Source organism: Marinobacter sp. R17 (assembly GCF_003789045.1).
Lineage (GTDB): Bacteria > Pseudomonadota > Gammaproteobacteria > Pseudomonadales > Oleiphilaceae > Marinobacter_A > Marinobacter_A mangrovi.
In genome coordinates, this window is record NZ_RHGZ01000033.1 from 1 (window position 1) to 50931 (window position 50931).

Annotated in this window: 51 protein-coding genes and 1 pseudogene; 27 read left to right on the forward strand and 25 right to left on the reverse strand. The window is 61.0% G+C overall.

The features are described 5' to 3' along the window. The 7 genes and pseudogenes from EB809_RS18520 to rpe form a co-directional block, all read right to left on the reverse strand. Positions 1 to 65: pseudogene (locus tag EB809_RS18520) on the reverse strand (type VI secretion system tube protein Hcp); the annotation flags it as partial. Between the two features lie 624 nt (positions 66 to 689). After that, a complete protein-coding gene (gene trpC / locus EB809_RS18525) occupies positions 690 to 1496 on the reverse strand; it encodes an indole-3-glycerol phosphate synthase TrpC (protein WP_123636334.1) in 807 nt (268 codons plus the stop codon). A 15-nt stretch (positions 1497 to 1511) separates the two neighbouring features. Beyond that, positions 1512 to 2540 carry an anthranilate phosphoribosyltransferase gene (gene trpD, locus EB809_RS18530; protein WP_123636335.1) on the reverse strand — a complete coding sequence of 343 codons (1029 nt, stop codon included), beginning with the start codon at positions 2538 to 2540 and terminating at the stop codon, positions 1512 to 1514. A 27-nt stretch (positions 2541 to 2567) separates the two neighbouring features. Then, entirely contained in the window at positions 2568 to 3173 is a 606-nt protein-coding gene (locus tag EB809_RS18535) for an aminodeoxychorismate/anthranilate synthase component II (protein ID WP_123636336.1), read from the reverse strand. Between the two features lie 10 nt (positions 3174 to 3183). Further along, positions 3184 to 4671: an anthranilate synthase component I gene (gene trpE, locus EB809_RS18540; RefSeq protein ID WP_123636337.1), complete on the reverse strand. Its 1488-nt coding sequence runs from the start codon at positions 4669 to 4671 to the stop codon at positions 3184 to 3186. A 237-nt stretch (positions 4672 to 4908) separates the two neighbouring features. Beyond that, positions 4909 to 5592, reverse strand: coding sequence for a phosphoglycolate phosphatase (locus EB809_RS18545; RefSeq protein ID WP_123636338.1), 684 nt, complete (start codon positions 5590 to 5592; stop codon positions 4909 to 4911). After that, entirely contained in the window at positions 5589 to 6266 is a 678-nt protein-coding gene (gene rpe / locus EB809_RS18550) for a ribulose-phosphate 3-epimerase (RefSeq protein WP_123636339.1), read from the reverse strand. Before rpe ends, EB809_RS18545 begins: the two co-directional genes overlap by 4 nt. A gap of 86 nt (positions 6267 to 6352) precedes the next feature. On the opposite strand from rpe, the gene EB809_RS18555 reads away from it, so the two are divergent. Then, entirely contained in the window at positions 6353 to 7396 is a 1044-nt protein-coding gene (locus EB809_RS18555; protein ID WP_190294962.1) for a DUF3530 family protein, read from the forward strand. A 5-nt stretch (positions 7397 to 7401) separates the two neighbouring features. Here EB809_RS18555 and EB809_RS18560 read toward each other — a convergent pair whose 3' ends face one another. The 3 genes from EB809_RS18560 to EB809_RS18570 are packed head-to-tail and all read right to left on the reverse strand — an operon-like array spanning position 7402 to position 9862. Beyond that, positions 7402 to 8160, reverse strand: coding sequence for a DnaJ domain-containing protein (locus EB809_RS18560; protein ID WP_123636341.1), 759 nt, complete (start codon positions 8158 to 8160; stop codon positions 7402 to 7404). Next, on the reverse strand, positions 8157 to 8843 hold the full coding sequence (murU, locus tag EB809_RS18565; RefSeq protein ID WP_123636342.1) for an N-acetylmuramate alpha-1-phosphate uridylyltransferase MurU: 687 nt from the start codon (positions 8841 to 8843) through the stop codon (positions 8157 to 8159). The genes EB809_RS18560 and murU overlap by 4 nt, the downstream gene beginning before the upstream one ends. Positions 8844 to 8845: 2 nt before the next feature. Next, positions 8846 to 9862: an aminoglycoside phosphotransferase family protein gene (locus EB809_RS18570; RefSeq protein ID WP_123636343.1), complete on the reverse strand. Its 1017-nt coding sequence runs from the start codon at positions 9860 to 9862 to the stop codon at positions 8846 to 8848. A gap of 196 nt (positions 9863 to 10058) precedes the next feature. Between EB809_RS18570 and EB809_RS18575 the strand changes: the two genes are divergently transcribed. The 10 genes from EB809_RS18575 (at position 10059) to EB809_RS18620 (ending at position 19894) form a co-directional block, all read left to right on the forward strand. After that, positions 10059 to 12437, forward strand: coding sequence for an LPS-assembly protein LptD (locus EB809_RS18575; RefSeq protein ID WP_411711084.1), 2379 nt, complete (start codon positions 10059 to 10061; stop codon positions 12435 to 12437). 56 nt (positions 12438 to 12493) lie between these two features. Next, entirely contained in the window at positions 12494 to 13870 is a 1377-nt protein-coding gene (locus tag EB809_RS18580; protein WP_123636345.1) for a peptidylprolyl isomerase, read from the forward strand. Then, positions 13867 to 14868 carry a 4-hydroxythreonine-4-phosphate dehydrogenase PdxA gene (gene pdxA, locus EB809_RS18585; protein WP_123636346.1) on the forward strand — a complete coding sequence of 334 codons (1002 nt, stop codon included), beginning with the start codon at positions 13867 to 13869 and terminating at the stop codon, positions 14866 to 14868. Before EB809_RS18580 ends, pdxA begins: the two co-directional genes overlap by 4 nt. Beyond that, positions 14861 to 15649 carry a 16S rRNA (adenine(1518)-N(6)/adenine(1519)-N(6))-dimethyltransferase RsmA gene (gene rsmA / locus EB809_RS18590; RefSeq protein ID WP_123636347.1) on the forward strand — a complete coding sequence of 263 codons (789 nt, stop codon included), beginning with the start codon at positions 14861 to 14863 and terminating at the stop codon, positions 15647 to 15649. The genes pdxA and rsmA overlap by 8 nt, the downstream gene beginning before the upstream one ends. A gap of 54 nt (positions 15650 to 15703) precedes the next feature. Then, positions 15704 to 16504 carry a symmetrical bis(5'-nucleosyl)-tetraphosphatase gene (locus EB809_RS18595; RefSeq protein ID WP_123636348.1) on the forward strand — a complete coding sequence of 267 codons (801 nt, stop codon included), beginning with the start codon at positions 15704 to 15706 and terminating at the stop codon, positions 16502 to 16504. Positions 16505 to 16511: 7 nt separating this feature from the next. Further along, a complete protein-coding gene (locus tag EB809_RS18600; protein WP_263317011.1) occupies positions 16512 to 16922 on the forward strand; it encodes a DUF423 domain-containing protein in 411 nt (136 codons plus the stop codon). After that, positions 16891 to 17100: a sulfur carrier protein ThiS gene (thiS, locus tag EB809_RS18605; protein WP_236012308.1), complete on the forward strand. Its 210-nt coding sequence runs from the start codon at positions 16891 to 16893 to the stop codon at positions 17098 to 17100. Before EB809_RS18600 ends, thiS begins: the two co-directional genes overlap by 32 nt. A gap of 129 nt (positions 17101 to 17229) precedes the next feature. Then, positions 17230 to 18024 carry a thiazole synthase gene (locus tag EB809_RS18610; protein WP_123636350.1) on the forward strand — a complete coding sequence of 265 codons (795 nt, stop codon included), beginning with the start codon at positions 17230 to 17232 and terminating at the stop codon, positions 18022 to 18024. 166 nt (positions 18025 to 18190) lie between these two features. After that, positions 18191 to 18787 carry a nucleoid occlusion factor SlmA gene (gene slmA, locus EB809_RS18615; protein ID WP_123636351.1) on the forward strand — a complete coding sequence of 199 codons (597 nt, stop codon included), beginning with the start codon at positions 18191 to 18193 and terminating at the stop codon, positions 18785 to 18787. A gap of 252 nt (positions 18788 to 19039) precedes the next feature. After that, a complete protein-coding gene (locus EB809_RS18620; protein WP_123636352.1) occupies positions 19040 to 19894 on the forward strand; it encodes a substrate-binding periplasmic protein in 855 nt (284 codons plus the stop codon). Here EB809_RS18620 and EB809_RS18625 read toward each other — a convergent pair. From EB809_RS18625 to EB809_RS18635, 3 genes are all read right to left on the reverse strand, one after another. Further along, entirely contained in the window at positions 19877 to 20677 is an 801-nt protein-coding gene (locus tag EB809_RS18625; protein ID WP_123636353.1) for an inositol monophosphatase family protein, read from the reverse strand. The two genes, EB809_RS18620 and EB809_RS18625, sit on opposite strands and share 18 nt — an antisense overlap. 106 nt (positions 20678 to 20783) lie before the next feature. Further along, positions 20784 to 22079, reverse strand: coding sequence for a pyridoxal phosphate-dependent aminotransferase (locus EB809_RS18630; RefSeq protein ID WP_123636354.1), 1296 nt, complete (start codon positions 22077 to 22079; stop codon positions 20784 to 20786). Between the two features lie 159 nt (positions 22080 to 22238). After that, positions 22239 to 23909: an acetolactate synthase large subunit gene (locus EB809_RS18635; RefSeq protein WP_123636355.1), complete on the reverse strand. Its 1671-nt coding sequence runs from the start codon at positions 23907 to 23909 to the stop codon at positions 22239 to 22241. 244 nt (positions 23910 to 24153) lie between these two features. Between EB809_RS18635 and EB809_RS18640 the strand changes: the two genes are divergently transcribed. Continuing rightward, positions 24154 to 24846 (forward strand): response regulator, encoded by a 693-nt coding sequence (locus tag EB809_RS18640; protein ID WP_190294963.1) that lies wholly within the window; start codon positions 24154 to 24156, stop codon positions 24844 to 24846. On the opposite strand, the gene EB809_RS18645 is transcribed toward EB809_RS18640, so the two are convergent. The 5 genes from EB809_RS18645 to EB809_RS18665 form a co-directional block, all read right to left on the reverse strand. Then, on the reverse strand, positions 24802 to 26562 hold the full coding sequence (locus EB809_RS18645; protein WP_123636357.1) for a hybrid sensor histidine kinase/response regulator: 1761 nt from the start codon (positions 26560 to 26562) through the stop codon (positions 24802 to 24804). The genes EB809_RS18640 and EB809_RS18645 overlap by 45 nt on opposite strands. A 69-nt stretch (positions 26563 to 26631) precedes the next feature. Then, on the reverse strand, positions 26632 to 27741 hold the full coding sequence (locus EB809_RS18650) for a lipase secretion chaperone (protein WP_123636358.1): 1110 nt from the start codon (positions 27739 to 27741) through the stop codon (positions 26632 to 26634). Positions 27742 to 27797: 56 nt separating this feature from the next. Next, a complete protein-coding gene (locus EB809_RS18655) occupies positions 27798 to 28724 on the reverse strand; it encodes an esterase/lipase family protein (protein ID WP_123636359.1) in 927 nt (308 codons plus the stop codon). 172 nt (positions 28725 to 28896) lie between these two features. After that, positions 28897 to 29226 carry a DUF3301 domain-containing protein gene (locus EB809_RS18660; RefSeq protein ID WP_123636360.1) on the reverse strand — a complete coding sequence of 110 codons (330 nt, stop codon included), beginning with the start codon at positions 29224 to 29226 and terminating at the stop codon, positions 28897 to 28899. Positions 29227 to 29228: 2 nt separating this feature from the next. After that, positions 29229 to 30101, reverse strand: a complete 873-nt coding sequence (locus EB809_RS18665; RefSeq protein WP_123636361.1) for a prephenate dehydratase — start codon at positions 30099 to 30101, stop codon at positions 29229 to 29231. A gap of 120 nt (positions 30102 to 30221) precedes the next feature. On the opposite strand from EB809_RS18665, the gene EB809_RS18670 reads away from it, so the two are divergent. After that, positions 30222 to 30725, forward strand: coding sequence for a DnaJ domain-containing protein (locus tag EB809_RS18670; protein WP_123636362.1), 504 nt, complete (start codon positions 30222 to 30224; stop codon positions 30723 to 30725). 7 nt (positions 30726 to 30732) lie between these two features. On the opposite strand, the gene EB809_RS18675 is transcribed toward EB809_RS18670, so the two are convergent. Then, the gene (locus EB809_RS18675) at positions 30733 to 31521 is read right to left on the reverse strand and encodes a secretin N-terminal domain-containing protein (RefSeq protein WP_123636363.1); all 789 of its coding nucleotides are present in this window, start codon (positions 31519 to 31521) and stop codon (positions 30733 to 30735) included. Between the two features lie 483 nt (positions 31522 to 32004). Here EB809_RS18675 and EB809_RS18680 point away from each other — a divergent pair, with 483 nt between their 5' ends. Beyond that, on the forward strand, positions 32005 to 33084 hold the full coding sequence (locus EB809_RS18680) for a 3-deoxy-7-phosphoheptulonate synthase (RefSeq protein WP_123636382.1): 1080 nt from the start codon (positions 32005 to 32007) through the stop codon (positions 33082 to 33084). Positions 33085 to 33438: 354 nt separating this feature from the next. Here EB809_RS18680 and EB809_RS20995 read toward each other — a convergent pair whose 3' ends face one another. Next, complete coding sequence (locus EB809_RS20995) at positions 33439 to 35376, reverse strand: methyl-accepting chemotaxis protein (RefSeq protein WP_123636364.1); 1938 nt, start codon at positions 35374 to 35376, stop codon at positions 33439 to 33441. Between the two features lie 126 nt (positions 35377 to 35502). Further along, positions 35503 to 36150 (reverse strand): LysE family translocator, encoded by a 648-nt coding sequence (locus EB809_RS18690; protein WP_123636365.1) that lies wholly within the window; start codon positions 36148 to 36150, stop codon positions 35503 to 35505. Positions 36151 to 36313: 163 nt separating this feature from the next. Here EB809_RS18690 and EB809_RS18695 point away from each other — a divergent pair, with 163 nt between their 5' ends. Continuing rightward, positions 36314 to 37756 carry a dihydrolipoyl dehydrogenase gene (locus tag EB809_RS18695; RefSeq protein WP_123636366.1) on the forward strand — a complete coding sequence of 481 codons (1443 nt, stop codon included), beginning with the start codon at positions 36314 to 36316 and terminating at the stop codon, positions 37754 to 37756. Between the two features lie 70 nt (positions 37757 to 37826). Here the strand turns inward: EB809_RS18695 and EB809_RS18700 are convergent, their stop codons facing one another. Continuing rightward, entirely contained in the window at positions 37827 to 38093 is a 267-nt protein-coding gene (locus tag EB809_RS18700; RefSeq protein WP_203142935.1) for a DUF2061 domain-containing protein, read from the reverse strand. A gap of 254 nt (positions 38094 to 38347) precedes the next feature. Here EB809_RS18700 and EB809_RS18705 point away from each other — a divergent pair, with 254 nt between their 5' ends. After that, positions 38348 to 38821: a Dps family protein gene (locus tag EB809_RS18705; protein WP_123636367.1), complete on the forward strand. Its 474-nt coding sequence runs from the start codon at positions 38348 to 38350 to the stop codon at positions 38819 to 38821. A 173-nt stretch (positions 38822 to 38994) separates the two neighbouring features. Next, positions 38995 to 40791 carry a choice-of-anchor I family protein gene (locus tag EB809_RS18710; protein WP_123636368.1) on the forward strand — a complete coding sequence of 599 codons (1797 nt, stop codon included), beginning with the start codon at positions 38995 to 38997 and terminating at the stop codon, positions 40789 to 40791. A 184-nt stretch (positions 40792 to 40975) separates the two neighbouring features. On the opposite strand, the gene EB809_RS18715 is transcribed toward EB809_RS18710, so the two are convergent. Next, on the reverse strand, positions 40976 to 42106 hold the full coding sequence (locus EB809_RS18715) for an NAD(P)/FAD-dependent oxidoreductase (protein WP_123636369.1): 1131 nt from the start codon (positions 42104 to 42106) through the stop codon (positions 40976 to 40978). 1 nt (position 42107) lies between these two features. Next, entirely contained in the window at positions 42108 to 43424 is a 1317-nt protein-coding gene (locus tag EB809_RS18720; protein ID WP_123636370.1) for an SAM-dependent methyltransferase, read from the reverse strand. A gap of 226 nt (positions 43425 to 43650) precedes the next feature. Between EB809_RS18720 and EB809_RS18725 the strand changes: the two genes are divergently transcribed. Further along, complete coding sequence (locus EB809_RS18725; protein ID WP_123636371.1) at positions 43651 to 44244, forward strand: NADPH-dependent FMN reductase; 594 nt, start codon at positions 43651 to 43653, stop codon at positions 44242 to 44244. On the opposite strand, the gene EB809_RS18730 is transcribed toward EB809_RS18725, so the two are convergent. Next, positions 44245 to 45204, reverse strand: a complete 960-nt coding sequence (locus EB809_RS18730) for an integron integrase (protein WP_123636372.1) — start codon at positions 45202 to 45204, stop codon at positions 44245 to 44247. It lies immediately after the preceding gene. A gap of 232 nt (positions 45205 to 45436) precedes the next feature. Here EB809_RS18730 and EB809_RS20895 point away from each other — a divergent pair, with 232 nt between their 5' ends. From EB809_RS20895 to EB809_RS18770, 9 genes are all read left to right on the forward strand, one after another. Beyond that, a complete protein-coding gene (locus EB809_RS20895; protein WP_148079190.1) occupies positions 45437 to 45730 on the forward strand; it encodes a hypothetical protein in 294 nt (97 codons plus the stop codon). A gap of 103 nt (positions 45731 to 45833) precedes the next feature. After that, positions 45834 to 46304 (forward strand): hypothetical protein, encoded by a 471-nt coding sequence (locus tag EB809_RS18735; RefSeq protein ID WP_123636373.1) that lies wholly within the window; start codon positions 45834 to 45836, stop codon positions 46302 to 46304. A 79-nt stretch (positions 46305 to 46383) separates the two neighbouring features. Further along, the gene (locus tag EB809_RS18740) at positions 46384 to 46845 is read left to right on the forward strand and encodes a hypothetical protein (RefSeq protein WP_123636374.1); all 462 of its coding nucleotides are present in this window, start codon (positions 46384 to 46386) and stop codon (positions 46843 to 46845) included. A gap of 101 nt (positions 46846 to 46946) precedes the next feature. After that, positions 46947 to 47546 (forward strand): TIR domain-containing protein, encoded by a 600-nt coding sequence (locus EB809_RS18745; protein WP_123636375.1) that lies wholly within the window; start codon positions 46947 to 46949, stop codon positions 47544 to 47546. 20 nt (positions 47547 to 47566) lie between these two features. Further along, entirely contained in the window at positions 47567 to 48442 is an 876-nt protein-coding gene (locus EB809_RS18750) for a DUF4231 domain-containing protein (protein WP_223808039.1), read from the forward strand. Between the two features lie 72 nt (positions 48443 to 48514). Then, complete coding sequence (locus EB809_RS18755; RefSeq protein ID WP_123636377.1) at positions 48515 to 48973, forward strand: hypothetical protein; 459 nt, start codon at positions 48515 to 48517, stop codon at positions 48971 to 48973. 27 nt (positions 48974 to 49000) lie between these two features. Beyond that, positions 49001 to 49333 carry a hypothetical protein gene (locus tag EB809_RS21000; protein WP_190294964.1) on the forward strand — a complete coding sequence of 111 codons (333 nt, stop codon included), beginning with the start codon at positions 49001 to 49003 and terminating at the stop codon, positions 49331 to 49333. A 68-nt stretch (positions 49334 to 49401) separates the two neighbouring features. Then, positions 49402 to 49719: an antibiotic biosynthesis monooxygenase family protein gene (locus EB809_RS18760; RefSeq protein WP_123636378.1), complete on the forward strand. Its 318-nt coding sequence runs from the start codon at positions 49402 to 49404 to the stop codon at positions 49717 to 49719. A 472-nt stretch (positions 49720 to 50191) separates the two neighbouring features. Beyond that, the gene (locus EB809_RS18770) at positions 50192 to 50758 is read left to right on the forward strand and encodes a hypothetical protein (RefSeq protein ID WP_123636380.1); all 567 of its coding nucleotides are present in this window, start codon (positions 50192 to 50194) and stop codon (positions 50756 to 50758) included. Positions 50759 to 50931: the final 173 nt, after the last annotated feature.

The following is a 50931-nucleotide window of genomic DNA, read 5'->3' on the forward strand; positions in this document are numbered from 1 at the left end:
AAGGCACCGGCGGTGATGTTGCCCTGGGTCTGGCCTTCGATGCTGATATAACATGGGGTTGGCATAGTCTGCTCCTTGACGGAAAAACAATTGAAAACGGTGAGTCCATTCAGAAAAGGACAGTCCCGTACAACAAGTCCCGTGCCAGGACGGCAAACGTCAATAAAAACAGGCGACTAACGAAAATTCCGCAAAACCCACTTCCCAGCATCAAGCAAACAATGGCTCCCGGCGGGCCACATCTTGCTGGCTGGGCGAAATCTTGCCCGCGTCAAGGCAAAACATCCCAGGCCAGAGCCGGAAGGAAAACCAGAAAGGGACCGAACAAAGCGACCACCCGCCCAAGTCCAACCGAAGCGGGGCCGCGGCAGGGCTGGAGCAGGAGACAGGGATGTCTCCGGCCGGATTAGGCGGCCAGGGATGGCCCTCTAAGACGGCGTAAGCCCTGCCGCTGCCCCGCTTCCGCCCCGAGAGTCCAGTCTCGCCTAAAAAGAAAACCAACAAAGCTGTCGGAAAATGAAACTCAAGCCAGAAGCCCTGAACACCCTCCGCTTCCGCCGCCTCCGAGGGTCATCCCTGACCGCCGGATGCGGCGCGGGACGTCCTGTCCCGCTGCGGAAGCGGAGGGTGCCCAGAGCTTCGGTTAAGCCTCGCGATAGCGCGGACGAAAGTAATGAAGGGTAGAGAGGTTAGAAGAACAGTTCCTGCAGTTTTGCACCTGGATCTGGTGCGCGCATGAAGGATTCGCCGACCAGGAAGCCGTAGATGCCATTGTCGGTCATCGCCGTGACATCGTCCCGGGTCAGGATGCCGCTTTCGGTGATGGTCAGGCGCTCGTCCGGGATGCGCTTGTGCAGTTCGAAGGTGGTGTCCAGTGACACCTCAAACGTGTGCAGGTCGCGGTTGTTGATGCCCACCAGCGGCGTGTCCAGCGTCAGCGCGTCATCCAGTTCTTCGCCGTTATGGACTTCCACCAGCACATCCAGGCCGATTTCACCGGCGATGCCCGCCAGTTCCTGCATCTGGTCCTTGGTCAGGCAGGCTGCGATCAGCAGGATGCAGTCGGCTTCGATCATCCGGCTTTCATAGATCTGGTAGGGCGCGACCATGAAATCCTTGCGGATGACGGGCAGGCTGCAGGCCTGACGTGCCTGGGCCAGATAATCTTCGTGACCCTGGAAAAAATCGTGGTCGGTCAGTACCGACAGGCAGGCCGCGCCACCCGCCTCGTAGCTCTCGGCAATGGCGGCCGGCTCGAACGGATCGCGAATCACGCCTTTGCTGGGTGATGCCTTTTTCACTTCCGCGATGACGGCTGGGGACGACTTCTCGATCCGCGCGCGAAGAGCGTTGGCAAAGCCCCGGGCTGCCGGCTTATCAGCGGCCCGGGCACGCACGTCGGCCAGTGGTTGGCGGCGCTGACGGTGGTCGATTTCTTCCCACTTGCGATCGACGATGCGGCGCAGGATGGTCGGGGTGCGGTCGGTCTCAGTCATCGGTACAAATCGCTCTCAGAAACAGTGGGAGAAGTCGGCCAGCTCGGTCATCTTGCCCTTGGCCAGACCGCTGCCGATGGCATCCAGTGCCAGCTCGACGCCTTCCTGCATGGTTTTGGCGATGCCCGAGACGTAAATCGCCGCGCCGGCGTTCAGGGCAATCAGATCCCGCGCCTTGTCGGCATTTTCACTGTGACCGGTGCCAAACGCCGCATTGATCAGGTTCAGCGACTCTTCCGAGCTTTCCACGGACAGGCCCAAAAGGCTCTGGCTCTTGAGGCCGAAGTCTTCCGGCGAGATGTCGTACTCGGTGATCTGGCCGTCTTTCAGTTCGGCCACGTGGGTCTTGTTGGCGAGACTGATCTCGTCCAGCCCATCTTTGGAGTGAACCACCATGATGTGCTCGCTGCCGAGGCGATTCAGTACCTCCGCCATCGGGCGGCACAGGCGTTCGGTAAAGACGCCGATCACCTGGCGTTTGACGCCCGCCGGGTTGGTCATGGGGCCGAGGATGTTGAACATTGTCCGCATGCCCAGCTCTTTACGCGGTCCAACGGCGTGCCGCATGGCACTGTGGTGGGCCGGGGCGAACATGAAGCCGACGCCGATCTGTTCAATGCATCGACCAACCTGTTCCGGCGTCATTTCCAGGTTGATGCCCGCCTTTTCCAGCAAGTCGGCGCTCCCGCTGCGGGAGGAGACCGCGCGGCCGCCGTGCTTGGCGACGGTGCCGCCGGCCGCTGCGACAACAAACGCGGAGGCAGAGGATACGTTGAACAGATTGGCACCATCACCGCCGGTGCCAACGATATCCACCAGGTAGTCGGCGTTGATGGTGACCTTGGTGGCCAGCTCGCGCATGACTTCGGTAGCGCCGGTGATTTCGTCGATGGTTTCGCTCTTCATGCGCAGGCCCATCATCAAGGCGCCGATCTGGGCGTCCGTCGCCTCGCCGTTCATCACAATGCGCATCACCGATTTCATTTCCTCGGTGGTCAGGTCCAGGTTCTCAACGATGCGGTTCAGTGCAGCTTTGATATCCATTGCAGTCTCTCTCTGGTCCTTATGCGCTCAGGCCGCTTTGGTCGGGGCCGTGGACGGGATTCGCAGGAAATTGCGCAGCAACTCGTGCCCCTGCTCGGTCATGATGGATTCCGGGTGGAACTGGACGCCTTCGATCGGCAGCGTCTTGTGGCGTACGCCCATGATCTCTTCCACGGAACCGTCGCTGTTGCGGGTCCAGGCGGTGACCTCCAGGCAGTCCGGCAGGCTGTCCTTGTCGATCACCAGGCTGTGATAGCGCGTGGCTTCCAGCGGGTTGTTGAGGCCGCGGAACACGCCGGTATCCGCATGGAAAACCGGGGACGTCTTGCCGTGCATCACCTGACCGGCGCGGATGACGTTGCCGCCGTAGACCTGGCCGATGGACTGGTGGCCCAGGCAAATGCCCAGGATCGGCAGCTTGCCGGCGAAATGACGAATGGCTTCCATCGAAATGCCCGCCTCGTTCGGCGTGCAGGGGCCCGGGGAAATAACCAGCCGCTCGGGATTCAGTGCCTCGATCTGCTCGACGGTGATCTCGTCGTTGCGATACACGTGGACATCCGCACCCAGCTCGGCGAGGTACTGCACCACGTTGTAGGTAAAGGAATCGTAGTTGTCGATCATCAATAACATGGTGCAGCCCTCAGCGGTCGAATTCGTTCAGTGCCATGCCCACCGCGCGGAAAATGGCGCGGCCCTTGTTCATCGTCTCCTTCCATTCGAGACGGGGCACTGAATCGGCGACGATGCCCGCGCCGGCCTGGATATGCAGGGTGTCGTCCTTGATGACCGCGGTGCGGATGGCGATCGCTGTGTCCATATTACCGTTCCAAGACAGGTAGCCGACAGCGCCGCCGTAGACGCCGCGCTTGACCGGCTCCAGTTCGTCGATGATCTCCATGGCGCGGATCTTCGGGGCGCCGCTGAGGGTGCCCGCCGGCAGGGTGGCGCGTAGGACATCGATGCAGGAGGTATCCGGCTTCAGCCGGCCGGTCACGTTGGAGACAATGTGCATCACGTGGGAATAGCGTTCCACCGCCATCTTCTCGGTCAAACGGACGGTACCGGTTTCCGAGACGCGACCGGCGTCGTTGCGGCCCAGGTCGATCAGCATCAGGTGCTCGGCGATCTCTTTGGGATCAGCCACCAGCTCGGCTTCCAGTGCGCGATCTTCGGCTTCGGTGGCGCCGCGCTTGCGGGTGCCGGCAATCGGACGGACGGTGACCTGCTCGTCTTCGACCCGCGCCAGGATTTCCGGCGAGGACCCGACGATGTGGAAATCCTCCAGATCGAGGAAGTACATGTACGGCGACGGGTTCAGCACCCGCAGTGAGCGGTACAGGTTCAGTGGCGGTGCCGCGAACGGGATCGACATGCGTTGGGAGATAACAGTCTGCATGACGTCGCCGTCCAGAACGTAGTTCTTGATGGTGTCGACCGCGTCCTTGAAGCGATCCTCGGTGAAACCGGAGACGAAATCCGTCTCGTCCACTTGGGTGCCGCGCAGCGCTTCCGGGGTGACCGGGGCGTCCACGGTGCTGTGGTGCAGCTGATCTTCCAGCGCATCCAGCCGCGCTTCGGCATGCGCCAGCGCGTCGTCGTCTTCCGGGTTCACGTGGACGATCAGGTGCAGCTTGCCGCGCAGGTTATCGAAGACCACCACTTCATCGGACACCATCAGCAGGATGTCCGGCGTGCCCAGCTGATCCGGCGGGCAGGTGGCCGCCAGACGCTTTTCGATGTAACGCACGGTGTCGTAGCCGAAATAGCCCACCAGGCCGCCGTTGAACAGCGGCAGTTCCGGCAGGTCCGGCGAATTGAAGCGGGCCTGGTACTGCTCGACGAAATCGAGCGGATCGTCGCTGGTGGTTTCCTCGATGACCTCGCCGTCACGGGCAATGGTGATCGTGTTGCCCTCAACCCGCAGGATCTCGCGGCAGGGCAGGCCGATGATCGAGTAACGGCCCCATTTTTCGCCGCCGGTGACGGATTCAAACAGGTAGGTATACGGCCCCGTGGCCAGTTTGATGTAGGTGCTGAGAGGTGTGTCCAGATCGGCGAGGACTTCGCGTTGGACAGGGATGCGGTTATAGCCGGCCTGGGCCAGGTCGGCGAACTGTTCGGGCGTCATGCTCTGGTTTCCTGAAATCTGATCTGCTCAATTCCCCACCGGATGCCAACACACAAGGCCCCGTGGAGTCGTTCAGGCAAGCGCGGGTAAACGTGCGCTCACCGGGCTGACAATCAGCCGGTGCGCCATCGCCACCATCGAGTTGCGCGTGTGCTGAGCACGTTGCGCGCTTTTGCAGTCAGTTTCAGTCCCCGCACGGCAGGAAGCTCCATCAAAAACGTTCAATCTGCGGTGAGGTTACAAAAGCTCCACCAGCGAATCAACCACAATATCGGCGCCCATCTCGTCGATGCGGCCCCCGTAGTTGTATCCATAGCGCACGGCGACCACCGGAACGCCGGCGCGCTGGGCGGCTTCGATGTCGTTGATGGAGTCGCCCACCATCAGGGTGCGGCCGGCATCGCCGTCCAGTTGTTCGATGGCGTGATGCAGCTGGGCCGGATCGGGTTTCTTCACGGGTAGCGTGTCGCCACTGATAGACACGTCGAACCAGTGCGCCAGGTTCATCTTCTCCAGCAGCGGACCGGTGAAGGCCGTCGGTTTGTTGGTCACCACCGCCAGTCGGGCGCCGGCCGCCTTGGCGGCTTTCAGGAAGGGCTCGACGCCGTCATAGACGCGGGATAGCCCGCCGTTGAGATCGGCGTAGGCCTTGAAAAAGAGCGTCTGGGCATCGTGAAAATCGGCGTCGCTCAGGGCCGGGCCGTTTTCGTGATCGAACCGGTCGGCCAGGGCGCGGCGAACCAGAATCCCCGCGCCATTACCCACCCACTGGCGGACCTTGTCCGCACCTGCAGTCGGGCGACCCAGGCCTTCCAGCATGGCGTCGATCGCCGCTGCCAGATCCGGCGCGCTGTCCACCAGCGTGCCGTCCAGGTCGAACAGGATCGTGTCCGGCCACTGGCCATCGAAGAACTGCTTCATACGGAACGGGCCAGCTTGATCTGCTCGTGCATGGCGTCGATGGTGGTCTTGTAGTCTTCGGTGTTGAAAATCGCGGAACCGGCCACGAAGGTGTCGGCGCCGGCTGCGGCGATTTCGCGGATGTTGTCCACTTTCACCCCGCCGTCGATTTCCAGGCGAATCGCCTTGCCGCTGGCATCGATCCGCTTGCGGGCCTCGCGCAGTTTGTCGAGGGTGCCCGGGATGAACTTCTGGCCGCCAAAGCCCGGGTTGACCGACATCAGCAGGATCATGTCGATGCGATCCATCACGTGGTCGAGGTAGTGCAGGGGCGTGGCCGGGTTGAACACCAGACCCGCCTGGCAGCCGCCGTCCTTGATCAGTTGCAGGGAGCGGTCGATGTGCTCGGACGCTTCCGGGTGGAACGTGATGTAGGTGGCGCCGGCGTCGATGAACATGCGGATCAGGTCGTCCACCGGCTTGACCATCAGATGGGCGTCGATCGGTGCGGTGACGCCGTGCTTGCGCAACGCCTCGCAGACCATGGGGCCGATGGTCAGGTTGGGAACATAATGGTTGTCCATGACGTCGAAGTGGACAATATCGGCACCGGCGGCCAGGACATTATCGACTTCCTCGCCCAGTCGGGCAAAATCGGCTGACAGGATCGAAGGGGCGATCAGATCGGGCAACATGAGTTGATCTCTCTCGGGATTCTCTAATGCGAGCGAAAAGGGACTGGTAGTCTATCAGCTTGAACCGAACTATTAGAGGGGTGATTGTGCTTAGGAGTATCCGCAAAGCGCGCTGGGTCAGTCTGGGCCTGTTATGGGCGACAGCCGGTCTGGCCCTGGCTCAGGACTCGGGCAGTTCCACCAAAACAACAGACACACCGGCGGATGGCACGGCCGCCAAAGCAGCCGACGCCCAACCCTCAAAGGAGCGCCCCTTCATCTCTACCGGCCAGGACTATCAGGCCCTCGCCGATATGCGCCCTGAGAAAACCGTCTGGCTGGATGCGGGCGCCAATGGCCGGGTGGTCGGGCTGCTGGAACAGGAGCAGCAGACGCCGGCGATGGGGGCCATCCTGATCCTGGCGGATGAAGGGCAGAGTGCCGATGCCGCTCTCGCCGGTGCCCTGCGGGATCCGCTGGCCCAGGACGGTTGGGCCACCATGACTCTGGGCCTGGTGGCGCCGCCGTATCCGCTGGTGCAGGCGCGCCATGAAAATGGCCTCGCGAGTCAGGCGGTGCCGGCCCCGGAAAAGCCCGCAGACAGCGGCGCAGCCGATGGTCAGGACAAGGCCGAAGACAAGGCAAAACCCGGCGCCGGAGGCTCGGGCTCAATCATTGATGTGCTGTCGAGCACGGATCTCGATCAGATGCGCAAGGACTATCAGGAGAAAATCAGCGCCCAGATCAATGCGGCGGTCAGCCACCTGCGGGGTATGGGGTATCAGCGGGTGGTGCTGGTGGGTGTGGGCCGTGGTGCGCGGGAAATGGTCGGTCAGGCCCTTCGCGGTGCTGGCGCCGGCAGCGGCGAGCCGCAGATGCTGGCCTGGGTGACGCCTGTGCTGCAGTCGTCGGATCTGGACTCGGTGGCAAAGGCGGATGCCGGTCAGTTGCGTGTGCTGGACCTGCGCTCGAGTCTCGTGAATACCGAGCCGATGCATGACCAGAAAGCGGTGATCCATCGGGGTGGCTTTCAGGGTTATCAGCAGCAACGGGTCTCGATCAATCGTCATCCGGGCCGGGACGATGCCGGTCTGGTGGCCGGTCGGGTCAGCAGTTGGCTGAAACAGACGCTTGAGCCGGATGCGGAATAACGCGGTCAACCGCGAGCCCGCTCCCGCTTCTTGATGATTTCCCAGGCCTGCTGGTAGCGCAGCAGGCGCTCCTTGGCCTGGGCGTACTCGGCGTCGCTCAGGCCGGTGCCCAGTTTGTCGGGGTGGCACTCCGAAACCAGCCGGCGGTAGGCGCGCTTCATGTCTTTCAGGCTGGTTCGGGCCTGGACGCCCAAGAGTTTGCAGGCCTCATCGTAGGAAGACGGCGCTGGCCGGAGCTCGGGGCGTGCCCGTCGATTGTGGCGGGCGTAACTGTCCAGCACTATGTCCATGGCATCCACCGGCAGACCGGTACGATCGACGGCATCCTCGCAGCGATAGCGCCGCTGCTTGCTGGGCGCGCCCTGCAGCTGGGTCGCATGGCACAGGCAGAACAGGACCACCAGCGCCGGCTCCGGATTGAGGCTGTTCTGCAGGCGCATGCGCAGCCCTCGCGAGCCGGGCAGCTCGCTCACGTCCTTGCCCCGCTGGAATTCCCGGATCGCACGTCGGCGTTGCGCGGGGGATAGCTTCAAGGCACGCATCAGGCTTTCGGCAAAGCGGATGTCCTGCTCGCTCACCCGGCCGTCGGCTTTGGCCACGTATCCCAGGAAGAAAAACAGGTGCTTCCGTGCCCAGCCGGGCAGGGAGGTGCGCTCCAACAGCGTGGTCGCCTCATGATTGCTAGCGCTGAGGACGCTGAACAGCGTGTTGAAGCTTCGTTCCAGGCGACCGGACAGGCCCGTTGGGGCGGATGAGGCATTCACGACGGGGAGTCTCCCTTCTGTCGCAGTTGCCGATCCAGGCTCGCCAGCCGTTCCGGAGTCCCGATGTCCTGCCAGTCGCCGCGGTGATGGACGCCCGCGACCCGGCCTTGCGCCATGGCCTCCCGTAACAGTGGGGCCAGCTTGCGATAGCCCGGTTCCAGCGTTTCGAACAGACTGCTATGGAGCAGGCTGATGCCGCTGAAGGTCAGACGCGGGCTGCCGTTGTCGATGACGCGTCCAGAGTCACTCAAATGAAAGTCGCCGTCGGGATGCTGGGGCGGGTTGTCGGTCAGTACCAGCACGGCCTGGTCGCCGGCCGACGGTTGCAGGCTGGCGAGATCGAAGTCGCACCAGATGTCGCCGTTGACTACCAGGAACCAGTCGCTGTCGCCGGTGAGGTGGGGTAGCGCCTGGCGGATGCCGCCGGCGGTTTCCAGGGGCTCCGGCTCCGGCGAGTAGTGAATTCTTACACCGTATTGCTGGCCGTCGCCGAGTGCCGCCTGCAATTGGTCACCCAGCCAGGACGGATTGATGACCACGTCGTGATAGCCGGCCGCTGCCAGTTTCTCGATCTGGTGCTCGATCAGGGCCTTGCCGCCGGCTTGCAGCAGGGGTTTGGGCGTCTCCAGCGTCAGCGGCCGCATCCGCTCGCCCTTGCCGGCGGCGAGTATCATGGCTTTCACGGTCAGGCCGCCTGCTTCTCGAGGAGCGGGATCACCCGGTTTACCAACCACTTGTGGAAATGGCGCAGGGCCGGTTGCCGGTCGCTGGCTTCCAGCAGGTAATTGACGGTTCGCGGAATATCTTCGAGATAGCGTCGCTTGCCGTCGCGGATGGCCAGTCGGGCAAAAATGCCGGACGCCTTCAGGTGGCGCTGCATGCCCATCAGTTCCACCCACTGGCGGAAGGTCTCACGGTCGGCCTGGTGGAGACCGGCACCGCGGGTCATCAACCGGAAATCCTCAATCCAGCGGGCAACGTTTTCTTCCGGCCAGTGGATATAACAGTCCTTGACCAGCGACACGAGGTCATAGGTCACCGGGCCGCGTACCGCATCCTGAAAATCGATGACGCCCAGGTCCGCGTTGTCACCCAGCACCAGCAGGTTGCGGGAATGGTAGTCGCGGTGCACCGGTACTTCCGGTTGCGCCAGGGCGGCTTCTTTCAGGAGCGCAAAGGTAGTCTCCAGCAGACAATGTTCCTGGTCGGTCAGCTCCAATCCCAGGTGTTGAACCAGCAGCCAGTCGCGGAACAGCGCCATTTCCCGGTCAAGCAGGGCGGCGTCGTAGGGCGGCAACGGGTAGTCCACCGGGTCGGCTGTGGCCTGGATGTGGCTCAGGGCCTTCAGGGCCAGGCCGTACAGGTGATCCACATAGTCGTCGTTCAGGTGGTCCAGCAGCAGCTCGTCGCCGAAGTCCTCCAGCAGCAGGAAACCCTGCTCCCGGTCCTCGGCATGAATGGCCGGCACGTGGATGCCTTCGGCATGCCACTGGCGGGCGATGGCCACGAAGGGGGCCACGTCTTCCTTGCCCGGTGGCGCGTCCATGACAATGAACGGACGCGGTGCGTCGGCGTCGGGCTGGCCGGTCACCCGGAAATAGCGACGGAAACTGGCGTCGCCGGAAACGGTCTCAGGGTGGGCCTGGCGGAAGCCGGGCTGTTGGCGCACCCAGTCGGTCAAAGCGGTGAGTCTGCTGTCCATGAAAGTCGTCTTGTCGATTGGGAAAGGCCCGTCACAGGGCGATGGACTCAATTCCCGGAAAATATCAGAAGGCCGGGTTGGCGGCAAAAGGGCCGTGCCTCCGTTTGCCGGCCCGTTGCCGCTTGCGTCGTTAACAAGGGTGGCCCGGGCGTGTAAACTACCGGCGGCCTTCAAGACAGTACGGGATCCGATTATCGTGCCATTGCACCGTTCTTCCAAATCGCACCTACGCAATAGCAGTGGCCCGCTGTGGATTGGCATCGCCGCCTTGCTGACATCCGCCCAGGCATCCGCCCAGAGCGCCGCCGAAATTGACTGGCGCCCACGCAGCGAACTGCCCGAGTCCCGACTGGCCACCCTGCCGCCGTCCTGCAGCGGCGCCTACGTGCAGCCGGACTTTGGCGACGGCAGCTCGCCGTTATTCGGTGCCGGTACCAGCAACACCGACCTGCCCATCGAAGCCAGCGGCCTCAACGCCCGCTATGAAATGGACTCCCAGATGACCCTGGAGGGCGACGTCAAGCTGCGCCAGGGCACCTTTTCGGCCAGCGGCAGCCGCGCGCAATACAACCAGACCACCGGCGAGATGAGGCTGAACGGCCCGATGGTAAGCCGCGGTCAGGGCTTCCTGCTGACCGGCGACAACGCCCGCTACGATGCCAACAGCGGTGAACTGCAGGTCAATTCCGCGACCTTCCTGATTCACCAGGCGGAAATGCGCGGCAGCGCAGGCTTCCTGTCGCGGCCTTCGGAAAACATCGTTGATATCCAGGACGGCCGGCTGACCACCTGTTCGCCGGAGAGCAACGCCTGGGCGATCGTGGCCTCGGACATCGAGCTGGACCGGGCCGAAGGCTTCGGCACGGCGACCCACGTGCGACTGGAAGTGGAGGACATTCCCGTCTTCTACTGGCCCTACATCACCTTCCCGATCGACGATCGCCGCAAGACCGGTTTCCTGTACCCGACCTTCGGTACGTCCAACACAGGCAGCGGCATGTTCCTGTCGGTGCCGTATTACCTGAACCTGGCGCCCAACTACGACGCCACGCTGACGCCGCAATACATCAACGGCCGCGGGCTGTTTACCGAAGCCGAAGGCCGTTACCTCAGCCAGTATGGCGAATCGGTCCTGCAGCTCGGCTATATCAACAACGACCAGTACTTCAAGGATGAAAATCCGGGGGAAGGCGGTGAGCGCTGGGGGCTGGATTTCACCAGTCGCGCGAACTTCGGCTCCGGCTGGAGAGGTTATGCAGACTACTCGGTGGTCTCTGACAACGACTATCTGAGTGACCTGAACCGCTCGCTGGATATCAACGAGGCCACGCACCTGACCCGCCGGGCCGGCGTGCGTTACAACAGCCCGCACCAGTATTTCGAGAGCTACGTCTACGGCTACCAGACCATCAAAGACAGCATCAGCGACGCCCAGAAGCCCTATGCCCAGTTGCCCGAAGTCATATACGGCGCGGACTACGAATGGGGCGTGGCCCAGGCCGCGGTGGAATCCCAGTACACCTATTTCTACCGGGACAACGACAACCTGACCGGCATCGATAAGACCAACGGGCATCGCCTGCGGGTGGCGCCGGAACTGGCTCTGGATTTCCGCGAGGTCTGGGGTTACTCGCGACCGTCTGTGACGCTCGATTTCACCGAGTATCAGCTGGAAGACTACGACCTGCGTGACGACAACCAGATCAGCCGATCCATCCCCATCTACGAGTGGGACAACGGGCTTTATTTTGATCGCCGCGACACGCTGTTCGACATTCCCTACAACCAGACCCTCGAGCCGCGGCTGTACTACGTTTACTCCAAATACGAAGACCAGAGCGACATTCCGGACTTCGATTCCGGCCTGAAGGATTTCAGTTTCGACTCGCTGTTCTCGCCCAACCGTTTCAGTGGCGGCGACCGGATCGCCGACAACAATCGTCTGACCGCGGCGGTGACGACCCGGTTCAATGACCTGAACACCGGTCTGGAACGGGCCCGTTTCAGCATCGGCCAGGTCTATTACTACGACGACCGGCGGGTGAGCCTGGACGGGCAGGGTGCCGATACCCGCAGCGATTCGCCCCTGGCGGGTGAAGCCGTGGTGCGGCCGACCGAAAACCTCGACCTGCGCGTGTCCGGCCTGTGGGATCCCCGCGAGCGGCGCACCGAAGAGGGCCGCAGCCAACTGGTTTATCACTCGGCGGACTACCGTTATCTGGCGACGCTCGGGCACACCTACGATCGCGATGATTTCGAACAGATGGATATCGGCGCGGTTTTTCCTGTCACAGACAACATCAGTCTGATCGGCCGCTGGCTGTATGACGCCGAATCGGACCGCACCGCCGGCTCCCTGGCCGGCTTCGAGTACACCGCCTGTTGCTGGAGCTTCCAACTGGTCAGCCAGAGCTACCTGACGAGTGACCGCGAACTCGACCACCGCATCCTGTTCCAGATCCAGTTGAAAGGGCTGGGCGGCAGTGGCGGGTCCAGCGACCGTGTCTCGGATGCGATCTACGGATTCAGCGAGCGCGAGAAGCGGATCTTCGGTCAGAACGGTTCAACCTATTGAGATCAGTCTGAGCCGGTCCGAATGGGCCGGTTCGCCATTTGAAAACTGAGGTGAATATGAAGGCATCCCTGCGCCTGTGCGCACGTGTCATGGTCCTGCTGATGCTGGCGGTGACTGCCCAGAACGCACTGGCTGAACGCAAGCCGCTGGACAGCGTCATCGCCATCGTCGATGACAGCGTGATCCTGCAGTCCGAACTGGACAGCCGGGTGCGCACGGTCAAGGCCCGGCTCAACGCCCAGGGCACCAGCCTGCCGCCCCAGAGCGTGCTGGAGAAACGAGTGCTGGACCAACTGATCCAGGACTCCATCCAGCTGCAGATGGCGGACAAGATGGGGATGCGGATCAGCGACAACGAGCTGAACGACACCATGCAGAGCATCGCCAAACGCAACGGCTACACGCTCGAACAGTTCGAGGACGCCCTGGCCAGCGAAGGACTCACCTACCGTGAGGCCCGCGAGCAGATCCGCCGCGAAATGCTGATCAGCCGGGTGCAGCAGCGCCGGGTCGACAGCCGGGTGCGTGTTACCAAGCGGGAAGTGGATAACTTCCTCCAGGCCCAGGCCGGCCGCGAAAAGAGCGGTGAGGAATACCTGCTGGGCAACATCCTGGTGGCCGTCGACGACTTCAACAATGCCGACGAAGTGGACGCCGCCCAGGCCAAGGCCGAGAAGCTGCGCCAGGAAATCGCCAACGGTACCGATTTCAAACAGGTGGCCGTGGCAGAGTCCGACGGCTCCAACGCGCTGGACGGCGGTGTGCTGGGCTGGCGCACCGAAAACCAGTTGCCGTCCCTGGTGGTCGACGTGGTGCCCGAGCTTGAAGTGGGTCAGCCGTCCCAGGTACTGCGCAGCGGCAGCGGCTTCCACATCGTGACCGTGCTGGACAAACGGGGCGGCGACAACGGCAAGCTGGTGGAGCAGTCCAAAGTCCGTCATATCCTGATTCGTCCGAGCGACGCGCGCACCGACGCCCAGGCCCAGAGCCTGATCAACGAGATCTACGACAAGCTCAAGAACGGCGCCGACTTTGCGGCACTGGCCAAGGAATATTCCGACGACAGCGTCTCCGGTTCCGACGGCGGCAACCTGGGCTGGGTCAGCCCGGGCGAGATGGTGCCGGCGTTCGAGCAGGCCATGAAAGAGGCGAAAGTTGGCGAACTGAAAGGGCCTTTCCGGTCCCGCTTCGGCTGGCATATCCTGCAGGTTCAGGATCGCCGCCAGAAAGACATTGGTGACAAGCTGAAAGAAAACGAAGCCCGCCAGGTGCTCTACCGCCGCAAGTACGAAGTCGAGTTGCAGAACTGGCTGCGTGAAATCCGCGAAGAAGCCTACGTGGACATCAAGGGCCAGGACGACGACAACGCCCAGGCCAAGGGAAAAGGCGGTGACACGCCCGGCAATCCGCAGGAGAGCGCTGACGCATCATGACCCAGCCGCTGACCCTGGCCCTGACCGCCGGTGAACCGGCGGGCATCGGTCCCGACCTCTGCCTGCAGCTGGCGCAGGAAACGCGGGAGGCGGGGATCGTCGTGGTGGCTGATCGGGAATTGCTCGAGTCCCGGGCCGTCACACTGGGTCTGGATGTGGCACTTCGGGACTGGCAGCCGGGCGATGCGGCGGAAACGGCCGCGGGCCGGTTGTCCGTTCTCACCGTCCCGGGCCTGCAGACCCGCGAAGCCGGCCAGCTGGATGTGGCCAACAGCCGCTACGTCCTGGCGACCCTGGAAACCGCGGCACGCGGCTGTCTGGACGGCACTTTTGACGGCATGGTCACCGCGCCGGTCCACAAGGGCGTGATCAACGACGCCGGCATTGCGTTCAGCGGCCATACGGAATTCTTGCAGGATCTCTGTGGTGTCGAGCGGGTGGTGATGATGCTCGCGACCGACGGTCTGCGGGTCGCGCTGGTAACCACCCACTTACCCCTGAAAGACGTTTCCGCGGCGATTACTCCCGAACGCCTGACCCAGGTCACGCGCATTCTCGATCACGACCTGAAAACCTTCTTCGGGGTGGTCGAGCCCCGCATCCTGGTGTCCGGACTGAATCCCCACGCGGGTGAGGGGGGGCATCTGGGCCGGGAGGAAATCGAGGTGATCGAGCCGACGCTGGATCAGTTGCGCGGTGAAGGCCTTCACCTGATCGGCCCGCTGCCCGCCGACACCCTGTTCACGCCGCACTGGCTGGATGACGCGGATGCCGTGCTCGCCATGTACCACGATCAAGGCCTGCCGGTGCTCAAGTTCAAGGGCTTCGGCAATGCCGTGAACGTGACGCTGGGGCTGCCCATCGTGCGCACATCCGTCGATCACGGCACCGCTCTGGATCTCGCCGGCAAAGGTACGGCTGACGCCGGAAGCCTGCACACCGCCATAATCACTGCAATCAAGATGGCGCGTTGTCGCCGGGATGCCGCTCATGTCTAAATCCGCCGGCCATCAGGCCCGTAAACGCTTTGGCCAGAACTTCCTACACGACCCGGGCGTGATCGAACGCATCGTGCGGGCGATCCATCCGCAGCCGGACGACGTGCTGGTGGAAATCGGTCCGGGCCTGGGCGCCCTGACCGAAGAGTTGCTGGCCGTGAATCCGGCGCTGCAGGTGGTGGAACTGGATCGCGACCTGATCCCGGTGCTGCGGACCAAGTTCTTCAACTACCCCGACTTCCGCATCCACGAAGCGGACGCGCTGCGCTTCGATTTTGCCGAACTGGCACAGGACAAGCCCCTGCGGATTGTCGGTAACCTGCCCTACAATATTTCCACGCCGCTGATCTTCCACCTGCTGGAGCAGGCGGGCGTGGTGCAGGACATGCACTTCATGCTGCAGAAGGAAGTGGTGCAGCGTCTGGCGGCCACGGCCGGCGACAAGCACTATGGCCGGCTGGGCATCATGGCCCAGTATTTCTGTCAGGTGCAGCCGCTTTTCGAAGTCGGTCCGGGCGCCTTCCGACCGGCGCCGAAGGTGGATTCGGCCATCGTTCGTCTGGTGCCTCATAAGACGCTGCCGTTTCCGGCGAAGGACCTGAACCTGCTACAGTCTGTGGTGCGAACCGCTTTCAATGCGCGGCGCAAAACCCTGCGTAAGGCGCTGGGCAGCCTCGTCAGCGCGGATGACTTGCGCGCACTGGATATTGACGATGGTCTGCGTCCGGAGAACCTGACCCTGCAGGAATACGTCCGTATCGCCGATTTTCTCGCGGGTTAAAGGCGCCGTCGTTCCGCTCAGGCAACGCACCGTAATGAATGGATTTCGAGTCCCATGACCGATTACGCCGTAGGTGACATCCAGGGTTGTTACGACCGCCTGCAGGATGTCCTCGACATTGTCGATTTCTCGCCCTCACAGGATAGCCTGTGGGTGGCGGGAGACCTGATCAACCGCGGGCCGTCATCACTGGCGACCCTGCGGTTCATCGAGAGCCTGGGCAGTTCCGCCCGGGTGGTGCTGGGCAATCACGATCTGCACCTTCTGGCGGTGGCCCTGGGCGGTCACGCCATCAAGCGCAAGGACACGCTGCAGGAAATCCTCGATGCCGAGGACGTCAATTACCTGATTGGCTGGCTACGCCGGCAGAACCTGGCGATTTATGATGCGGCCAGGGACCTGTTTATGAGCCATGCCGGCCTGCCGCACATCTGGTCGGTGAATGACGCCCTGGGTTACAGCCGGGAGTTGGAAGCCGTATTGCAGAGCGGCGACGCTGAAGGCTATTTTCGCGAGATGTACGGCAACGAACCGGCCGGTTGGCAACCGGGGCTGACCGGCATGGACCGCTGGCGGGTGATCACCAACTATTTCACCCGCATGCGTTTTATCGCCGAAGATGGCCGGCTGGACCTGATTACCAAGGATTCCGCCACCAATGCTCCTGAAGGCTTTGCGCCCTGGTTCCAGTTCCCCCGTCAGGATCAGACCCGGGTCATCTTTGGCCATTGGGCGTCGCTGGAAGGCCGCACCGGGATCGATCGCTACATCGCGCTGGACACCGGCTGCGTCTGGGGTGGCAAGCTGACCCTGATGGACCTGGACAGCGGGGAGCGCGTGCACTGTGACTGCTGAGCGCGGCGTGACCCGCTGGATCCTGCTGGTGGGAGCCCTGTTTGCGCTGACCGGCGTCATGGCCGGCGCCTTCGGGGCTCATGGTCTGCGCCAGATGGTTTCCCCGCGAGGCCTGGAGGTCTTCCAGACCGGCGTGACCTATCAGATGTATCATGCCCTGGCGCTACTGGCGGTTGCCGTCCTGAGTGGGTTGGGGCTGGCGCACCGTTGGCTGAAGGCGGCCGCCGGCTTCTTCATCGCCGGCATCCTGCTGTTCAGCGGCAGTCTGTACGGCCTGGTGCTGCTGGAACTGAAGGCACTGGGGCCTGTCACGCCCATGGGAGGGCTGTGTTTCATGATCGGCTGGATCTGTCTGGTGATCGCAGCCGTCAAACGTCATCCGGAGAATGAAGATCGTGCTGATTCAACTGAACGGTGAATCCCGCGAACTGACGGACACCGCAACCGTCGCCACCCTGATCGAACAACTGGGACTGGGTGGACGGCGCCTGGCGGTGGAAGTCAACGAAGACATCGTGCCGCGCAGTCGCCACGGCGAGCATCGGCTGCAGGCCGGTGACCGGGTCGAGGTGGTTCACGCCATCGGCGGCGGCTGATGGCGTAACCGCCGTTCCGGACGGGGCCGCGGCGTATCGCGCACCGGGTTTCACGCGCTGTTTATCCAATCCCTTTATTGTTTGACCCATTCCAGCGGGGCGTCGTCCCGCTGCAGTCAGGACCACGTTATGACCGAGCCAAAACAGGACAAACCACTGATTGTCGCCGGGCGCACCTACCAGTCCCGCTTGCTGGTGGGGACCGGCAAATACCAGGATCTGGAAGAAACCGGCCGGGCCATCGAGGCCAGCGGTGCGGAGATCGTCACCGTGGCCGTACGCCGGACCAACATCGGCCAGAACCCGGACGAGCCCAACCTGTTGGATGTGGTTTCGCCGGATCGCTATACCATCCTGCCCAATACCGCCGGCTGCTTCACCGCCAAGGATGCGGTGCGCACCTGTCGTCTGGCCCGTGAACTGCTGGACGGCCACAATCTGGTAAAACTGGAAGTGCTCGGGGAAGAGAAAACCCTGTACCCCAACATGCCGGCGACGCTGGAGGCGGCCGAAACCCTGATCAACGACGGGTTTGAGGTGATGGTGTACACCAGCGACGATCCGCTGCTGGCCAAACGCCTGGAAGAAATGGGCTGCGTTGCGGTCATGCCGCTGGGCGCGCCGATCGGCTCCGGGCTGGGCATCCAGAACCGCTACAACATCCGCATGATCGTCGAGAACGCCGACGTGCCGATCCTGGTGGATGCCGGCGTGGGCACCGCGTCGGATGCTACCATTGCGATGGAGTTGGGCTGTGACGGCGTGCTGATGAACACCGCCATCGCCCAGGCCGGTGACCCGATTCGCATGGCCCGGGCCATGAAGTTGGCGATCGAGTCCGGTCGCGAAGCCTGGCTGGCGGGGCGCATGCCTCGGCGTGCCTACGCCAGTGCCTCGTCGCCCATCGACGGAACGTTTTTCTAGGACACATCGACCGAAAAAGAGGAGCGATAAAGGCTCCCGATCAAAGAAAACAGAACCGCGATAAGGCGGTCACGTGGGGGCAGCGCTGGTCCCCGGAAAGACCCGGGCAGGCTGGCATACGGTGAGCCGGTCCGGAGAAACCATCTTTCGGAGCTGGAATTACCGAATGACTGACAAAACACCGAGCCGCCGCGAGCGGATCCTGCAGACTCTGGCAGAAATGCTGGAGACTGACCCCGATGCACGGATAACCACGGCGGCGCTGGCGCGTTCCGTGGGCGTGACCGAAGCCGCCCTGTACCGGCATTTTCCCAGCAAGCGGAAAATGTTCGAGGGCCTGATCGAGTTTGTGGAGGAAACGGTGTTTACCCGCTGCCAGCTCATCCTGCGAGAGGAAGAGGACGCCCGCAGCCGGCTGCGCAAGCTGGCCCAACTGGTGCTGGTGTTCGCCCAGCGCAACCCCGGGCTGTGCCGGGTGCTGACCGGCGACGCCCTGGTGGGCGAGGATCCCGGCCTGCGGCATCGGGTGTCCCAGTTCTTCGAACGCCTGGAAACCCAGGCCCGGCAGGTCATCAAGGAAGGGGAAATCCGCCAGGGCCTGCGCCCGGCCACCAGCTCCGCGCGCACGGCGGAATGGTACACGACGTTGATCGAGGGCCGTATCCAGCGGTTTACCCGATCCTCCTTCCAGCATCGTCCGGATGCGCATTTCGATGAATTCTGGGAAGCGCTTGCGTTAGGGATCTGGCGCACAGCAGAATAGGGTCTTCAACCGCTACGCTTTGCCCGTGTTTTGCGCTGCCTCTCAGGCATTGGCCAAGGATCGCATTACACTCCGTAAGATAGCGGTTTCATAATAACAAGATTGGGGCGGGAAACGCCCCGACTTCCAGGCGTGGTGGAGGGACGGTTGCCGTTTCAACGAGGCAGCCAGCCCTGAGGACCCGGAAGCAGTTACCGGCAGGGCCGGTACCGGTGAAATCGCGTGATGGTCTGAACCAGGCGATGAATCAGGATGTCTCAATACAGATTGGTATGTTCCGGCGGGCTGGCGTTTCTGGCCGCCGTGCTCTTCCCCCTATCCCAATGCTTCGCGGACACTGATCCTGCGGAGCATTCCGTTGTCGAGATCGCGACCGGCGACTGGCAACCCTATGTCGACGCGTCGCTGCCGGACTTTGGTCCCATGGGCCACATCATCAAGCTGGCCTTCGCCCGGGCTGGTTATGACGTCAAATTCAACGTCTATCCCTGGACCCGCAACGCCCAGTTCGTCGCCACCGGCGAACAGGACGCCATGATGCCCTATTACTGTTCCGACGCGCGGGCCCGCAAGTACCTCTGCAGCCTGCCCATCGTCGATGGCGAACAGGTGTTTTTCTATCGGCGCGGGGACCAATTCGACTGGGACAGCATGGCGGATCTGCAGGGCTACACCATTGGCGCCACCCTGGGGTATTTTTATGGCCAGCCGTTCGAGCGGGCCGAAAAGGCGGGGGAGATTACCGTCAAACGGATTGCCGAGGATGCCGGCAATGTGCGGCTGCTCGCCCATGGCCGGATCGATCTCTACCCGCAGGACCGGGCGGTCGGTTACGGCATGATCCGTGCCGTCCTGCCCAAGGACCAATGGGGATCGATCACGCACGACCCGCACCCGTTGCATCGCAAGTCGTTGCACCTGCTATTCAGCCGCAAGACCGGCCGGGGCGACGAGCTGATGGGGCAGTTCAACACCCAGCTCCAGGCGATGCGCGAGAGTGGCGAGCTCGACAATCTGCTGGAACCCATCTATGAGGACCAGCGGGCCGTGCACCGGGCTCACTCGGCCGCCGTTCATGACGACGAGGCGTCAGGCGTTGCCGAGTAAATCCTGCAGCCGGTCGAACAGGGCCGGCGCGCAGATCAACAGATCCTTCGGCCAGAGATCCTCGGGGTAACCCGCCGGCACCGGCGAGAAATGCCCGCAACGGGCTCCGGCCTCCAGCGCAATCACCCGCGCTGCCGCAAAATCCCACGGGCTGACGGTCTCGTAATAGGCGTCCAGGCGTCCTGCAGCCACCCAGCAGATATCCAGCGCCGCCGAGCCAATGCGTCGCAGGTCGCGGCAGTGATGGAGCATCACGTCCAGCCGCCGGATCAGCGGCGCCAGTTCATCCTTGCCATAAGGGAAGCCGGTGGCGAACAGGGCCTCGCGCGGGGTGTCGGCCTCGCTGTTGTGGATGGCTTCGCCGTTCAGGGTGGCCCCCTGACCCAGCACAGCCCGGAAGGTCTCGCCGGCAAACGGCGCGTGGACCAGACCCATCTGCACCGCTCCCTGATCGGCAAAGGCAATGGACACGGCCACCTGGGGATGGCCATAGGCGTAGTTCACCGTGCCGTCGATGGGATCGACAATCCACAGCGGCGTGTCCAGGTTCTCCGCCTGGCTCTTATCCGGGGACGCTTCCTCGGAGAGGATGCGATGGTCGGGAAAGCGCGTGCGGATGGCCTTCGCAATCAGCTCGTCCGCCATCACGTCGGCGTGGGTGACCAGTTCGGTTTGCGCCTTGTAGTCGGTTCGCAGGCGGTTTCCCTCGCGCTCACGGACGATCAATTCGCCCGCTTCACGGGCAATCTGTTCGGCAAAATCGGCAATTTCAGTCAGGGACACGGGCTGTCCTTTTGCATAGCGGCGGATGGGAAGGCTCAGGATGCCTGTTTGTCGGGAAGGTGACAATGCGGAACCGGACCCGAGTCTCCCGGGGCCCGGCGCTGAGTCAGAGGGCCTCCAGCCATTTCTCCAGCTTGTCCATGGCCAGCTTCAGGCGCGGGCAGGCCTGATCGACGAAGGCGTCGTCCAGGGGCGTGTCGGCGTAGTCGCTGGCAGCCAGGGCCAGAGCTTCGCCCCCGTCGAAGTCGACAAAGGCCAGGCGCGCACTGAGCTTGTCCGGTACGAAGCCGAAGTCACTGGCGGGCAGAATGGCGATGCCGGTGTCTTCCAGAATGGCTGTACACAGGGCCGGGCTGGTCTTGATGTCGTGGCGGGCCAGCGCCTCCTGATAGTCCACGAAGTCCGGGAACAGGTAAAACCCGCCTTGGGGCCTTTGGCACCAGATGCTCATGGCCTCCAGCCGGCGGTGCAGGTACTCGCCAATCACCTTGAGTACGCGCCGGGAATTGTGCAGGTAGAGGTCGATGTCCTCGCCGCCATCGAAGGCGGTGACTGCCGCGTGCTGGATGGGCGCGCTGGTGGCCGTGTAAGTCTCGCTGGCGATGATCGCCATGGCGTCCTGCAGCGGGCGCAGTTCTTCCGGGAAGATAAAACACCCCACACGCCAGCCGCCCGCGCCCGCCCACTTGCTCAGACCGGTGCTGATGATGGTGCCTTCCGGGTAGTAGCGGGCGATGGACTTGTGTTGTCCTTCGAAGTGCACCTCGCCGTAGATCTCATCCGACAGCAGGATCAGGTTGTACTTGCGGGCCACGTTGGCAATGGCCAGCAGCTGATCGTCAGTGTAGGTGCAGCCGGTCGGGTTGGACGGGTAGTTGAGGATCAGGATGCGCGGCCGGGTCGGGTCGTCGCGGCAGATGATGTCCAGTTCCTCGGCGGTCAGCTGCCAGTTGTTCTCCGCATGGGTCGGCAGCCAGTGGACCGAGCGACCGATGATGCGGGCCTGCGGTGCATAGGACACCCAGCTGGGGCGCGGGATCAGCAGGTCACCGTAGTAGGCCAGTTGCAGGATGAACAGCAGTTCCTTGGAGCCCGGGCCGATCAGGACGTCTTCCCAGGTCGATCGCATGTTCTGGCTGCGGTTGATGTAGCCGGAGATGGACTGACGCAGGGCCTTGAGCCCTTTCACCGGCAGGTAGTCCTTCTCGAAGGCGTGCTCGCGCAGGGCTTCGGTGACCCGTTCGGGGACGGGGAAGGGGGACTGACCCAGGCCGAGTTTGATGATGTCGCGCCCTTCCTGGCGGAGCTGGTTGCTCAGCTCGTTGATGCGCAGGGTGGCGGACGGCTGGATGCCGCGTACGTTCAGGTTGATGGCATAACGGTGGTCGGTTTGTATGTCCATGGCTCCGGTCTATGTTGGGGAGTGATTCCGGTGGAATCTCCGAACAGGCACCTCGTGTCGTGCCTGTTCGGCGGTTCCCAACCCCAGTATAGGAAATCGCCTTCCGGGATTAAGTCGCTCCCGAGTAGGTGATTGCCGAAGTCTGGACTGCAATCCGTCTCAGTTGCCTTTGTGGCAGGTCAACTGCTTCAGCTCCTCGTCGAAAACCCGGGTGTTTTCACGGTAATCCACCGGCACGTCCACCAGGTGAATGCCGCCGGCTTCAAGGGCTTTGGCCAGGGTGGGCGCCAGTTCAGCCGCGCTCTGGACGCGATGGCCGGTGGCGCCGTAGGACTCGGCGTAGCGCACGAAATCCGGGTTGCCGTAATCCAGTCCGAAGTTCGCGAAGCCGTCCTGCCCCTGCTTCCACTTGATCATGCCGTAGGCGCTGTCGTTGACGATTAAAATCACCAGGTTGAGCTTGAGCCGCACCGCGGTTTCCAGCTCCTGGCTGTTCATCATGAAGCCGCCGTCGCCGCAGATCGCCATGATCTTCTGGTCGGGATAGAGCATGGCCGCTGCCATGGCGCTGGGCAGGCCGGCGCCCATGGAGGCGAGGGCGTTGTCCAGCAACACTGTGTTGTTGTCGTAGGCCTTGTAGTTACGGGCGAACCAGATCTTGTACATGCCGTTGTCCAGCGCAATGATGCCGTCCTCAGGCATCACGCGGCGCACATCCGCAACAATCCGCTGGGGCAGGACCGGGAAGCTGTCGCTGTCGGTTTTCTCCCGCAGGTGCTTCTCCACCGATTCCTTCACCCGCATGAATTCCTCGAAATCGTGGTGTTCGCAGCGACCGCAATTCTCGGCCAGCCAGTCGACGCTGTTGGCGATATCGCCCACCACTTCGTGCTGCGGGAAATAGACCGGATCCACGTCTGCCGGGCTGAAGTTCACATGGATCACCTTCTTGCCGCCCGGGTGCATGAAGAAGGGGGGCTTCTCCACCACATCGTGGCCGACGTTCACCACCAGGTCCGCGTGATCGATGGCGCAATGCACGAAGTCGCCGTCCGACAACGCGGCGTTGCCCAGGTAACGGGGGTGGCGTTCATCCACCACACCCTTGCCCATCTGGGTGGTGAAAAAGGGAATGCCCGTGGATTCCACGAGGTTGATCAGTGCCTTGGAGATCCGTTTCCGGTTGGCGCCGGCGCCGATCATGATCAGCGGGTGTTTCGCCTCGCGGATCAGGTCGCAGGCCTGCTGCAGGCTCTTCTCGCTAGCGGTGGGCCGGCGGGCGTCGCTGGGGGTGAAGATGTGGGTGTCGGCATCGGCCATTTCCGAGGCGATGTCTTCCGGCAGCTCCAGGTGTACGGCCCCCGGGCGCTCTTCGGTGGCCAGCCGCACGGCTTCGCGCAGCTTGGCCGGAATGGTGTTGGCGTTGCTGATCTGGCGCGTGTATTTGGTTAGCGGGCGCATCAGGTCAACAATGTCGAGGATCTGGAACAGGCCCTGCTTGGACGACTTGATCGGCTTCTGGCCGGAAATCATCAGCATCGGCATGGCGCCCAGTTGGGCGTAGGCCGCCGCGGTGACCAGGTTGGTGGCCCCCGGACCCAACGTCGACAGGCTGACCCCGACCTTACCTGTGAGCCGGCCATAGGTGGCGGCCATGAAGCCGGCAGCCTGCTCGTGTCGTGTGAGGATCAACTGGATGCTGGAGGTGCGGATCGATTCCAGCAGGTCGAGGTTTTCCTCGCCGGGAACGCCGAAGATGTATTCGACGCCTTCTTTTTCCAGGGCGCGGACGAAAAGATCGGAACCCTTGATGGGGGCATGCTCAGTCATGCTGTTTTCCTGTGTCGCTGGGTCTTGGAGGCTGTCCAACTATGAGCCATGGCGCGCCGCCAGGGCAAGGGATGGTCGGTTAACAGCCTGTTAACCAGTCCCTGACGCGGTTCACATTTTCGACCGGGCGCACATCGCGAATGGGCGTCGCCGCGTATAGTAGATTGGCCGGAGAGTGAAGGATCATCTCAGTGATCCACAATGATGTGGCTCCCTAACAATAACAATGACCAGCTCGAGCATCATGACACAGATCAGCGACGACACTGGCATCCGTCAGTCCATCGAACCCACGGTCGGTCATATCCTGATCGTGGACGACCATCCCCTGTTCTCCAATGGCCTGGGCGACCTGCTGCTGCGCGAAGGGCTGGCCGGCCACATCGATCACGCCCGCAACCTGAACGAAGCCCAGCAACAATTGTCGGCCGCACCGGGCATCGACCTGATCCTGCTGGACCTGCGCCTGCCGCGGGAAGGCGGGCTGGCGCTGATGCCGTTCCTGGCGTCCGCGGGGCTGCCGACGCCGGTCATTGTGATTTCCAGTGCCGAGGACGAGGGCACGGTGCGTGCGGTACAGGCGGCCGGTGTGCAGGGCTTCCTTCCCAAGTCTGCCGGCCGGCGACAACTGGTGCGGGTGATCCGGGCGGTCGCGCGCGGCGAGACGGCGTTTCCGGCGAGCCTGCCCCCGGCGGCGTCTCCGTCAGGGCTGACGCCGCGCCAGCAGCAGGTGCTGACGCTGCTGGCCGAGGGCCTGCCCAACAAGCGGATCTGTCAGGTGCTGGATCTCACCGAACACACGGTCAAGACCCACGTGAAAGCCGTCTTCCAGCAGCTGGACGTCCACAACCGGACCGAATGCGTGGCGCTGGCCCGTTCCCTGGGACTGATTTCAGACCGCCTCGGTGTGCTGGATGCGGATCAGCGCAGCCCGTAGACGGGCCGGCACGATGGGTTTGTGCATCAACCACAGTCGCTGGGCCGGATCGTAGGCCTGCTTGCGCCCGGTATCGGCGGTAATCAGGATGCCGCCACCAACCGCGTTGGCAGCCAGCAGTTCCCGGAAGAGATCGTCGCCGGCGATGTCCGGCAGGTGCAGGTCGATGATGGCCAGGCCGAAGGCCTGTTGCCGGGCCAGGTGTCGGGCGAGGGCGCCGGTAGCGACGCTGAGTACGGCAAACCCCCAGCGTTCCAGGATCTGCTGCAGCGCCTCGCGGGCGGTGTCATCGTCCTCCACCAGCAGGATGCGGTCGCCCGCCGGCAGCTCGATGGGCATCGCCGCGGCGGGCTGGGTGGTAATGGCCTGCGCCGCCGGCAGGGTGACCCAGAACGTGCTGCCCAGTCCTTCGCAGGACACCACGCCGTGTTCGCCGCGCATCATGGCGGTCAGTTCCCGGGTGATCGCCAGCCCCAGGCCCAGCCCCGGTTGCGCCTGGTTGTCGGTGTCACGGCGGTAGAAGGTTTCGAATATCCGTGTCTGCTCATGCTCGGGCATGCCGCGGCCATCGTCGCGGACCCAGAGGCGGTGCTGACGGTCGCCGGCATCGACGCCGAGGGTGATGGTTTCTGCGCCGCTGTGCTGCAGGGCGTTGCCGATCAGGTTCTGCAGCACCCGATGCAGCAGGTGGGGATCGGCCTCGACCGCCAGGGCCGGATTGCAGTGCTCGACCACCAGGCTGACGCCCTGTTCCACCGCTTCGGCGTCCAACGCGTCCCGCGCCTGTTGCATCACCGTAGCCACCGGGACGGGCGCCATCACCGGCCGGATCATGTTCTCCTGGATGCGGGAGATGTCCAGTAACGAACCCAGCAGGCCATTGAAGTGCGTGACCGACTGGCTGAGTTGTCGCGCCAGTGGCCGTTGGTCTGCCGATAAGTCGGTCGCACTGAGATTGTCCAGCAAGAGGTTGATGACATTCAGGGGCTGGCGCAGGTCGTGGCTGGCGACGCTGATCAGGTGCGTCTTGGCCGCACTGTCCGCTTCCGCCTGTTCCCGGGACAGTTCCAGCAGGTGGCGGTCCAGGAAGTGGGCGCGCTGGCGGTATTCGCTCAGCCAGGCGCCAACCATACCGATCAGGTTGGCGGTGAGCAGGAAAAAGCCGTTCATCAGGATATCCGGCATGGGCGTGTCGAACGCCGCTTCCACACCGATGTAGCTGCCGATGATCAGCGCCGATCCCACGGACGCGGTGCGAAACGGCAGACCCATGACGAAGTAGCCGAACATCAGCATCAGCAGGATGCCATCGTAGGGCATGGGGAACGCCTGGCGGCGGGCCAGGGCAATGATCAGTACGACATTCAGCCCGCCCCAGATGTAGGCGCCGGCGTACCAACGGGCGAAGCGCTTGGCGCTGACCGGCGCGTAGCTCAGCCCCCAGATCAGCAGGATGACCGGACACGACAGCAGCAGGCGCACGGCAACGGTCTGGTGCGCCAGCTCGCTCGGCAGCAGGAAGGGATCCAGTGCGGCGTAGATCAGGAACAGGGCAACGGCGCTGATGGCCACCGGCCGCGCCCGTTCCGGCAGGGCATGCTGGCGTTGGTCGCGGTAGAGTTTTTCCAGGGCGGGAGTGAACCGCAGGCGCCGATGACCGGCCCGGCGCTGGGCTTCAAATTCGCTGGCCTGCACGGCGTTCTGTCCTGACTGCATGGGTGAGCCAGTCTATGCCGATTCAGCCCTGGCTGCCGGGCCTGGTGCACACTTCCGCCAAACCGTGCGTCAGGGTGAGGCCGTATCGAGCTGGCGCAGCCGCGCCCAGGTGCGCGTGCGCTCGTTATCGAAGTAATCGGCCAGCAGGGCGTCTTCCCGTTTGGCCTTATCGGCCGGAGCCAGACCGGCGTCTTCCAACTGCGCCCGCTCTTTCTGATAGGCCGCGTACTGGCTATCAAACTGGTCCCGCTCCTGCAGATAGGTTTCCACCTGCTGCGCCTGTTCCGAGGCCATGCCCAGGCTCCGCAACTGCTCGGCGGCCTCGGCTGGCGAGCTGGCTTTGTTCAGGGCTTCCTGGCGATTCAGGCTCTGTTGGGTATCGGCCACCAGCTGGTTTTCCGTGTGCCGGAGTGGCGCCGGGAGCTGCTGGCGCTGCCATTCGATCAGGGTCTGTTGGGCCTGGGGGCTCAGGTCGTCCCGCTGCTGGATTTCCAGGCTGGCCAGGGTGTACTCGCCGTAGGCTTCTTCCAGACCGTAGAACGCGTCGGCGGTCTCGGGGGAGAGCACGTTGCGCCGCAGCGCCTTGAGGTCGGCCAGGGCCTTGCGCAGCTGGTCCAGCTGGTAGGCCGGATCGCTGGCGCGGGCCGGATCCAGCGGCGTTTGCGACAGGGCGAGAGCCTGGCGCTTGTAGTCGATGTAGCGGCCCAGCAGGTTAATGGCCTCCTGCGCCGCGTCCGGGGGCAGGTTGCTGCGTGCCATGTCGGTGATGGCGTCCAGGGCCTCTTCCGGCGACACCTGACCCACGGCGCTGAGCATGTAATCGAAGAAATCCTTGGTCTGCAGATCGACAATCAGGTGCCCGGACGCATCCGCGCGCAGGCTGCCATCGATCTCGGTACCCGCCAGGGACGGCGCCAGGGGGGCGTCGTCCCACGTCCGTGGCGTGCTGGCGATCACCTCGGTGCCCGGTGTGTCGGCGTCGGCGGTGGTGTTGGCCAACCCGGGCTCTTTGACCGGCTGAGGTGGCTTGGCGGGCGTCGCCGGTGCCGGACGGTCTGTGTTCGCTATTGGCGTCGGGGACGACTCGGGCGTGGGCGCCAGCCAGAACACCGCGGCGGCTACGGCGCCGGCCAGACCCAGTGACAGCCAGATTCGGGTGGACGGACTCAAGGAACGCATGGGGCTCTCCGGTATGGCAGGGGATGCGGGGCGCCGCGCGGACGCCCCGGTCGGGATTACAGGCCGCGGTTCTTGAGACGGTTGGCCTGACTGCGGTAGAGGGCGACCGGATCGGTCCAGACGGAGCGGGCGCCGAACAGGTGGTTGATGGCGTCCACGTGGTTCATGTCGTAGCTGGTGCCGATCACGTTGCCCATCATGGTGGCGCAGACGCCGACCAGCCCGTCATTCGGCTCACTGCCGAAGGCGGCGGAGGTGATGCCCAGGAACGGATCAGACACGTCCGACCAGTTGGTGTAGACCGCATCGCCGGTCCAGGAGAAGAACTTGATCTTGTGGCCGCTGATGTAGACGTCCTCGTTGGTGCCGGTGCAGCCGTTCGGATTCACGCCCTTCCAACCCAGCGCATTATTCAGGGCTGTTGTGCCCGGCGTGGTCAGGGTTTCCAGCGCGGCCAGGCCGTCCTGCGGGTTATCGGAATCCGACAGGGCGTTGACCAGATCGCCCAGGGCATTGGCGATGGCGTTGACGCCGCCTTCAACCGTGCTGCCCGGAGGCAGGATGCCGCGGATCACGTCCGCCACCTTGGAGCCCTTGTTGACCCCGTCGATCGAGGTGATGGAGGCAATCCGGTTGGGGATCAGCGAAGCCGTCACCCGCGAGGTCGGTGCGCCCTGGGAGTGGGCCATCAGGTTGAACTTGGCCTCGCCCAGCGTGTTGATGTAGTTGGCCAACTGCTGACCCCGCTGTTCGCTGGAGTTCACGAAGGACACGCTGGCGGTATAGACCTTGGCGCCATCGCGCTCCAGGTTCCAGGGAATATCGTGGAAGTAGTTGATCAGGCCGCCGATGGTGCTGAAACCGGTGACGCCGTGGACGAGCACGATGGGGTACTTGGTCTTGGTGTAGCCCCACCAGGCAAAGGTGGGAGTGGATACGGCGGCACAGCACAGCGCCACCAACGGAATGATGAGTTTACGCATGGTTGACTCCGATTGTTTTTGTTGCGAAGCGCGGGAATGCCTTCTCCGAACGCTCCTGGGAGTGGTGGTTGCGGCAAAAAGGCGCCGCGTCCTGTCATCGATGCGCGATCATTATTGGGAATCGGGGACGGGGGCTGTATCGCCCATTTGGGGGAGGTTTAAAGGCGACAGGTCAATGCAGGTCGCCGGGCGGCATGCGGTGAGGGTCCAGCTGCATGTGCTCGATCCGGCTGCCGAGAAGAATCGCCCGACCGGTGTAGCGTTCCTCGCCGGTGGCGGTGAATTCGAACAGGAAGCGCCGCCAGACGCGAATGCGGCCTTCCGGATCCCGCTTGAACCAGAGACCGCGCAGGTAGACCGCGTCGTCCAGCAACGCCACGTCCATGGTCTTGCAGTACTGGCGGGCGGCCAGCAGCACCTGGTCCTTGATGGCCTTGGCACGCCACCAGTACCAGGCGACAAAGCCGAACAGGAACAGCCAGAACAGTTCACCCAGTTCCATCGTCAGTCCCGGAACTGGCGGCTGGCGCGGAACGGGTGGGCCTCGTAGGTGCCCAGGATACGCAGGTCCTCGGCGAAAAAGCCCAGCTCCTCAATGGCCAGCTGCAACGGGCGCTGGTCCACATGGCCTTCGATGTCCATATGGAACTGGCTGGCGCTGAGGCTGGTGCCGATGATGTAGCTCTCCAGCTTCACCATGTTCACGCCGTTAGTGGCGAAGCCGCCCAGAGCCTTGTAGAGCGCGGCGGGAATGTTGCGCACCCGGAAAATGAGGGAGGTGATGTAGGCCTTCTTCGAATCGAAGGCGGGGCGGACTTCTTCGCCGGACAGGATAATGAACCGCGTCGTATTGCCGAGGACGTCCTGGAACTGGTTGTCGAGAATGTCCAGGCCGTAGAGTTCGGCCGCCAGGCTCGAGGCGATCGCCGCCCGGCTGCGGTCCCCGCCATGGCTGACCGACAGGGCCGCGCCGGCGGTGTCCAGCATGGCCTCGGCCTGCAGTCCCAGGTTTTCAATGTGATGGGTGCATTGCGCCAACGCCTGCGGGTGCGATGAGACCGTCTTCAGATCCTCGATGCGGGTACCGGGCAGCGCCATCAGACAGTGATTGACCGGCTCGAAATGCTCGCCCACCAGGTGCAGCTTCATCTCCGGAATCAGGCGGTAGATTTCCTCCACCCGGCCGGCGGTGGAATTCTCCAGCGGAATCATGGCCCGCGCCGCCATGCCGTTCTCCACCGCCCGCATCGCGTCCACAAAACTCGTACAGGGCTGCACGGGCTGGTCCGGAAACACCTTCTGGCAAGCCAGGTGGGAATAGGCGCCCCGGTGGCCCTGGAAGGCGATGGCGGCATTGGCGGGTAATTCGGTGGTCATCGACAATATCCTTTTTGAAACACGTCCCGAACAACCTCCCGACACCGCGGAGGCTGTTTAAGAAAACTGTTATGCTCCCCCATCATACTGGATTGCCATCGTTGTTGGAGAACGCGATCCATGCACTGGATCCTGGGAATCATCCTGGCTGTTGCCCTGTTCTATATCCTGCGCGGCTGGTCCGAGCTGCCGGAAGAGAAGCGCAAAGCCTACCTGTTTCGTGGCGTGGCCGGCGGCTTTGCCCTGCTGATGCTGTTCATGGTGCTGACTGGCCGGGTCCAGGTGCTGGTGGCCGGCGTGGCGGCGTTGATTCCGTTCCTGCGCAAGCTGCCGGCCCTGTTCAAATACTTGCCGCTGGTGAACCGGCTGTACAGCCAGTACAAGGGCCAGAAAACCGGTGGGCAGCAGCAGTCGGGGGGACAGCAACGGGCACCGGAGCAGGCGGGCATGTCGGTCGCCCAGGCGCGGGAGATCCTGGGTGTGGACGCGAACGCCAGCCGGGACGAGATCGTCGCCGCCCATCGCCGCCTGATCCAGAAAGTGCATCCGGACCGGGGCGGCAACGACTACCTCGCCGCCCAGATCAACGAAGCCAAGGCCGTGCTGCTCGGCGGCAAGCGCTGAGCCACGGTTACTGCAGCACGTCCACCTTCACATCGAACTGCTGCGACTGATGGCTCTTGCCGCGCACTTCGTGGGTAATGCCGGACTGATTGCCCGCCTGTTTGCTCTCGGTGCCGCCCAACTGGAACCACTGGCCCGGATTCACCCGACGGATGGTAACCACCGCTTCGGTCTCATAGCCCTGGGGCAGATCCCCCTGCGGCGTGTTGTCGAAGGCGGTGATCTGCACCTGCACCTGCTGGTCGGAAATCACCTGCGGGGTGATCAGGAACCCGCTGCTGATGTCCACCTGCTTGAGGATGACCGCCGGGTCCCGGCCGCCCTGGATCGCCACCGGCAGGGCGCGGACCTGGCCGGACTTGATGTGAGCGGACTGGCCGTCCTGCACCACGAGCGTCTGCTCCTGGTTGCGGCGTGTGGTGATGGTCTTGCTCTGCCCCTGCACCGTGACGTTGCCGTTGTTGATGGTCACCCCGCCGCCCTGGGACTGGCTGCTGCCGCCGTGACCGCTGCGCACCGTAATACGCAACTGGGCCGGCGCAACGTCCATGGTGCCGATCAGCTCCTGCACTTCATCGAGAATCTGCGGCTCGGCCCGCACCACCATCTGCTGGCCTTGAGAGGTGATGTTGATCTGGTCGCTGGGGTAGAGCTGGCGGAGTTGCGCCGCGACATCCTGGGCCGGACGGTTATTCAGTGAAAAGGTTCGTACTTGCGGGGCGGCCAGGGCCACCTGGGCCATCAGCAGGAACAGCAGCGTGACGACGCCGCGGGTGAATAAGCCGTCTCTGGTCATTAAGTAGTCTCCGGTGGTTGCAAAACGGTCGATCTGCGCTATGATGCTGAGCATGAATATTTCACGCGACGTCTGTCAATTTAACTCTGTAGCGACTGCGGGTACCCCGGCAGGCGTTTCTGCGTCCGTGTATTTTTGGTGGTTTGCCTATGGCTTTTACTTTAGCCAGAGGTCGGGCCACGCGTAAAAACCTTCACAGAATTCAGGAAGGCGGCCCGGCGAAAACCCAGGCTGCCACCGGACTAAAAGCCCCGATCGGCAGCCAGCCATCGGGGCTTTTTGATTTCGGAACTGAAAACGAGTGAAAGGACACAACCATGAGTAGCGAAGCTCAACCCGAAAACCAGCTTCCTTGCAGCCGACGGCTCTCCGGCCGGACCGGTTGGCGATTTATCGGCGGCTGGCGTTATTGAACGTCAGCCCACCGGGTCTCAAGCGCCTTGACCGATTGCCAACTGATTCGATTTAACCGGAGTACTCATGATGAACATGCAACTGACAGACACCCAAACCACAGAACGATCGACCGTCCTCCCGGACACCGCCACCAACACCGTCGTCAAACTGCCCACTCCGGCGCAGCTGCGCCAGGAACTGCCGCTGGATGCGGACCTCGCCCGCCAGATCGCCGAACACCGTGATACCGTTCGCCGTGTGCTCGACGGCACCGACCCGCGCCTGCTGCTGGTCATCGGCCCCTGTTCCGTACACGACGAAGTGGCGGCCCTGGAATACGGCGAGCGGCTGGCCAAACTGGCGGGCGAGGTGGCCGACCAGTTCGTCCTGGTGATGCGGGCCTATGTGGAAAAGCCGCGCACCACTGTGGGCTGGAAAGGCCTGATGTACGATCCCGAGCGCAACGGCGAAGGGGATCTGGCCCAGGGGCTGGTCCGGTCTCGCCGGCTGATGCTCAACCTGGCGCAGCTGGGTCTGCCGCTGGCGACCGAAGCCCTCAACCCGGTGGGATTCAGCTACCTGGAAGACCTGGTGAGCTGGACCGCCATCGGCGCCCGCACCACCGAATCCCAGCTGCACCGGGAAATGGCCAGTGGCCTGCCGATGCCGGTGGGCTTCAAGAACGGCACCGACGGCAGCGTCGGCATGGCCGTCAACGCCATGAAATCCGCCGCCCACGCCCACCATCGGCTGGGCAGCGATGGTGACGGCCACCCGGCCATGATCGCCACCGCCGGCAACCCGGACGTACACCTGGTCCTGCGCGGCGGCCGCGGCATCACCAACTACGATCCCGAGAGCATCGCCGAGGCGACCGCCACGCTGCGGGCCGCCGGCGTCAGCCCGGCGGTGATGGTCGACTGCAGTCACGACAACGCCTGCAAGCAGGCCGAGCGCCAACTGGACATTGCCCACCACGTGATGGCTCAACGCTGTGCCGGCAATACCGACATCCGCGCGCTGATGCTGGAGAGTTTCCTGGAAGAAGGGCGCCAGAACGACGGTGAGGAACAGGTCTATGGGCAGTCGATCACCGATCCGTGCATTGGCTGGGCGCAGACGGAGACGCTGCTGAAGGCGTTGGCGGCGACCGGGCGGAATCCTTGAGGTCGATAGGAGCGCCCGGTTTTCCCGCTGGCCACAGGGATAACGCCGGGCGCCTTTGGCGCCTCAGAAGCTAAAGCATCTGCTACAGACTCGAGTGGTCTTCAAATGTAGCCGACGCTTCAGCTTCGGAGCAGCCGGCAGGCTGCCTGGGCGGGTTTTGCAGGACCGTAGGTTGGGCTGACGCAGGAAGCCCAACAGTGTCCCGCCGCAGAAAATCAACGGATGCGGCCACCCCGTTGATCGGCCAGAACAGGCGATCGACGAAGAGTGTCTAGAGGTTGTTGGGCTTCCTGCGTCAGCCCAACCTACGGTATTTGGGGCTCGCTGTAGCTTCGGAGCGGCCGGCAGAGCGCACTAAACCCGGAAACGCCCCACGGTCTCAGCCAACCGCTGCATCGGCGCATCCAGCTCGCGCGCCACGTTCGACGCCTGCGACACCGACTCACTCGCGTGCTCGGCCGCCTCGCTGATGTTCACCGCATTGCGGTTCACCTCGTCCGATACGGAACTCTGCTGCTCGGCCATGGACGCCACTTCGCTGCTCATGTCGAACAGTTGTGCGGTGGCGGTGTCGATGTTGCCCATCAGCGCGTCGGATTCGGTAAAGCTCTGCTGACCTTCCTGAGCCAGCTTCGACGCGCTTTTGATCGCGGTCACCGCATTGCGACTGCCGTCCTGCAGGGATTCGATGCTGGCACGGATTTCCTCGGTGGAGGATTGGGTGCGACTGGCCAGGCTGCGCACCTCGTCCGCCACCACCGCAAAGCCGCGACCACTCTCACCCGCCCGGGCCGCTTCGATCGCGGCGTTCAGGGCCAGCAGGTTGGTCTGCTCGGCAATGCCGGCAATCACGTCCAGCACCGAGCCGATTTCCTGGCTGCGGCTGTCCAGTTTGTTGATCACCTCGGCGGTGTCCGCCACTTTTTCCAGCAAGCCGTTGAGCTGGGCGTTGACCTGTTGGGTGATCTCCCGGTTGCGGGTCATGTCGCCCTTGATGGTGTCCACATGGCTGTTGGCCAACTGGATGCTCTCGGCCACCTGCTGGATTGAGGCGCCCATTTCCTGCATGGCGGAGGTGAGCTGTTCCAGCTCCGCCCGCTGATTCTGGGAAGCGCTGTCCGCATCCCCGGCGGCTCCGGTCAGTTGGCGGACCTGGTCGCGGGTGTCGGCGACGGCGTCGTTCACCTCGCGGATGGTGTCCTGGGTGCGGCCGATAAACCGGTTCAGGGCCCGGGCCATGTCGGTCATCTCGTCCTTGCCGGTTTCCGGCACGCGACGGGTCAGGTCGCCTTCGCCGTCGGCAATGTTGGCGGCGGCGTCCTTCAGCAGGTTGAGGCGACGAATGACCCGGGCGCCAATCAGCAGGCCGATGATCAGGATCAGCACCAGCGCGCTGATTACCAGCACCAGGACCACCGTGCTGATCAGCGTGGACGCCTGCTCGTGGGTGGTGTCCTGCAGTTTGCGGGCGGTCTCGTCGAAGGAACTGCTGACCGCCGCCAGGGCGTTCTCCAGCGGTTCGCTCATGCCCGATGAGGCCGAACGGATGGCGGATTCAGTGGCCCCGGTGGCGGATTTCGTCAGTGCGTTGAAGCGGTCCGTCAGGGCCTGGGTCTCTTCATTGATGGCGGCGTTGGACACCCCGAGCACCAGCTTGCCGATCTCCTGATCCTGGGACGTGACCGGCGTGGTAATCACGCGGGTGCCTTCGTCCTTGGGAGCAGAGTCCAGCACACTGCGCACGGAGCTGCGGATCGGGCTGGCGTCGATCAGTCGCTTCACGTCCGGGTTGGTGCGGTCGACATAGCGGGTCAGCGGGTTGCCGTCCCGGTCGAGGTAGATGGCGAAGATGACATTGGGGTTTTCGTGGGCCATCTCCACAAACCGGGTGAGCGTCGGAATGTCCTTGTCCCAGATGTACGGGGCCGCGATTTGCGCGAGGATCTGGGCGACCGTCTTACTGGAATCCACCAGCGTATCCTCGAAGCGCTGGACCACCCGGTCCTGTTCCGATTTCAGGTCCTGGGTCAGGGTCTGCTCCAGTTGGCCCTGCACATTGGTGGCCATGTTGGCCACCACCGTATCAATGCGCTTGCGGTTCTCGTCCAGCCGCTCGCCCACGGTGGCCTGCGCCCGTTGCAACTCGCCGGACATGGCCTGGTCCAACCCTTTCAGCTTGAGGCTGGTGACGCCCGCCACGATGACGGCCTGGGCAACCGCGATGACGATGAGTGTGATAAAGATGGGCAGCGCAAGACGGCTGCGCAACGCGTTCTTGAAAAAGCCGAGCATAAAGGGCCTCTACTGCTGGTGGTTCATCCCTGGCTTTCAGAGCGACTCGGGAGCGCATCAACGGCCCCCTGGTATTAAAGCGTAGCTCAAAGCGGCCGGATGGTTCCGGTTTCCGGCCTGTGGACGCTACTCAGCAGCTTCCGTGCCAGTGGCCGCAGAAAAGGCGAGACGACCGGCCAGGGCCAGAAGCGCACCGCCCATCAGCCGGTCCACCCAGTGGCCGAAGCGGGCAAAGCCCCGGCGGATGCCCGGCAGGGTGAAGAACAGGGCCACAACGCAGAACCAGGCGCCGGTAGCGACGGCCATGTAGATGCCGTAGAAGGCTTGCACCGGTACCGGTGTGGCATGGTCGATCACCACCGAAAACAGGGCCACGAAGAACAGGGTGGCCTTGGGGTTGAGGGCGTTGGTCAGGAAGCCAAGACGGAACGCTTTTGCACCGGATTGGTGCGGCCCCTGGGCGGCTTCCACATTGAGGTTGCCGGGTTTTGAGCGCAGACATTGCAGCGCGATCCAGGTGAGGTAGAGCGCGCCGACGACCTTGAGGATATTGAACAGCAGGATCGACTGCTGGATCAGCAGGCCGATGCCCAACAGCGAGTAGGTCACATGCACCAGGATGCCCAGGCCAACCCCGACGGACGTGAGCAGCGCGTTGCGCCGGTTCTGGGTCAGGGCCTGGCGCAGCACGACGGCGAAATCCGGTCCCGGGCTGGCGACAGCCAGCAGGTGGATCAGGGCAACGGTGAGAAATTCGGGCCAGTAGGAGAGCATGACGGGACTCGCTGATCAGATTGAAAAAGAAAGCATCGGTAAAAGCCGGGGTGGGGTCAAGCTATCCCCGCCGGGGGAAATCGACCTCAGCCTTGTCCCGGATCAGTGACGCGGCAACAAACGACACCTATGGTGGATATTCACTCGGCGGAAGGAGTCTCCCATGGAACAGCGACAGGTCGACGTCGCCATCATCGGCACGGGTACCGCGGGCATGGTGGCCTACAAGGCGGCTCGCAAACACACGGACAACGTATTGGCCATCGAGGGTGGGGCGTACGGCACCACATGCGCGCGCATCGGTTGCATGCCCAGCAAACTGCTGATTGCCGCGGCGGAAGCGGCCCACGCCGCCCGGGGCGCGGATCTGTTCGGAGTGCACGTCAACGACCTGAGCATCGACCGGCGCGCTGTGATGGCACGGGTCCGGGCTGAGCGCGACGGTTTCGTGGGTTCCGTCCTGGACGCGATCGATCGGTTCCCGCCGGAACATCGCCTGCGCGGGACGGCGAGGTTTGTGGCGCCGGGCCGCCTGGTGGTGGACGAGCGCATCGAGATCGAGGCGGAGCGGATCGTGATCGCCACCGGCTCACATCCCCACGTGCCGGCGTTCCTGCAGGCAGCGGGGGACCGGCTGCTGGCCAACGACACGATCTTTGAGCTGGAAGCCCTGCCGGAGTCCATGGTCGTGTTCGGACCGGGGGCGATCGGCCTGGAACTGGGCGCGGCCCTGTCGCGACTCGGCGTGCGGATTCGACTGTTCGGCGTAGGCGGTGGTATCGGCGGCATTGCTGACGAGGCGATTCGCCAATGCGCGCTCGACACCTTCCGTGAGGCTTTCCCGTTGGATCCGTCGGCCGACGTGAAGCAGGTTCGCCGCACCGACGAAGGCGTTGCCGTCACCTTCATCGATCCGCAACAGGGCGAGGTGACCGAAACCTTCGAGTACCTGCTGGCGGCCACCGGCCGGCGGCCCAACCTGGCGTCGCTGGCGCTCGAAAAGTCCGGGCTGGCGCTGGACGATCGGGGCATCCCGACATTCAACCGCTACTCGATGCAATGCGGCGACCAGCCTGTCTTTATGGCCGGCGACGTGAACGCCGACGCACCGCTGCTTCACGAGGCCACCGACGAGGGCCGACTGGCCGGTGACAATGCCGGCCGCTGGCCCGAGATTCGCTCCGGTTCGCGCCGGGCACCGCTGTCCATCGTGTTTACCGATCCCCAGATCATCCGCGTCGGCGTCACCGGCGATCTGCTGCAGCAACGCTACGGTGACGGCTATGCCGTAGGCCAGGTCTCCTTCGAAGACCAGGGCCGAAGCCGCGTCATCGGCAAGAACCGCGGGTTGCTCAAGGTCTACGGCGAGCACGGCAGCGGCCAGTTCCTCGGAGCAGAGATGTTCGGGCCAGCCGCGGAACACATCGGCCACCTGCTGGCCTGGGCGGTGCAGCAGCGCATGACGGTCAGCCAGATGCTGGGCATGCCGTTCTACCACCCGGTGATCGAAGAAGGCGTACGCACGGCCCTGAGTGATCTGAACCACGCCCTCCGTATCGGCCCGAAAATGGGTGAGCGCTGCCTGGATTGTGGGCCGGGGGCCTGAGGCGCTGGCCGTATACAAAAAAATCCCCGCTCGAAGCGGGGTCAAAGGGGGAAGGGCAACTGGATCGATGTCAGGCGGCCGTCGCCGTCGTGTGGTTGGGCGCGTGCTGGTGTCGCCGGGCCCGTCGCGCCCAGATCTTCTCGTGGAAGAAATAGGCCACGGTGTTGATGGCGGGCTCCACCATGGCGATCAGACTGCCGAGGATAATGTCGCCGGTCAGCACGTAAGCCACCGTGAACGCCACCGTAAAGTGGGTGATGGCAAAGGTCATCGTCTTCAGCAGCGACTGGTCACCTTCATGGCCATGACTGTGAAACAGGAGTTTGAGAAAACGCATGATCAGCTCCACCGCTCGTGATCGTATGTCTCTATTGAAATCGAAATGATAATAGATTTTAAATAAATTTTGTTGGGTGTATTGATAGGAGAGGGCTATTAGATTGAGCATATTGGTATGTTCCACAATATGACAAAGTCGTCAGATAGATTGAAACTGGATAGATCGACACCAACTTATCCTGTTGAGTCATAAACTATTTGCCAAGTTCGGGCGTAAGCACGTTCTTCTTTCCGCTGATAAAAGGAGTTTTCATGAGCACCAACCTGATTGGTCTTGATACGGCAAAAACCGAGCAGCTCGCCAGTGACCTGAACGAACTGCTGGCGAACTACCAGATCTTCTACATGAACGTCCGGGGCTACCACTGGAACATCAAGGGTGACAACTTCTTCGAGTTGCACGCCAAGTTCGAGGAACTGTACGACGACCTGCTGCTGAAAGTGGACGAGATCGCCGAACGCGTCCTGACGCTGGGCCATCGTCCGGCGCACAGCTACAGCGTCTACATCGAGCGTTCCAGCGTTGAAGAGCGCAAGGACGTCAGCGACGGCAAGACCGCGGTCGGGCAGATCGTCGACAGCTTCGCCACGCTGATCAAGAAACAGCGCGAGATCCTGAACACGGCGGGCGATGCCGAAGACGAAGGCACCGTATCGCTGATGAGCGACTACATCTCCGAGCAGGAAAAAACGGTCTGGATGTATCGCAGCTACCTCGGCCAGTAACACGCGCCAGGCTCCAGAGGCCCCGGCATTGTCGATGCCGGGGCCTTTTTGTTTGTCATTCACTTGTCATGGGATTGACTTTTATTCGTCACGGCTCTGTCACCTGTCGCGTCTAGCGTCAGGCGTGATCTTTTATTTCGGGCTCGATCACACCAAGAAAAAGGACAGAAAGAATGACGAATGAATGGCAAACCCAAAAGCGACTGCTGGCCTGCGCCGTCCTGGCCGCAACACTGGGGCTGACGGCCTGCAACAATGACGATAACAACGATAACGGTGACGACGCCGACACCCGCGTCAGCATTGCGCTGGAGCAGACCGGTCGCTACACCAGCGACGACAACGGCTTCGACGAAGGCGCCGCGGAAATCCTCACCTACGACAAGGATTCCACCACCCTGTTCATCACCAACGCAGACGCCAAACGGGTGGATGTGGTGGACGTGCAGGATCCCACCAACCCGCAGTTAATCGACCAGATCGACGCGTCCGCCAACTGGGCCGATGCCGGCGACATCAACAGCGTGACGTTTGCCAACGGGCTGATCGCCGTGGCGGTTGAGCACGACACCAAGACCGAACACGGTCGCGTGCAGATCTACAACAGCGCCGATCGCAACTTCCGCGGCCAGGTCGAGGTCGGCAGCCTGCCGGACATGGTCACCTTCAACCGCGACGGCACCAAAGTGCTGGTGGCCAACGAGGGCGAACCCAACGACGATTACAGCGTGGATCCGGAAGGCTCGGTCAGCATCGTCGACGTCACTGATCCGGATAACCCGACGGCCCAGACCGTGGGCTTCACCGATTTCAATGTGGGCAACAGCCGTGCCGACGAGCTGCCGGAAGGCGTGCGCATCTTTGGCAACTACGGCCGGACAGCACTCACGGTCGACGCCGCGAACAAGATCCTGACCCTGACCACCGATTTTGACGGCGACTCGGAAGTGACGGCGGCGACGGCCGCCGGCCTGACGGTCTATCTGCACGACGGCCAGTCCTCCGTGGCCCAGGATCTGGAGCCGGAATACATTGCCCTCTCAACGGACGGCAGCCAGGCGTGGGTGACCCTGCAGGAGAACAACGCCTTCGCCGTCATCGACATTGCCAACGCCAGCGTCGATCGCATCGTGGCGCTGGGTACCAAGGACTTCAACGCCGACGGCGTGGGCCTCGACCCCTCCGACAAGGACGACGGCATCAACATCGCGCAATGGCCAGTGAAAGGCCTCTACATGCCGGACACCATCGCCTCGATCCAGATTGGCGGCAAGGACTACTACTTCACCGCCAATGAGGGCGACAGCCGGGAATACGACGGCTTCGTGGAAGAAATCCGCTTCGAGGACGCCCCGCGCGAAGGCGATCTGGCCACCGCCGACTTCGGCGACAAGACGACCGTCGGCCGCTTGGCCACCAGCCTGACCTCAGACACCGACGGCAACGGCATCCTCGACACCGCCGAAATCTACGGCGCCCGCAGCTTCTCGATCTGGGACAGCGAAGGAGCCCTGGTGTCCGACAGCGGCAGCGATTTCGAGACCATCACCGCCGAGCAGCTGGGTGAGGACTTCAACAGCGACAACGACGAGAACGACTCCGGCGACAGCCGCAGCGACGCCAAGGGCCCCGAGCCCGAAGCCATGGCCGTGGGCCGGATCGGTGAGCAGACGTTCGCCTTCATCGGCCTGGAGCGGGTTGGCGGCATCATGGTGTACGACGTGAGCAACCCGGAAGCACCCGAGTTCGTCCAGTACCTCAACAACCGCGACTTCAGCTACCCGATCAAGGACAACATCGACGACGGCGACCAACCGGCCTATGCCGCCGGCGACCTGGCGCCGGAATGCATCGACTTCATCAGCGGCGACGACAGCCCCACCGGTGAACCGATGCTGGCGGTGGGCAACGAAGTGAGCGGTTCGACCACGTTGTACACCATCAAGGTGACGGAAGAAGACGTGGAATAGAGAGTTCCGCGGACATTAAAAGAGGCCCAACGGGGCCTCTTTTTTCGTGCGTAACGATTTTCCCGGTTTGGCTTCCGTAGGTTGGGCTGACGCAGGAAGCCCAACAATCCGAGGTTTGGGGGGCCATGCCATGTTGGGCTTCCTGCGTCAGCCCAACCTACCTGAGCGCTAAAGCGGAGCGGCCCTAAACCGCCACCTTCAACGGCGGCACATCCTGATGCAGGAACCACTTCTCCGTCACCACCTTGCGGGTAAACCAGTGCGACCGCATCAGCCCGCTGGCGACGGACGTTTTCACCCAGCCCGGCATCTGCCAGCCGTCCTGATCCGGCATGGCGCGCCGGCCGAAACGGTCGGCAATGGCATCGCCGTAGCGTTGCAGACTCTGGGCACTCATGTCCGGTGCGCGGCGAATGGTTTCGGCGGCCAGCAGGGCGGATTCGATCGCCGGGCGGATGCCCTCGCCGCTTTGCGTATAGGCCAGTCCGGCGGCGTCGCCGATCAGCATCATGCCGTCATCCACCAGCGGTCTTTCCGCGTGCGCGTAAAGCAAATAGGCATGGCCCTTAAACCGGCCGGGCAGGTCCGCGGGAATCCGGCCCTGATCCTTCATCTCCTGGACGAAGGCCTCCAGGTGATCGGTGAGCTTGTGATTGTCCTCCCGTCCCAGACCGATGTTGAGGAAGTTGCCCTTGCGGAAGACCCAGGCATACCCCTTCAGATCCCGACAGAACCAGAGCTCCGGCTGGTCGCCGCTGGCGGCGCAGGTCTCCGCCTGTTCCGGCGTCATCTCGAATTCCACTTCCTTGGCGGCGACCACGGTTTCGTGGCTGCCGGGACCATCGCCCAACTGGCGCGCCACCGGGCAGAAATGCCCGCCCGCACCCACCAGCAGCGGCGCCTGGTAGGTGTCGTTGATGATCCAGTTACCACCCTCGCGCCGGATGTCCTTGACCGGGGTCTTCAATACCTTGTCGGCATTCTCCACCCGGTCCAGCAGATAGGTGTCGAACTCGCAGCGGCGGATGCCGTAACTGACCGGGTCATCGCCGTGGTCGTTGTCCACCGCCGGCTGGCCCATCATGCCGATCCGGAACCGGGTGATTGGTTGCAGCACATGCTCCCGGCGGTAATCGTCCAGGTCGAGCTGCAGGCTCTCCGCAACGGCGGGGGTCACCCAGCCGGCGCAGGTCTTGTCCCGGGGGAACTCGGCCTTGTCCAGGATCAGGATGCGTTTGCCGCTGTTGCGCAGCGCCCAGGCCAGGGTCGAGCCGGCCGGGCCGCCGCCGACGATCATCACGTCATAATGTTCCATGTCAGACAGACTCCGGTGCAGCCGGTGATTCATAGAGGTGCTTGCGATTGCGCGGAACCGTATTGTTCTCGCCGTGGCTGAAGACCACCTGGAACAGCTGCAGTGAACTGGCCTCGAAGGCGGCGATCGAGCCGGACAGGTACATGCGCCAGGCCCGGGCGAAGTGCTCGTCGTACATCGCGATCACCTCGTCCACATGGTCTTCGAAGCGTTCCTTCCAGTGCTCCAGCGTGCGGGCGTAGTGCAGGCGCAGGTTTTCCACGTCCAGCACCGAAAACGCGCCTTCCTCGCAGATGCTCATGAACTCGCCGATGCTGGGCGGGTAGGCGCCGGGGAAGATGCGCTTCTCGATCCAGGCGTTCATCTTCATGGGCCGGTTGCGGCCGATGCTGTGCAGCAGGGCCAGGCCGTCCGGCTTGAGGGCGCGCTTGATCACCGCGGCCATGTCGCTGTAGTGACTGGTGCCCACGTGCTCGAGCATACCAACGGAGACGAAGGCATCGTACTGGCCGCTGATGTTGCGGTAGTCGTCCTCCACATACTCGATCAGATGGTCCAGCTGCTGTCTTTTGGCCTCTTCCCGGGCAAAGGCGAGCTGTTCCTTGGAGATGTTGTAGGCGTGGACCTTCACCCCGTAGTTGCGGGCCATATAGCGGGCCAGGCCGCCCCAGCCACAACCGGCTTCCACCACGGTCTGGCCGGGCTTGAGCTGGAGCTTGCGGCAGACGTGTTCCAGCTTGGCGAGCTGGGCCTGTTCCAGGGTGAGGTCCGGGCTTTCGTAATAGGCGCAGGTATACTGCATCTCCGCCGTATCCAGCCACAGGCGGTAAAAGGCGTTGCCCAGGTCGTAGTGGTGATGGATGTTCTGGCGGGCTTCGGTCAGGTCGGTGGAGCGGGGCGCGTGGTTGGCCCAGAGCTTCTCCAGCCAGGTTGGCCATTTCTGGCGGGCATTGTGGGTGGCGCGGTAGAGCGTTGTAAGCAGTTCGGTCAGGTCGCCGGATACGGTCAGGCGGCCGGCGCTGTAGAGATCGCCGAAGGCGAGATTGGGGTTGGCCACCAGGTGGTAGAGGGCTTTGGGATCGGTGAGGCCCAGGGTAAAACGGGGGCAGGTATCATCGAGTCGAACCTGGGAGCCGTCCCAGAGCTCGAACTGCACCGGCGGCCCGCCCGCAAACTCCATCAGCTTGGTCAGTAGTTTGCGTTCCCAGAAGTACGGTGCCCGATGGGTTTCGTACTCGCCCATGGGAATGGACAGGGCATTGTCGGTTTGCGGCTCGCTCGTCGAGTCGCTCCGGGTTTCGGTGTTCTGATACGCCATGGTGCTCTCCCTGAAAATTTAAGCCCTCACTTCGAGGTCCCCAATCACTTCGCCATGTTGTCTCAAGAAATACACTGTCACGTTTTTGTGATTATGCTCTCCCAGTATAGAAATTAGCCACTTAATGTCACTGATGCGCGTCAAACCCGGGTTACTATCACCCTTATAGACCCACCATATCCCTATACTGTTTAGGATGTTACCGAACCTCGTCAAGGAGACCCTCATGACCCAGAACACCCGAATCCTGTTCATGGCCGGCAGCACGCGGACCGGTTCCTTCAACGCCCAACTTGCCGAAGCGGCGGCCCGCACGGCGGAAAAACGGGGCGATATCGACGTCACCCGCGTCAACCTCTCCCATTACAATATTCCGATCTATAACGGGGACCTGGAGCAGGAAACAGGGATTCCACAGGACGTTCGTGACCTGAGGCAACTGTTCGCCAGCCATCACGGCTTCTGCATCGCCTCACCGGAATACAACAGCACCCTCAGCCCGCTGCTGGTCAACGCCCTGCACTGGATCAGCCGCCCGGACGGCGACGTTCCCGGACTGATCGCCTTCCGCGGCAAAGTCGCCGGCCTCGTGGCCGCATCGCCCGGCGCCCTCGGTGGCCTGCGCGGCCTGGTGCCCCTGAGGATGATGCTGGGCAACATCGGCGTGCAGGTCATTCCCAGCCAACTGGCCATCGTCAAAGCCGGCGACGCGTTCGACGGCAACGGCGAGTTCAGGGACGCCGAGTGGCAGAAGAAGCTGGATGGTGTGATCGACGAATTGGCTCGGACGGCCGGCGCTATTGGGAAGGCTGAAGGGTAGTTAGCCCAGAGGACTGACCACACCGGCAAAGCCCTCTCCCAGGACGTGGGTATAGATTTGGGTTGTGCGAACGTTTGCATGACCCAGAAGAGATTGAACAGTGCGAATGTCGCTGCCACGACGCAAAAGTTCCGTAGCGAATGTATGTCTCAGCGTGTGGCACCCTGCGTTTTTGTGGATTTCGGCCTCAGCAATGGCGCGTCGAACAGCTTTTTGCACACTCGATACATGGATGTGATGGCGAACAGTGCGCCCCTCATGATCCAGGCAGAGTCCTTTTGCCGGAAACAGCCATTGCCACTCAAGGGACGTGCCGGCGTTCGGATATTTGCGATGCAGCGCAAACGGTAAGCTAACGGGCGGGGTTAATTCCAGTGCTCGGCCTTTCCAGGCAAATGCGATCTGTTCAATGCAGTCCGAAACGCGGGCACGCAATGTCGCCGGCAGTAACGTCGTTCTGTCTTTGCCGCCTTTTCCATCGCGCACGGTAATAATCCGTTGCGCCACATCAATATCTTTCACTCGCAGGCGAGCCGCTTCAGTCACCCTCAAGCCAGCCCCATACATGAGCGACGCCATTAAATCGTAGGGTGCTTCCAGTTGATGGATCAGGCGCAAGGCCTCGTCGTGGGACAGTACGGTTGGTAACTTGGGTGGCTTTCGGGATCGGACAGTTTCACCGATATCGCCCAAGGGTGTTTCGAGCACTTTGTCATAGAGAAAGACCAGAGCATTCAACGCCTGATTTTGTGTCGCTGCGGCAACATGGCGTTCGACAGCCAGCCAGGTGAGAAAGGCATTAACCTCTTTGGGCCCCATCTGCCGAGGGTGCGTGAGGTCATGGAAGCGGATGAAATAGCGAATCCAATACCAGTAAGACTTTTCAGTCCGAATGCTGTAGCGACCAACACGCATGACTCGCCTTACCTGCTCCCGCAGGCGTGGTTCCCGTTTTGCCATACGCTGACCTCCTGTCTGCGAAACTGTATAAATGTACAGTTATATTGGAATCACGAAAAGAAGAAGTCAAACGATTGCATGGCAAGAGCGAAGCTGACGGGCTAAGCTGCTGTTTAAATAAGAGAACTGATCGCGCCATGACGCCCCGATGGGTGTTGTTATGAAGAATTCTCGTATATTCAATATTACGGAACGCGGTCTAATCACTGTTAAGTTTTTCAAGGAAAGATAAGTGCTACTAAAAGGAATTCAATACTCTACCTGTGCCACCTTGCCATTTTTTATTGCCTGCGTTATAGCTTTATATTTGATGGTTGCAGCAGACCCATATAAAACGGATTCATCAGGCATTGTATATTTTGTTTATAGCACCCCCATCCAGCTTTTATTCCTGTTAGCTTGGGGAAAATATAAGGCTTACAACGCAAAGCACCTTGTATTATTTTCAATAGTATTTTGCGTAGTCGCATTCCTTGCACATATAGCTCTATGGTTTGTTTATTTTGGTGTAGGTGGGCGCCCGTAATGGTTTTCGGGCAATCAAATCTTAACAAGTCGCTGTTGTCGGACAATTTCTCCACCGCTTTGCGGTTCCAAAATTGCCGCAAAGCTCAGCGTTAGAGGGATTCATGGAAACTAAGGAGATTGAGGCTAGATTCAGAGAAAAGCTGGAAGACCGAGTTGATATTAAAGTTGCGGTCTACCGAGATGATCATAATGTTCTCTGTGTCTCCGCTCGTTCGCCGTGCGCCGACATCGGGCAACTGGTCGCGCGAGTTGAAGCTACATCCATTACGCTCTCGTGCAACATAACTCAATCCCATGTTGATGCGGCAGAGATGGAGCGTCGAAGCTATCCAGAGCCAGTAGACGCAATGTTAGATGAGGCAGTCTTGAAGTTTGTCGACCTCATAGAAAGTCGGGCCTTTTTGTCGAAGACGACGGCCCCCGATGGGGCGGTGATCTGCAGTGGTTGGGGACCAATTTCAGCAATTAACGATAAGAATGATAAATTCGAGATGATGCTTGCGGAGACGTATGGAAGTCCAATCGTCGAAGAAAAATGGCTGTGGTCGGGCAAAATTGATAAATCCCTCTAACCATTGCATGTTGGCGGACTGGTTTTCCGCTGCGCTCCAAACCAGCCGCAAATGCAGGCGTTAAGCATCAAGGAGGCGTATGAGCACCATCTATGATAAAGAAAAACTATCAGGTGATGACATCCAGGATGAAGTTTTCCGAAGAATGGAGAAATATGATCATAAATCCTTCTTGGAGTGCTTCTCTATCTATCTTGGTACGGCTCAAATACTCGAGTTTGGGCTTAAGAAGCTTCTTGAAGAACGCTTCAACGTAACGGAAGACGAAACAGAAAGAATGACGCTTGGGCAGGCGAGGGCGAGGCTTGAAAATGTTGGTCTACGTTCAGATTACACGGAACTACTTAAGCAAGTGGTAAAAGATAGGAATAATGCCGCCCATGAGCTTCTTGCAAACCAAGCTGTAATTGGAAGCTTAGGTGTGGATTTTAGTCAGCGAATGCAGTTCAAGGATCTTAAGCATTTTATATTTGGTTTGGAGCGAGCCGTATTTTTGTTCGATTATCTTCAGCACAATAACGCATGGGTCGTAGATGCTTAACAAGCGGCAGCAGTCGGAGCCATTTTTCGCTCCTGTGTCGCTACAAATGGCCCGCTGTGCCGGGCGTTATACGTAAAAATTCATAGTCATGAGCGAAGACCATGCATAAAGTATTCATTAGCTTTCATAGTAACGATATCGCCTACAAAAACTCATTGACTAAGTTCAACGAGGATAATCCTATGTTTATCGACGGATCTGTAGATACCCGTGATATTTCTGATGATTTGCCGGATGACAGAATTCGACAGAAAATCCGTGACGAGTATCTCGGAGACTCTACTGTAACCATCCTTTTGGTGGGGCAAGGCACCAAAGGGAGAAAGCATGTTGATTGGGAAGTTTACTCAAGCATGTACGATGGAAAGGTCAACAAGCGATCCGGTGTCATAGCAGTTCTACTTCCAGGCGCCAATCCTGGCAACAACTGGACAGCGGCCCACGACAATGAAAAAAGCGCGGTCTACCCCGAAACAACGAGCTGGACATCTGTTGATAATCGTGCTGAATACGAACGCCGCTATCCATATCTTCCCGCAAGAATAATTGACAATCTTCTCAGTAAAGAGGTTAAGTTATCCGTTGTTCCTTGGGAAAAATTAGATACCAAAACCTTGCCTCTTCTAATTGATAATGCATTCGATTCTCGCCTTTCAAATCAGTATGACCTCAGTCGCCCAATGCGTCGTGCAAACTCATGATCGAAACCACGGACACCAGAATGGAGATGCAGGAAGAGGATTTTCCTGCATTGTATAACTCTGCAGATAGTGCGTCTTTAAAGGCACAAAATCATTATTTTGGTGCATTGAGATGCTATCTCTTTTTATTGATTCTTGCAGCCTTTGTATCATACGCATGGCCCACTAATGTTTATGGAGCGATCTCCTCCGCCGCACTTTTTTTAATAACGTTGGGCATATTGGTTTGGCTCAAGGTGCGGAAGCCAGAGGATGTTTGGTACAACGGCCGTGCTGTAGCTGAGTCTGTTAAAACTCGCACATGGCGCTGGATTATGAAATCTGAACCATACGATGAAGATGTTCCAGAAGAGCAAGCACAAAGAGAACTTTTGAATGATCTCAAGGCGATACTTGATCAAAATAGATCTTTATCTCACGTTTTGGAATGGACCCCCGACTTAGGTGAGGCGATTTCAGAAAAAATGAAAAATATTCGGTCTTTACCTTGGTCGCAGAGGCTAGAAACGTATATAAGAGATCGGGTAGATAATCAGTCGGTGTGGTATTCAAAAAAATCACAGTTGAACAAGCGCCTCGCGAAACGCTGGTTTGTTGTTTCAATAGTTTTACATTCGACAGCGGTCCTTCTTTTACTCTATCGAATCAAAGAGCCATCTAGTTCTCTGCCAATCGAGGTAATCGCCACTGCGGCAGGTGCCGTTCTGACATGGGTGCAAGCGAAGAAACACAACGAACTTAACTCTTCGTATGCGCTGGCCGCGCATGAAATCGTTCTGATTAAAGGTGAGTCGGTTTCTGTAAAGGATGAGCCACAATTATCTGATTTTGTGATAAATAGCGAGGCTGCATTTTCAAGAGAGCATACCCAATGGATCGCCCGGAAAAGCGTATAACAATCCGCTGCTGTCGGACTGGTAAAAGTTCCGGCTTCGCCTCCACTTTCACCAGCCGCAGAGCCGGGCGTTATGCGCAAGGAAAATATGAGCAAATCTGCTAGCAAGGTTTTCGACTTTGTAGAACATGAGAAGAAGATAGATAAGATCATCGAAAGGTCTTTTGAGTCTTCTTATATATCGAATGCGAAATGGCGAAAATGCTTTGCGATCCTTGACGACATCTCACCTGATTTGCAGGTGATCTGGAAGTTTGTAGGCAGTCAAAACAATGGAGTGAGGTATTCATTGCCATCAATAGAGTCACTCGAAGAAAGGCATCTCTCTAGCAGGTTTTGGTTTGGACCTGCCTATTACAAAGAAATCGAGTGGATAGAGTTTCCTAAAGTTGGCAAACCTTATGGTAAAGAGGATATTTCTGGCGCATTCTTTCACCAAGACGTAGCAACGATATTGGCTGCGTTGAACGATATCGGGCAATTTTATACGGAAAATACGGATTTGGGTTTCCGTTTGTATGGGCATCGGTAATAAATCGCATAACGTTAGGAGCATCAGGTGAATCTCTATGACCAGTTAGAGTTGAATCAAATGGTAGATGACTCACTAGCGCAACTTGTCTATCTATTCCCCTCATATATTGACAAGGTTGAAAAGATAGAAAGAGCCGGATGCGTTTTTGCGACTGTGCATTTCTTAGGCGGACTCCATGTTTTGATATCTTCGGAGAATAAAGAGATTACTGTGTCCAATAAAGAATCACATTGGCATATTGGGAGCCCACTTGCTGACTCAACGATATTTGAAATGAGGCAAGACTTCTTGCTGTCTATAATTTCAACAATTAGTGATTGCTGTCATGGTGAGCTTGATACAAAGGTATTCTCCTAACCAATACAGGCAGGGGACGCTCCTTTGGTCGCGCCCATGCTGTCAGCGTTAAATGTATAGAGGGACCTATGTCAGATATTGCTCAAACACCTGAACCTCCATATTACGCGGTTATCTTCAGCAATCACCGTACCGAGGGGGATCACGGTTACGGTGAAATGGCAGACCGCATGGTTGAATTGGCTTCTGAACAGCCGGGTTTTCTGGGGGTTGAGTCTGTCCGTGATGGATTAGGTATCACGGTATCCTATTGGGAAAGCCTTGAAGCTATCAAAAATTGGAAACGTAACTCCGAGCATCGGGAGGCGCAGAAGTTGGGGCATGAAAGATGGTACTCAACATTCAAACTTAGAATTGCCAAAGTTGAACGAGACTATGGCATTTAACCAGGCAGTCAACCGGACGCCAAAAGCGGGGCGCTTTTGGTTCCCTCCGCTGCGCTCCGGCGCCGGTTACCGCGGGCGTTAAAAGTAATTCAAAGTGAGAGTGAAATGGAGTTTTTTGGCTACACAGAAGAATTGCAGCAAGCCAAGCATCCGGCACCATCCAAGCTCCCAGAGGTGACAATATCAGCATCACCCTCCGAGCTGAGGGCTGTCGCCCAATTCCTGATAGAAGCAGCTGATAGTATCGAAGCTCAAGGAGCAGGTTTCGAGCACGAGCATTTCCCGCGAAACACAGAATCAGACCCAGATCTTGTTGTGTTCAATGCTGAGGCCTCGTGGTGAGCTTTTAACAAGTTGTTCAAGTACGTTCCGGCCTGGCGGCCTTCACCGGACCGGTTTTCCGGCGTGGTGCGCCTCCAAACCGGCCGCTTAACATCGGCGTTAAATTTCAGGGCCAAACTGTCGAGGATCAATGGACGCATTAACTTTTCTATCTGAGATTATCCGATCGGTGGCTTGGCCTGTGACTGTGGTTGTTCTCGTTGTTGTTCTGCGAAAACCGCTGGTTGAGCTTATCCCCCTCCTCAGGCGCCTCAAGTACAAAGAACTTGAGCTAGAGTTCTCGCAGCAGGTGTCGGAGTTAAAAGCTGAAGCTGAATCCATTTCTCGGGAGCACCCGGAAGAGCAAGGTCAAATTTCTCCAAGCTCTAATCGCATCCTTAACCTCGTTTCCTTTTCTACCCGCGCGTCCATCATGGAAGCTTGGTTGGAGGTGGAGTCTGCGGCTATCGCTGTGGCAAGTTCGTTCTGGAACCAGCCGCCGAGTGACGTGATGAAGAACTATCCAAAACTCGGTGAGTATCTCTTGCAGTGCAAGGTTATCAATGAAAAACAGTTGGATATATTCAATACCCTGCGGAAACTTCGTAACAAGGCAGTACATGCAGAGGAGTTGGAGCTAAACGAGAAAGATGCAAGATCTTATGTCCAACTGGCATTGGACCTGGCTGAACACATCAGAATGCACAATAAAATTTAACAAGCCGCGTAAGTCGGACGTCCCTGACGGGCCGCCGCTTCGCTCCGCGTGTGTGCCGGGCATGGCACAGAACTAGGGAGGTGAAAGTCCTCCTGCCAGGTGTTCGCAGAGCCGAAGGCTAGGAGAAGGGCAAGGGCGTCATCGCGAGGTGGGGTCTGGAGGAAGCCCAATCC

Bases quoted from the DNA above. Each gene is read 5' to 3' on its own strand.
- trpC (WP_123636334.1), bottom strand. From the start codon at position 1,496: ATGACTGAGACCGACCGCACCCCGACCATCCTGCGCCGCATCGTCGAT.
- trpD (WP_123636335.1), bottom strand. From the start codon at position 2,540: ATGGATATCAAAGCTGCACTGAACCGCATCGTTGAGAACCTGGACCTG.
- EB809_RS18535 (WP_123636336.1), bottom strand. From the start codon at position 3,173: ATGTTATTGATGATCGACAACTACGATTCCTTTACCTACAACGTGGTG.
- trpE (WP_123636337.1), bottom strand. From the start codon at position 4,671: ATGACGCCCGAACAGTTCGCCGACCTGGCCCAGGCCGGCTATAACCGC.
- EB809_RS18545 (WP_123636338.1), bottom strand. From the start codon at position 5,592: ATGAAGCAGTTCTTCGATGGCCAGTGGCCGGACACGATCCTGTTCGAC.
- rpe (WP_123636339.1), bottom strand. From the start codon at position 6,266: ATGTTGCCCGATCTGATCGCCCCTTCGATCCTGTCAGCCGATTTTGCC.
- EB809_RS18570 (WP_123636343.1), bottom strand. From the start codon at position 9,862: ATGGACAGCAGACTCACCGCTTTGACCGACTGGGTGCGCCAACAGCCC.
- EB809_RS18580 (WP_123636345.1), top strand. From the start codon at position 12,494: ATGAAGGCATCCCTGCGCCTGTGCGCACGTGTCATGGTCCTGCTGATG.
- pdxA (WP_123636346.1), top strand. From the start codon at position 13,867: ATGACCCAGCCGCTGACCCTGGCCCTGACCGCCGGTGAACCGGCGGGC.
- rsmA (WP_123636347.1), top strand. From the start codon at position 14,861: ATGTCTAAATCCGCCGGCCATCAGGCCCGTAAACGCTTTGGCCAGAAC.
- EB809_RS18595 (WP_123636348.1), top strand. From the start codon at position 15,704: ATGACCGATTACGCCGTAGGTGACATCCAGGGTTGTTACGACCGCCTG.
- thiS (WP_236012308.1), top strand. From the start codon at position 16,891: ATGAAGATCGTGCTGATTCAACTGAACGGTGAATCCCGCGAACTGACG.
- EB809_RS18610 (WP_123636350.1), top strand. From the start codon at position 17,230: ATGACCGAGCCAAAACAGGACAAACCACTGATTGTCGCCGGGCGCACC.
- slmA (WP_123636351.1), top strand. From the start codon at position 18,191: ATGACTGACAAAACACCGAGCCGCCGCGAGCGGATCCTGCAGACTCTG.
- EB809_RS18620 (WP_123636352.1), top strand. From the start codon at position 19,040: ATGTCTCAATACAGATTGGTATGTTCCGGCGGGCTGGCGTTTCTGGCC.
- EB809_RS18630 (WP_123636354.1), bottom strand. From the start codon at position 22,079: ATGGACATACAAACCGACCACCGTTATGCCATCAACCTGAACGTACGC.
- EB809_RS18635 (WP_123636355.1), bottom strand. From the start codon at position 23,909: ATGACTGAGCATGCCCCCATCAAGGGTTCCGATCTTTTCGTCCGCGCC.
- EB809_RS18640 (WP_190294963.1), top strand. From the start codon at position 24,154: ATGACACAGATCAGCGACGACACTGGCATCCGTCAGTCCATCGAACCC.
- EB809_RS18645 (WP_123636357.1), bottom strand. From the start codon at position 26,562: ATGCAGTCAGGACAGAACGCCGTGCAGGCCAGCGAATTTGAAGCCCAG.
- EB809_RS18650 (WP_123636358.1), bottom strand. From the start codon at position 27,741: ATGCGTTCCTTGAGTCCGTCCACCCGAATCTGGCTGTCACTGGGTCTG.
- EB809_RS18655 (WP_123636359.1), bottom strand. From the start codon at position 28,724: ATGCGTAAACTCATCATTCCGTTGGTGGCGCTGTGCTGTGCCGCCGTA.
- EB809_RS18660 (WP_123636360.1), bottom strand. From the start codon at position 29,226: ATGGAACTGGGTGAACTGTTCTGGCTGTTCCTGTTCGGCTTTGTCGCC.
- EB809_RS18665 (WP_123636361.1), bottom strand. From the start codon at position 30,101: ATGACCACCGAATTACCCGCCAATGCCGCCATCGCCTTCCAGGGCCAC.
- EB809_RS18670 (WP_123636362.1), top strand. From the start codon at position 30,222: ATGCACTGGATCCTGGGAATCATCCTGGCTGTTGCCCTGTTCTATATC.
- EB809_RS18675 (WP_123636363.1), bottom strand. From the start codon at position 31,521: ATGACCAGAGACGGCTTATTCACCCGCGGCGTCGTCACGCTGCTGTTC.
- EB809_RS18680 (WP_123636382.1), top strand. From the start codon at position 32,005: ATGAACATGCAACTGACAGACACCCAAACCACAGAACGATCGACCGTC.
- EB809_RS20995 (WP_123636364.1), bottom strand. From the start codon at position 35,376: ATGCTCGGCTTTTTCAAGAACGCGTTGCGCAGCCGTCTTGCGCTGCCC.
- EB809_RS18690 (WP_123636365.1), bottom strand. From the start codon at position 36,150: ATGCTCTCCTACTGGCCCGAATTTCTCACCGTTGCCCTGATCCACCTG.
- EB809_RS18695 (WP_123636366.1), top strand. From the start codon at position 36,314: ATGGAACAGCGACAGGTCGACGTCGCCATCATCGGCACGGGTACCGCG.
- EB809_RS18700 (WP_203142935.1), bottom strand. From the start codon at position 38,093: ATGCGTTTTCTCAAACTCCTGTTTCACAGTCATGGCCATGAAGGTGAC.
- EB809_RS18705 (WP_123636367.1), top strand. From the start codon at position 38,348: ATGAGCACCAACCTGATTGGTCTTGATACGGCAAAAACCGAGCAGCTC.
- EB809_RS18710 (WP_123636368.1), top strand. From the start codon at position 38,995: ATGACGAATGAATGGCAAACCCAAAAGCGACTGCTGGCCTGCGCCGTC.
- EB809_RS18715 (WP_123636369.1), bottom strand. From the start codon at position 42,106: ATGGAACATTATGACGTGATGATCGTCGGCGGCGGCCCGGCCGGCTCG.
- EB809_RS18720 (WP_123636370.1), bottom strand. From the start codon at position 43,424: ATGGCGTATCAGAACACCGAAACCCGGAGCGACTCGACGAGCGAGCCG.
- EB809_RS18725 (WP_123636371.1), top strand. From the start codon at position 43,651: ATGACCCAGAACACCCGAATCCTGTTCATGGCCGGCAGCACGCGGACC.
- EB809_RS18730 (WP_123636372.1), bottom strand. From the start codon at position 45,204: ATGGCAAAACGGGAACCACGCCTGCGGGAGCAGGTAAGGCGAGTCATG.
- EB809_RS18735 (WP_123636373.1), top strand. From the start codon at position 45,834: ATGGAAACTAAGGAGATTGAGGCTAGATTCAGAGAAAAGCTGGAAGAC.
- EB809_RS18740 (WP_123636374.1), top strand. From the start codon at position 46,384: ATGAGCACCATCTATGATAAAGAAAAACTATCAGGTGATGACATCCAG.
- EB809_RS18745 (WP_123636375.1), top strand. From the start codon at position 46,947: ATGCATAAAGTATTCATTAGCTTTCATAGTAACGATATCGCCTACAAA.
- EB809_RS18750 (WP_223808039.1), top strand. From the start codon at position 47,567: ATGGAGATGCAGGAAGAGGATTTTCCTGCATTGTATAACTCTGCAGAT.
- EB809_RS18755 (WP_123636377.1), top strand. From the start codon at position 48,515: ATGCGCAAGGAAAATATGAGCAAATCTGCTAGCAAGGTTTTCGACTTT.
- EB809_RS18760 (WP_123636378.1), top strand. From the start codon at position 49,402: ATGTCAGATATTGCTCAAACACCTGAACCTCCATATTACGCGGTTATC.
- EB809_RS18770 (WP_123636380.1), top strand. From the start codon at position 50,192: ATGGACGCATTAACTTTTCTATCTGAGATTATCCGATCGGTGGCTTGG.